Annotated in this window: 48 protein-coding genes (1 of these 48 running past the window's edge); 24 read left to right on the top strand and 24 right to left on the bottom strand. The window is 60.7% G+C overall.

Annotation, left to right across the window (positions count from 1 at the left end; all coding sequences use genetic code 11):
* Window positions 1-127: the 3' end of a guanine deaminase gene (gene guaD / locus ACLD1Y_RS20750; protein ID WP_429479680.1), read on the top strand. It extends 1,178 nt beyond the left edge of the window; only the last 127 of its 1,305 coding nucleotides appear in the window; its start codon lies beyond the left edge, outside the window; its stop codon occupies window positions 125-127.
* A 142-nt stretch (window positions 128-269) separates the two neighbouring features.
* Here the strand turns inward: guaD and ACLD1Y_RS20745 are convergent, their stop codons facing one another.
* The gene (locus ACLD1Y_RS20745; RefSeq protein ID WP_429479679.1) at window positions 270-1,034 is read right to left on the bottom strand and encodes a GntR family transcriptional regulator; all 765 of its coding nucleotides are present in this window, start codon (window positions 1,032-1,034) and stop codon (window positions 270-272) included.
* 234 nt (window positions 1,035-1,268) lie between these two features.
* Here ACLD1Y_RS20745 and ACLD1Y_RS20740 point away from each other — a divergent pair, with 234 nt between their 5' ends.
* Window positions 1,269-2,459, top strand: coding sequence for a benzoate/H(+) symporter BenE family transporter (locus ACLD1Y_RS20740; protein ID WP_429479678.1), 1,191 nt, complete (start codon window positions 1,269-1,271; stop codon window positions 2,457-2,459).
* Between the two features lie 37 nt (window positions 2,460-2,496).
* Here ACLD1Y_RS20740 and ACLD1Y_RS20735 read toward each other — a convergent pair whose 3' ends face one another.
* On the bottom strand, window positions 2,497-2,841 hold the full coding sequence (locus ACLD1Y_RS20735; RefSeq protein WP_017134776.1) for a YggL family protein: 345 nt from the start codon (window positions 2,839-2,841) through the stop codon (window positions 2,497-2,499).
* 237 nt (window positions 2,842-3,078) lie between these two features.
* Between ACLD1Y_RS20735 and dacB the strand changes: the two genes are divergently transcribed.
* Window positions 3,079-4,539 (top strand): D-alanyl-D-alanine carboxypeptidase/D-alanyl-D-alanine endopeptidase, encoded by a 1,461-nt coding sequence (gene dacB / locus ACLD1Y_RS20730; protein WP_429479677.1) that lies wholly within the window; start codon window positions 3,079-3,081, stop codon window positions 4,537-4,539.
* A 130-nt stretch (window positions 4,540-4,669) separates the two neighbouring features.
* Here the strand turns inward: dacB and ACLD1Y_RS20725 are convergent, their stop codons facing one another.
* Both ACLD1Y_RS20725 and rlmKL read right to left on the bottom strand, forming a co-directional pair.
* Window positions 4,670-7,069, bottom strand: coding sequence for a sensor domain-containing diguanylate cyclase (locus tag ACLD1Y_RS20725; RefSeq protein WP_429479676.1), 2,400 nt, complete (start codon window positions 7,067-7,069; stop codon window positions 4,670-4,672).
* Between the two features lie 235 nt (window positions 7,070-7,304).
* Window positions 7,305-9,569, bottom strand: a complete 2,265-nt coding sequence (gene rlmKL, locus ACLD1Y_RS20720; protein WP_429479675.1) for a bifunctional 23S rRNA (guanine(2069)-N(7))-methyltransferase RlmK/23S rRNA (guanine(2445)-N(2))-methyltransferase RlmL — start codon at window positions 9,567-9,569, stop codon at window positions 7,305-7,307.
* Window positions 9,570-10,101: 532 nt separating this feature from the next.
* On the opposite strand from rlmKL, the gene rmf reads away from it, so the two are divergent.
* Window positions 10,102-10,317, top strand: coding sequence for a ribosome modulation factor (gene rmf / locus ACLD1Y_RS20715; protein ID WP_002553055.1), 216 nt, complete (start codon window positions 10,102-10,104; stop codon window positions 10,315-10,317).
* A 125-nt stretch (window positions 10,318-10,442) separates the two neighbouring features.
* On the opposite strand, the gene ACLD1Y_RS20710 is transcribed toward rmf, so the two are convergent.
* From ACLD1Y_RS20710 to sctC, 4 genes are all read right to left on the bottom strand, one after another.
* Window positions 10,443-11,468: a quinone-dependent dihydroorotate dehydrogenase gene (locus tag ACLD1Y_RS20710; RefSeq protein WP_429479674.1), complete on the bottom strand. Its 1,026-nt coding sequence runs from the start codon at window positions 11,466-11,468 to the stop codon at window positions 10,443-10,445.
* Between the two features lie 86 nt (window positions 11,469-11,554).
* On the bottom strand, window positions 11,555-12,016 hold the full coding sequence (locus tag ACLD1Y_RS20705) for a transglycosylase SLT domain-containing protein (protein ID WP_429479673.1): 462 nt from the start codon (window positions 12,014-12,016) through the stop codon (window positions 11,555-11,557).
* Window positions 12,009-12,401, bottom strand: coding sequence for a winged helix-turn-helix domain-containing protein (locus ACLD1Y_RS20700; RefSeq protein ID WP_429479756.1), 393 nt, complete (start codon window positions 12,399-12,401; stop codon window positions 12,009-12,011). Before ACLD1Y_RS20700 ends, ACLD1Y_RS20705 begins: the two co-directional genes overlap by 8 nt.
* A 175-nt stretch (window positions 12,402-12,576) precedes the next feature.
* On the bottom strand, window positions 12,577-14,001 hold the full coding sequence (sctC, locus tag ACLD1Y_RS20695) for a type III secretion system outer membrane ring subunit SctC (RefSeq protein ID WP_429479755.1): 1,425 nt from the start codon (window positions 13,999-14,001) through the stop codon (window positions 12,577-12,579).
* Between the two features lie 273 nt (window positions 14,002-14,274).
* On the opposite strand from sctC, the gene ACLD1Y_RS20690 reads away from it, so the two are divergent.
* From ACLD1Y_RS20690 to cobA, 5 genes are all read left to right on the top strand, one after another.
* Entirely contained in the window at window positions 14,275-15,501 is a 1,227-nt protein-coding gene (locus ACLD1Y_RS20690; RefSeq protein WP_429479672.1) for a CmpA/NrtA family ABC transporter substrate-binding protein, read from the top strand.
* Window positions 15,502-15,513: 12 nt separating this feature from the next.
* A complete protein-coding gene (locus ACLD1Y_RS20685) occupies window positions 15,514-16,089 on the top strand; it encodes an ANTAR domain-containing response regulator (protein ID WP_429479671.1) in 576 nt (191 codons plus the stop codon).
* Window positions 16,090-16,301: 212 nt separating this feature from the next.
* Window positions 16,302-17,513 (top strand): nitrate/nitrite transporter, encoded by a 1,212-nt coding sequence (locus ACLD1Y_RS20680; protein WP_429479670.1) that lies wholly within the window; start codon window positions 16,302-16,304, stop codon window positions 17,511-17,513.
* The gene (locus tag ACLD1Y_RS20675; protein WP_429479669.1) at window positions 17,513-19,183 is read left to right on the top strand and encodes a protein kinase domain-containing protein; all 1,671 of its coding nucleotides are present in this window, start codon (window positions 17,513-17,515) and stop codon (window positions 19,181-19,183) included. Before ACLD1Y_RS20680 ends, ACLD1Y_RS20675 begins: the two co-directional genes overlap by 1 nt.
* A gap of 26 nt (window positions 19,184-19,209) precedes the next feature.
* Window positions 19,210-19,953 (top strand): uroporphyrinogen-III C-methyltransferase, encoded by a 744-nt coding sequence (gene cobA / locus ACLD1Y_RS20670; RefSeq protein WP_429479668.1) that lies wholly within the window; start codon window positions 19,210-19,212, stop codon window positions 19,951-19,953.
* Between the two features lie 60 nt (window positions 19,954-20,013).
* Here cobA and ACLD1Y_RS20665 read toward each other — a convergent pair whose 3' ends face one another.
* The 8 genes from ACLD1Y_RS20665 to ppsA all read right to left on the bottom strand — a co-directional run bounded on the left by ACLD1Y_RS20665 (window position 20,014) and on the right by ppsA (window position 28,108).
* Window positions 20,014-20,997: an OmpA family protein gene (locus ACLD1Y_RS20665; protein WP_429479667.1), complete on the bottom strand. Its 984-nt coding sequence runs from the start codon at window positions 20,995-20,997 to the stop codon at window positions 20,014-20,016.
* Between the two features lie 107 nt (window positions 20,998-21,104).
* A complete protein-coding gene (sigX, locus tag ACLD1Y_RS20660; protein WP_010208495.1) occupies window positions 21,105-21,695 on the bottom strand; it encodes an RNA polymerase sigma factor SigX in 591 nt (196 codons plus the stop codon).
* Window positions 21,696-21,782: 87 nt separating this feature from the next.
* Entirely contained in the window at window positions 21,783-22,607 is an 825-nt protein-coding gene (locus ACLD1Y_RS20655; protein ID WP_003175519.1) for a mechanosensitive ion channel family protein, read from the bottom strand.
* Window positions 22,608-22,609: 2 nt separating this feature from the next.
* On the bottom strand, window positions 22,610-22,855 hold the full coding sequence (locus ACLD1Y_RS20650) for a hypothetical protein (protein ID WP_005790375.1): 246 nt from the start codon (window positions 22,853-22,855) through the stop codon (window positions 22,610-22,612).
* A gap of 86 nt (window positions 22,856-22,941) precedes the next feature.
* A complete protein-coding gene (locus ACLD1Y_RS20645) occupies window positions 22,942-23,937 on the bottom strand; it encodes a zinc transporter ZntB (RefSeq protein WP_429479666.1) in 996 nt (331 codons plus the stop codon).
* Between the two features lie 26 nt (window positions 23,938-23,963).
* Window positions 23,964-24,455 carry a ribonuclease E activity regulator RraA gene (gene rraA / locus ACLD1Y_RS20640; RefSeq protein WP_429479665.1) on the bottom strand — a complete coding sequence of 164 codons (492 nt, stop codon included), beginning with the start codon at window positions 24,453-24,455 and terminating at the stop codon, window positions 23,964-23,966.
* A gap of 187 nt (window positions 24,456-24,642) precedes the next feature.
* A complete protein-coding gene (locus ACLD1Y_RS20635) occupies window positions 24,643-25,626 on the bottom strand; it encodes an alpha/beta fold hydrolase (protein WP_429479664.1) in 984 nt (327 codons plus the stop codon).
* A 106-nt stretch (window positions 25,627-25,732) separates the two neighbouring features.
* The gene (gene ppsA, locus ACLD1Y_RS20630) at window positions 25,733-28,108 is read right to left on the bottom strand and encodes a phosphoenolpyruvate synthase (protein WP_429479663.1); all 2,376 of its coding nucleotides are present in this window, start codon (window positions 28,106-28,108) and stop codon (window positions 25,733-25,735) included.
* Between the two features lie 178 nt (window positions 28,109-28,286).
* Between ppsA and ppsR the strand changes: the two genes are divergently transcribed.
* A complete protein-coding gene (gene ppsR / locus ACLD1Y_RS20625; RefSeq protein WP_429479662.1) occupies window positions 28,287-29,105 on the top strand; it encodes a posphoenolpyruvate synthetase regulatory kinase/phosphorylase PpsR in 819 nt (272 codons plus the stop codon).
* A 158-nt stretch (window positions 29,106-29,263) separates the two neighbouring features.
* On the opposite strand, the gene ACLD1Y_RS20620 is transcribed toward ppsR, so the two are convergent.
* The gene (locus ACLD1Y_RS20620; protein WP_429479661.1) at window positions 29,264-30,688 is read right to left on the bottom strand and encodes a PLP-dependent aminotransferase family protein; all 1,425 of its coding nucleotides are present in this window, start codon (window positions 30,686-30,688) and stop codon (window positions 29,264-29,266) included.
* 160 nt (window positions 30,689-30,848) lie between these two features.
* Between ACLD1Y_RS20620 and ACLD1Y_RS20615 the strand changes: the two genes are divergently transcribed.
* The 7 genes from ACLD1Y_RS20615 (at window position 30,849) to ACLD1Y_RS20585 (ending at window position 39,740) form a co-directional block, all read left to right on the top strand.
* Complete coding sequence (locus ACLD1Y_RS20615; protein WP_429479754.1) at window positions 30,849-31,742, top strand: DMT family transporter; 894 nt, start codon at window positions 30,849-30,851, stop codon at window positions 31,740-31,742.
* Between the two features lie 26 nt (window positions 31,743-31,768).
* Window positions 31,769-33,631 carry a molybdopterin-synthase adenylyltransferase MoeB gene (gene moeB, locus ACLD1Y_RS20610; protein WP_429479660.1) on the top strand — a complete coding sequence of 621 codons (1,863 nt, stop codon included), beginning with the start codon at window positions 31,769-31,771 and terminating at the stop codon, window positions 33,629-33,631.
* Window positions 33,632-33,655: 24 nt separating this feature from the next.
* A complete protein-coding gene (locus ACLD1Y_RS20605; RefSeq protein WP_429479659.1) occupies window positions 33,656-34,570 on the top strand; it encodes a PLP-dependent cysteine synthase family protein in 915 nt (304 codons plus the stop codon).
* Window positions 34,571-34,607: 37 nt separating this feature from the next.
* A complete protein-coding gene (locus ACLD1Y_RS20600; protein ID WP_429479658.1) occupies window positions 34,608-35,600 on the top strand; it encodes a serine O-acetyltransferase in 993 nt (330 codons plus the stop codon).
* Between the two features lie 2 nt (window positions 35,601-35,602).
* Window positions 35,603-36,331: an alanyl-tRNA editing protein gene (locus tag ACLD1Y_RS20595; RefSeq protein WP_429479657.1), complete on the top strand. Its 729-nt coding sequence runs from the start codon at window positions 35,603-35,605 to the stop codon at window positions 36,329-36,331.
* Window positions 36,332-36,657: 326 nt separating this feature from the next.
* On the top strand, window positions 36,658-38,403 hold the full coding sequence (locus ACLD1Y_RS20590; RefSeq protein WP_429479656.1) for an ABC transporter permease: 1,746 nt from the start codon (window positions 36,658-36,660) through the stop codon (window positions 38,401-38,403).
* A 14-nt stretch (window positions 38,404-38,417) separates the two neighbouring features.
* Window positions 38,418-39,740, top strand: coding sequence for an AAA-associated domain-containing protein (locus ACLD1Y_RS20585; protein ID WP_429479655.1), 1,323 nt, complete (start codon window positions 38,418-38,420; stop codon window positions 39,738-39,740).
* A gap of 134 nt (window positions 39,741-39,874) precedes the next feature.
* Here ACLD1Y_RS20585 and prpD read toward each other — a convergent pair whose 3' ends face one another.
* From prpD to ACLD1Y_RS20555, 6 genes are all read right to left on the bottom strand, one after another.
* Complete coding sequence (prpD, locus tag ACLD1Y_RS20580) at window positions 39,875-41,359, bottom strand: 2-methylcitrate dehydratase (protein ID WP_429479654.1); 1,485 nt, start codon at window positions 41,357-41,359, stop codon at window positions 39,875-39,877.
* 199 nt (window positions 41,360-41,558) lie between these two features.
* Entirely contained in the window at window positions 41,559-42,749 is a 1,191-nt protein-coding gene (gene prpF / locus ACLD1Y_RS20575) for a 2-methylaconitate cis-trans isomerase PrpF (RefSeq protein ID WP_429479653.1), read from the bottom strand.
* A gap of 11 nt (window positions 42,750-42,760) precedes the next feature.
* Window positions 42,761-45,355 carry a Fe/S-dependent 2-methylisocitrate dehydratase AcnD gene (gene acnD / locus ACLD1Y_RS20570; RefSeq protein WP_429479652.1) on the bottom strand — a complete coding sequence of 865 codons (2,595 nt, stop codon included), beginning with the start codon at window positions 45,353-45,355 and terminating at the stop codon, window positions 42,761-42,763.
* Between the two features lie 200 nt (window positions 45,356-45,555).
* Entirely contained in the window at window positions 45,556-46,683 is a 1,128-nt protein-coding gene (prpC, locus tag ACLD1Y_RS20565; protein WP_429479651.1) for a bifunctional 2-methylcitrate synthase/citrate synthase, read from the bottom strand.
* Window positions 46,684-46,723: 40 nt separating this feature from the next.
* Window positions 46,724-47,617 (bottom strand): methylisocitrate lyase, encoded by an 894-nt coding sequence (gene prpB / locus ACLD1Y_RS20560; protein WP_429479650.1) that lies wholly within the window; start codon window positions 47,615-47,617, stop codon window positions 46,724-46,726.
* On the bottom strand, window positions 47,614-48,324 hold the full coding sequence (locus ACLD1Y_RS20555) for a GntR family transcriptional regulator (protein ID WP_429479649.1): 711 nt from the start codon (window positions 48,322-48,324) through the stop codon (window positions 47,614-47,616). The genes prpB and ACLD1Y_RS20555 overlap by 4 nt, the downstream gene beginning before the upstream one ends.
* A gap of 272 nt (window positions 48,325-48,596) precedes the next feature.
* On the opposite strand from ACLD1Y_RS20555, the gene ACLD1Y_RS20550 reads away from it, so the two are divergent.
* The 4 genes from ACLD1Y_RS20550 (at window position 48,597) to pabB (ending at window position 53,181) form a co-directional block, all read left to right on the top strand.
* Window positions 48,597-49,133, top strand: a complete 537-nt coding sequence (locus tag ACLD1Y_RS20550) for an ATP-dependent zinc protease family protein (protein WP_135288528.1) — start codon at window positions 48,597-48,599, stop codon at window positions 49,131-49,133.
* Window positions 49,134-49,138: 5 nt separating this feature from the next.
* Window positions 49,139-50,671, top strand: coding sequence for an inactive transglutaminase family protein (locus ACLD1Y_RS20545; protein WP_429479648.1), 1,533 nt, complete (start codon window positions 49,139-49,141; stop codon window positions 50,669-50,671).
* Window positions 50,671-51,657 (top strand): alpha-L-glutamate ligase-like protein, encoded by a 987-nt coding sequence (locus tag ACLD1Y_RS20540; RefSeq protein ID WP_429479647.1) that lies wholly within the window; start codon window positions 50,671-50,673, stop codon window positions 51,655-51,657. Before ACLD1Y_RS20545 ends, ACLD1Y_RS20540 begins: the two co-directional genes overlap by 1 nt.
* Before the next feature lie 180 nt (window positions 51,658-51,837).
* Window positions 51,838-53,181: an aminodeoxychorismate synthase component I gene (gene pabB, locus ACLD1Y_RS20535; RefSeq protein ID WP_429479646.1), complete on the top strand. Its 1,344-nt coding sequence runs from the start codon at window positions 51,838-51,840 to the stop codon at window positions 53,179-53,181.
* A 123-nt stretch (window positions 53,182-53,304) separates the two neighbouring features.
* Here the strand turns inward: pabB and thrH are convergent, their stop codons facing one another.
* Window positions 53,305-53,922, bottom strand: a complete 618-nt coding sequence (thrH, locus tag ACLD1Y_RS20530) for a bifunctional phosphoserine phosphatase/homoserine phosphotransferase ThrH (RefSeq protein ID WP_135288524.1) — start codon at window positions 53,920-53,922, stop codon at window positions 53,305-53,307.
* 152 nt (window positions 53,923-54,074) lie between these two features.
* Here thrH and ACLD1Y_RS20525 point away from each other — a divergent pair, with 152 nt between their 5' ends.
* From ACLD1Y_RS20525 to ACLD1Y_RS20515, 3 genes are all read left to right on the top strand, one after another.
* Window positions 54,075-54,809: a phosphoadenylyl-sulfate reductase gene (locus tag ACLD1Y_RS20525; protein WP_105522965.1), complete on the top strand. Its 735-nt coding sequence runs from the start codon at window positions 54,075-54,077 to the stop codon at window positions 54,807-54,809.
* Window positions 54,810-55,291: 482 nt separating this feature from the next.
* Entirely contained in the window at window positions 55,292-56,812 is a 1,521-nt protein-coding gene (locus ACLD1Y_RS20520) for an NCS1 family nucleobase:cation symporter-1 (RefSeq protein WP_429479645.1), read from the top strand.
* Between the two features lie 12 nt (window positions 56,813-56,824).
* Entirely contained in the window at window positions 56,825-57,553 is a 729-nt protein-coding gene (locus tag ACLD1Y_RS20515; RefSeq protein WP_194937770.1) for an aspartate/glutamate racemase family protein, read from the top strand.
* Window positions 57,554-57,671: the final 118 nt, after the last annotated feature.

Genomic DNA, 57,671 nt, shown 5'->3' with positions numbered 1-57,671 from the left:
GCTGCTGAGCTATCGCTTGAAGCAGGCCAATAACATTGCCGAGACGTTGTTTGTGCTGATGACGCTGGGGGATGACCGGACGGTGTTGCAGACCTATGCGGCGGGGGCGCTAGTACATCAGCGCTGACTTTTCAGACACACCCCAAAACAAATGTGGGAGCGGGCTTGCTCGCGAAAGCGGAGTATCAGTCGATAGATGTGTTGACTGATACACTGCTTTCGCGAGCAAGCCCGCTCCCACATTTTTTGTCCCGGGTGAGTCAGGACGATCAGAGTTTGACCGACGAACGCCCCGGCTTCTTGGTCTGCAACAAATGCGAAAACACCGCATGCAAATCATCCGACGCGCTTTCCTCATCGAGGTTGAGCTTGCTGTCGATGTGATCCATGTGGTGCATCATCAAATCCACCGCCAGTACCGCGTCCCGTGCTTCGATCGCGTCGATCAACTGGGTGTGTTCATCGTAGGAGCAGTGCGAGCGGTTGCCGCTTTCGTACTGGGCGATGATCAATGAGGTCTGGGACACCAGGCTGCGCTGGAAGCTGATCAGCGGCGCGTTCTTGGCCGCCTCTGCCAGCTTGAGGTGAAATTCGCCGGAGAGGCGGATGCCCGCACCACGGTCGCCACGGGAGAAGCTGTCGCGCTCGTCGTTGACCATCTGGCGCAATTCGGCCAGTTGCTCGGCGGTGGCGTGCTGCACCGCCAACTCGGTAATCGCCCGTTCCACCAAGCGCCGCGCCATGAAGACCTGACGGGCCTCCTCCACACTCGGGCTGGCAACCACTGCGCCACGGTTGGGCCGCAGCAGCACCACGCCTTCATGGGCCAGGCGCGACAGGGCGCGACGAATGATGGTGCGGCTCACGCCGAAGATTTCGCCCAGTGCCTCTTCACTCAATTTGGTACCGGGTGCCAGGCGTTGTTCGAGGATCGCCTCGAAGATATGCGCATAGACGATATCGTCCTGGGTGCCGCTGCGACCGGCCTTGCCAGCTCGCGGGGTTTTCTTGAGAGGTTGCAACTGTTCGTTCATGGGCACTCGGGTAGGGAGAACGGCGGCGAATTAACGGTCATACGGCAGCTTGATGGTAATACGGCAACAACGTGTCGCTGGCAAGTATCACCTAAAAACAGCGCACATTGTACACAACCGATTGCGCCAACACACTGTACGGCTGTTTGCGGCTTCGGCTGTATCGCAATGAGTGGTTACGTTTGAGTTTAGGCTTGAATCCGCAACTTCTCTGGTTAAAAGGAACACCTTTCTATGTCCGATGCCACCCAAGCGCGCCTGCGCCCGCTGGCCGACACCTCTCCATCCGCCATCGTCGCCGGCTTTATCGCCATGATGACCGGCTACACCAGCTCCCTAGTGTTGATGTTCCAGGCAGGGCAAGCCGCCGGTTTGACCACGGCGCAGATTTCTTCCTGGATCTGGGCGATCTCCATCGGCATGGCGGTGTGCAGCATCGGCCTGTCCCTGCGCTATCGCACGCCGATCACCATCGCGTGGTCCACCCCCGGCGCGGCGCTGTTGATCACCAGCCTGGGCGGCGTGAGTTACGGCGAAGCCATCGGTGCCTATATCACCTGCGCGGTGCTGGTAACGATCTGCGGGCTGACCGGCAGCTTTGAAAAACTGGTTAAACGCATACCGGCGTCATTGGCGGCGGCCTTGCTGGCAGGGATTCTGTTCAAGATCGGCAGCGAGATTTTCGTCGCCGCCCAACACCGCACAGGGTTGGTGCTGGGGATGTTTTTTACCTACCTGGTTATCAAGCGCCTGTCGCCGCGTTATGCAGTGCTGGCCGCGCTGGTGATCGGCACGGCGCTGTCTGGGTTGATGGGGTTGTTGGATTTCAGTGGCTTTCACCTGGAAGTGGCAACACCGGTGTGGACCACCCCGCACTTCTCGCTGGCGGCGACCATTAGCATCGGCATCCCACTGTTCGTGGTGGCGATGACTTCGCAGAACATGCCCGGCGTGGCGGTACTGCGGGCCGATGGCTACAACGTGCCCGCTTCACCACTGATCACCGCCACCGGCCTGGCCTCCCTGGTGCTGGCGCCCTTCGGCTCCCACGGCATCAACCTGGCGGCGATCAGCGCGGCGATCTGCACCGGGCCCCATGCCCATGAAGACCGCAACAAGCGCTACACGGCAGCGGTATGGTGCGGGGTGTTCTACGGCATTGCCGGGGTATTTGGCGCCACACTGGCGGCACTGTTCGCCGCTTTGCCCAAGGAGCTGGTGCTGTCGATTGCGGCATTGGCGCTGTTTGGCTCGATCATCAATGGCTTGAGCATCGCCATGAATGAGCCGAAGGAACGGGAAGCGGCGCTGATCACTTTTATGGTCACGGCGTCTGGCTTGACGCTGTTTTCCATCGGGTCGGCGTTCTGGGGGATTGTGGCGGGGGTGTTGACGCTGCTGATTCTGAACTGGCGCAAGGCATAAAAAAACGGCGACCCTCAGGTCGCCGTTTTTTTTAGTATCACTTAGCCGCGTTGATCGGCTTTTCCGGATACCACACGTCCAGCAGTGGGCTGACTTCAGCGCTTTTCAGTTCGCTGCGGCCTTTGAGCCAACTTTCAACAGCGGCACGCTGTTCTTCGTTGACCGAGCCACGCTTCTGCAGGCAAACCAGACCGAAGTCATCGCCGCCGACATAGCCCAGGCCGTTGGCTTCCATGGCTTCTTTGATGAATGCTTCGAGGAAAGCGTCGGTAGCTTCTTCACTCAGGTCTTCTTTGAAGTCCAGGTTCAGTTCGAAACCCAGCTCTTGAAATTCATCAACGCACAGTTTTTTGCGCAGACGCTGGGAACGGTTAGTCGCCATTGGAACAATCCTCTTAAGTAATAACGGGCGGCACTTTAGCAGTTTAAGCACATGATTGCCCGACTCTCTGGGACAGGCGGTGCTTTGTCTATAAAAAAACGCCCAAAACCAGCTATCGTTCAGCTACAAGTGGCCCCACCTTGGGGCATAATGCCGGCACTTTCATGACCAATGAGGGATTTTTCTTACATACCCCTCGTCTTTTTCACCCTCCTCAGCAGTAGGGTCTTATCACTTATGATCAAATCTTTACGTCCATTGCTCCTCGCCGGTTTTCTTCTTCCACTGGCTTTCACCGCCACCGCCGCTCCCGTTAACAACACCTTGCCCCCGAATGTTCAGCAGGCCCTGTCAAAAGCCAAACTGCAAAACACCGCACTGTCCCTGGTCATGATCCCCCTGAACGGCCCAGGCACACCCACTGTATTCAACGCTGATGTCTCGGTGAACCCGGCATCCACCATGAAACTGGTCACCACCTATGCGGCCCTGGAAATGCTCGGCCCCAACCACCAGTGGAAAACCGAGTTCTACACCGACGGCACCCTCAGCGGTGGCGTGTTGCACGGCAACCTGTACCTCAAGGGTGGCGGCGACCCCAAGCTGAACATGGAAAAACTCTGGCTGCTGATGCGCGACCTGCGCGCCAATGGCGTGCAGCAAGTCACCGGCGACCTGGTGCTGGACCGTGGCTTTTTTAACCAGCCACAGCTGCCCGAATTCAATGACGACGGCAATGACGAAAACAAACCGTTCCTGGTCAAGCCCGATGCCCTGCTGGTCAACCTCAAGGCCCTGCGCTTTGTGACCCGCAACGATTCCGGTCGCGTGTTGGTGTCGGTTGAGCCGCCGATTGCCAGCATCCGCATCGACAATCAGGTCAAGGTGTCCAACGCCAAGCAATGCACCGGTGATGTGCGCTACAACCCGGTGACCGCCGCCGATGGCAGTGTGACCGTGACCGTCAGCGGCCAATTGGCCGAAGGCTGTAGCTCACAGACTTACCTGTCGCTGCTGGACCACGCCACCTACACCGCAGGCGCCGTGCGCGCAATCTGGCAGGAACTGGGCGGCAGCATCCAGGGCCGCGATATCCAGGCTCCCGTGCCCAAGGATGCCAAGGTGCTGGCCCGGGCGTTCTCGCCGGACCTGGCGGAAATCATCCGCGACATCAACAAATACAGTAACAACACCATGGCCCAGCAGCTGTTCCTGAGCCTTGGCGCGCAGTTTCGCAACGATGCCGATGGCGACGACGCCAAGGCTGCGCAACGCGTAGTACGCCAGTGGCTGGCGAAAAAAGGCATCACCGCGCCACACCTGGTGATGGAGAACGGCTCCGGGCTGTCCCGTGCCGAACGGGTCAGCGCCCGTGAAATGGCGGCCATGCTGCAAGCCGCGTGGAAAAGCCCCTATGCGGCCGAGTACATCAGTTCGATGCCGATTGCCGGCACCGACGGCACCATGCGCAAACGCTTGAAGACCACCGCCATGCGCGGCGAAGCCCACGTCAAGACCGGCACCTTGAACACCGTGCGGGCCATCGCCGGGTTCAGCCGTGACAACAACGGCAATACGTGGGCGGTGGTGGCGATCCTCAATGATCCGAAGCCGTGGGGCGCTTCGTCGGTGTTGGACCAGGTGCTGCTGGACCTGTATCGCCAGCCGAAAATCGCCCCTAGCGCACCGGTGCTGTAGCTTTTTTGTGGGAGCGGGCTTGCTCGCGAAAGCGGTGTGTCAGATTACACATTCATCACTGATCCACCGTATTCGCGAGCAAGCCCGCTCCCACACAAGCCCGCTCCCACATTTTGTCCTGCGACGAGGCTCAAGCCCGCACCCGCTCCGCCTCCACTCGATCACGACCCGTCTGCTTGGCCACATACACTGCCGAGTCAGCGCGCAGCAGCAGCCCGTCAATCCCCTCGTCGATGCGCCAACTGGCCACGCCAAAACTGGCAGTGACGATGCCCACCGGCTCCATCGGTGCGTCACGCAACGACTGCCACAACTCCATTGCCAGGCTATAGGCCTGCTCGCCATCGGTGTTGGGGCACAGCACCATGAACTCCTCGCCGCCCAAACGACAGAACACATCGGTGCGGCGCAGGCGTTGGCTGATGCGTTTGCACAACTCCTGTAACACGCCGTCACCCACAGCGTGCCCGTGCTGGTCGTTGATACGTTTGAAATGATCAATGTCCAGCATGATCAGCGACAACGCCCCCGTTGTGCGGTTGAGCCGCACCATCTCGGCCCTGAGGCGATCCTGGAAATAGCGACGGTTGTGGATCCCGGTGAGCGAGTCGGTAATGGACAAGGCTCGCAACTCTTCTTCCACCCGTTTGAGGTCGGAAATATCCGACACGTAGCCGTGCCACAACGTGCCCCCGCCGGGTAACTCTTCAGGCGTGGCCTCGCCACGGATCCAGCGCAGGCCTCGCTGGGGCAGTTGCACGCGGTACTCTTCGCGCCAATGGCTCAACTGCAAGGCCGACAAGCGAATCGAGGCGCGTACCCGCTCCACATCCAGCGGATGGATGCGTTCAAACACCTTTTTCGCATCCTGTTGCAGCACCCCGGGTTCGATTTCATAGATGTCGCGCATGCCGTCGCTGGCGTAGATAAAACGCCAGTTGTCCTGGGGCTCCAGGGTGAACTGGAAGATCCCGCCGGGCACATGGGCACTGAGTTTTTTAAGCAAGCGATCCCGCGCAGCCAACGCTTCGTAGGCACGTTTTTGTTCGGTGACATCCAGGTAGATCGCCAAGTGGCCGATCCACAGCCCATGGTCATCCAGCAACACCGTCGCAAGCATATTCACGGTCAACTGGCTGCCGTCCTGTCGGACCAAGCTCCATTCACGGGCTTCGTGCAGGGTGTCCGGGCTTTCCACCAGCATCGCCTGGCTTGCGGGAATGCGCTTGCCCAGGGTCACACTCAGGCTGGCCGCACGCGCTTCCAGCTCCGGCGCCAGGTGCAGGCTTTCCAGGGTCACCTTGCCGATGACCTGCTCGGCCTTGAACCCGAGCATCTGTTCGGCACCGGCGTTGAACGTATTGATGACACCGCGCAAGTCGGTGGCAATGATCGCGACCTGGGTGGCGGCGTTCAGTACGCTGCGCAACTGCCCATGGGCGCCACGCAGTTCCTGCTCGCGCAGGCGTAATTGCACGGTGCGCTGCTCCACCAGTTTCAACGCACGCTGGCGTTGGCTCACCAGCACATAGAGCAAGGCGCTGAGCAGCAGGCTGAGCAAGCCGCCCATGGTCAGGATGGTGGACAGGGAGGAATGGTTGGCCTGGTCGAACACCAGGCTGGGGCGCAGGCTCAGGGCGTACACATGATCACCCAGGCTCAGGCGGCGTGCGGCGGTGAGATCGCTGTCGCCCACGGCGTTGCTGGACTCGTAGAGCACGCGTTTTTGCAGGTCGGAGGTGTCGACGATCTGCATCACCAGGTTGTCGCGATCCGGCTTGGGCAAGCCATCAGCCACCAGTTGGCGCATGCTGATCACCGCCATGACATAACCGTAAGGCTCATTCTGAGACTGCCCGGCCAATGGCAGGTTGCTCACCGGCGCCACCAATAACACCCCGGTGGCGTAGGCCGGCTCCACGCCCACCAATTGCATGGGCTGGGACACCGCCAGGTTGCCGGTCTTTTGCGCACGCTCAAGGGTCACACGTCGCAATGGCTGGGCCAGCAGGTCAAAGCCCAAGGGTGCGCCCAGCAGGCTTTGGGTCTGGCTGTAGAGCACCGGCACATACTCATCGCGCTCGGTCGCGGGCGCCAGTTCGCCGGTGGCGTTCAATTCACGGATCACAAAGGGCTTGCCAAGCAGACGCGACATGTCCTGTTCGAACTGGCTGCGCTGCTCACGATATACCCGGGGCGCCCAAGAATAGGCACGGGTGCGCAATAACAAGGGTTGGGCAAAACCGTCAAATTCCTCGCGGGACACATCATCGGAATTGACGAAGAAACGGCGCAGGCTATTGAGGCGCTGCTCCTGGTCCTCGAAGCGCTCCTGCAGGCGGGTATAGCGCTCGTTGACCAACAGTTGAAAACGCTGGCGTACCTGTTGCTCATAGAGATCGGAGGCTGCCCAGGCGATGATGCCCGTGAGCGCACACCCCGCCAATAACACCACCAATGCCACCAGCCAAGCCGACGCCTGCTCACTGATAAAGCCTAGTATTTTCGGGCGAACGGCTTGCAACGGCATAGGCAACACTCACAACGCCAGCGTGCGGGGGGTGTCACTTTGGCTAGGCCCTAAGTTATAGCGATAGGCCCAGTGTTTGACCAGCGCAAATGCTGGAATCGGAACGGGCATCCGTGGCGAGGGAGCTTGCTCCCGCTGGGGTGCGCAGCGCCCCCAATAGCTGGGGACCGCTACGCAGTCCAGCGGGAGCAAGCTCCCTCGCCACAACAAGCTCGCGTGTACAGAAAGACGACGATCAGCGCGCGGTGATTTTCCACGCCCGATGGATCTTGGCATTGCGCGCAAAATCCGGGTCGATGGTCTTGTCGCTGATTTCCTCGACCGCATAGCGTTCGCTGAGGTTGTCCTCCAGAGCGAACTTGCGGAAGTTATTCGAGAAGTACAGCACGCCACCCGGTGCCAGGCGGGCCATGGCCAGGTCCAGCAACTGCACGTGGTCACGCTGCACGTCGAAGATGCCTTCCATGCGCTTGGAGTTGGAGAAGGTCGGCGGGTCGATGAAGATCAGGTCGAACTCTTCGCGGCTCGCCTCCAACCACGCCATCACGTCCCCTTGTTCCAGGCGGTTCTTGTCGGAGAAACCGTTGAGGGAGAAGTTGCGGCGGGCCCAATCCAGGTAAGTCTTGGACAGGTCGACACTGGTGGTGCTGCGTGCACCGCCCTTGGCCGCGTGCACACTCGCCGTGGCGGTGTAGCAATACAGGTTCAGGAAGCGCTTGCCAGCCGCTTCTTTCTGGATGCGCATGCGCATCGGGCGGTGGTCGAGGAACAGGCCGGTGTCCAGGTAGTCGGTGAGGTTGACCAGCAGCTTCACGCCGCCTTCGCTGACCTCGGTGAACTTGCCCTGGGCGCTCTGGCGCTCGTACTGCTTGGTGCCGCTCTGACGCTCGCGACGTTTGACGACAACGCGGCTCTTATCGATGTTCAGCGCCTGGGGAATCGCGGCCAGGGCATCGAACATGCGTGCGGAGGCTTTTTCCGGGTCGATGGACTTCGGTGCGGCGTATTCCTGCACGTGGACCCAATCGTGGTACAGGTCGATGGCCATGGAGTATTCCGGCATGTCGGCGTCGTACACGCGGTAGCAATCCACGCCTTCACGCTTGGCCCACTTGCCCAGCAACTTGAGGTTCTTTTGCAGGCGGTTGGCAAACATCTGCCCGCCTTCGCTCAAACGCGCCTGCTCGACCACAGGGGCCGGGGCTGGCTTGATCGGGTTGCCGTTCTTGTTGTACTGGCGCTCTTGTGGCTCAACCGGCGCTTGATCGTAAGCGGCTTGTTCACGTTCGGCCTGGCGCTGCTCCGGGGTGCGGCGCTCGCCAGTGACGAACTGGTCGGGGTTGACCTTGATCAGCAACAATTTGCACGGCAACGCGCCGTTCCAGAACGAGTACTGCTTGTGGCTGCGGATGCCCATGCGCTTGCCCAGGTCCGGCGCGCCGGTGAACACCGCCGCTTCCCAGCCCATGCACGCCTGGCGCAGACGCTCGCCAAGGTTCTGGTAGAGGTACAGAAGGCTGGCTTCATCACCCAGACGCTCGCCGTACGGCGGGTTGCAGATGACCAAACCTTTCTGGTTCTGGTCCGGACGCGGCTCGAAGGTGCCGACTTCGCCCTGATACACCTTGATCCAGTGGCTCAGGCCTGCGCGTTCGATGTTATTGCGCGCAGGTTGGATCAGGCGTGGGTCGGCTTCATAGCCACGCACCCACAACGGCGGTTTGTTCATGCCGATGGCGGCGCGCTCGGTCGCTTCGGTGTGCAGCTTTTTCCACAACGCCGGAACGTGGCCCAGCCAGGTGGTGAAGCCCCACAGTTCACGGTTCAGGTTCGGCGCCATGTCGGCGGCGATCATCGCGCCTTCCACCAGGAAGGTGCCCACGCCACACATCGGGTCAGTCAACGCGCCGCCTTCGGCAGCGATACGCGGCCAGCCGGCACGGATCAGGATCGCGGCCGCCAGGTTTTCCTTCAACGGTGCCGCGCCCTGCTGCAGGCGGTAGCCGCGCTGGTGCAGGCTGTGGCCGGACAAGTCGAGGGAGAGAATGGCTTCGCCACGGTCCAGGCGCAGGTGAATGCGCAGGTCCGGGTTGATCTTGTCGATGGAGGGGCGTTCGCCGGTCGGGGTGCGCAGCTTGTCGACAATCGCATCCTTGACCTTCAGCGCGCCGAAGTGGGTGTTGTCGATGCCCGAGCCGTGCCCGCTGAATTCCACGGCCAAGGTGCCGTCCGGGACCATGTGGTCGGCCCACTCGATATCCAGCACGCCGTGGTAGAGGTCTTCGGCGTCCTTCATCGGGAAGCGCTTGAGCACCAACAGCACGCGGTTGGCCAGGCGCGACCAGAGGCACAGGCGGTAGGCGGTTTCCATGTCGGCCATGCCGCGCACGGCCGAGGTGTGCTCGCGGGCGTCCTCAAGGCCAAGCCCGACGGCTTCCTCGATCAGCAGGCCTTCGAGGCCCTTGGGGCAAGTGAGGAAGAGTTCAAAACGGTCCGACATGGGGCATTCCAGGCTTTTCAGCAATAAATGAACGGGCGACGCATCGCCAGCTCGGTTTTCAATCAAGCACTTTTCTTGAAGAGTGCTCGCGTGGCACGAATGTGCCGTCCCACCCCGCCTGCCGGGCCTTGAGGCCTTGATTGACGGGGCAGATGAATAAACTGGTGCAACAAAAAGAAATATTCCGACCCTTCGTCGAATAGTAACCGACTACAACGGACGGACATTCTCACTTAAGGATTAAACACATCCTCTGCGCAGGGTGCATCATAGCTGGCTTTGCCCCATAAATGGGGCGAAAAGCCATCCCAGCTTATGGCTATAGCATCGTTATCGTTACGTGCTTATGACAAAACGATCATTGAATCCATGTGACCTATTGGTTAGAACTCAACACAGGTTGGCGCCGTAACGACGCCGACACATCGGCTCGCCACGCCGGCAGCGAGCCCACCAACGGCAGAAAAACTCTGCCCGGCCTCAGACGAGGCCGAAGGATATCAAGACAGTCAACAAGTGAGGGAAACACCCTATGAGAAGACTTAAGCGTGATCCGTTGGAAAGAGCATTTTTACGCGGATATCAATATGGCGTTCATGGCAAATCCCGTGAGCTTTGCCCATTTACTCTACCGTCGGTACGCCAAGCCTGGATCAACGGCTGGCGAGAAGGACGCGGCGACAACTGGGACGGTATGACTGGCACTGCGGGAATCCACAGACTCAACGAACTTCACGCCGTCGGCTAATCAGGGCACTTATCTCCGACATACCACTGCTGAAGATTTAACGACTTAACCACGCACGTCCCATCCGGGCGGCGGGCTTCGGCCCAGGGGGCTCCTTTTCAGGAGCCCTTTTTAATGGGCGACGTTCAGGCCTTTCGCAGTGCCGCAATCGCATCCACCGACTGGCGAATCAGTGCCGGGCCTTTGTAGATGAAGCCGGAGTACAACTGCACCAGGCTGGCGCCCGCCGCGATCTTCTCGGCGGCGTGCTTGCCTTCGGTGATGCCACCCGCAGCAATGATGGGCAAGCGCCCAGCCAGCTCAGCGGCCAAAACCTTGACGATATGGGTACTCTGCTCCCGCACTGGTGCACCCGACAGGCCACCGGCTTCGCTGCCATGGGCCAGGCCTTCAACCCCAACACGGCTGAGGGTGGTGTTGGTCGCGATGACTGCGTCCATGCCCGAATCCACCAGGGCCTGGGCCACCAGTACGGTTTCTTCATCGCTCATGTCCGGGGCAATCTTGATCGCCAACGGTACGCGCTTGCCATGGCGCACGGCCAAGTCTTCCTGGCGCTGGCGCAAGGCTTCGAGCAGTTGCTTGAGGGAATCACCGAACTGCAAGCTGCGCAGGCCCGGGGTGTTGGGCGAACTGACGTTGACGGTGACATAACTGGCGTGGGCGTAGACCTTGTCCAGGCAGATCAGGTAGTCATCCACCGCACGCTCAACCGGGGTATCGAAGTTCTTGCCGATATTGATGCCCAGAATGCCCTTGTACTTTGCCGCCTGAACCCGCGACAGCAAGTGATCAACCCCCAGGTTGTTGAAACCCATGCGATTGATGATCGCCTCGGCTTCCGGCAGGCGGAAGATACGCGGCTTGGGGTTGCCCGGTTGCGGACGTGGGGTCACGGTGCCGATTTCGACAAACCCGAAGCCCAGCTGTGCGAAACCATCGATGGCCGCGCCATTCTTGTCCAGGCCAGCCGCCAAACCGACCGGGTTAGGGAATTCCAGGCCCATCACCGACACCGGCATTTTCGCCGGCGCCTTGCATACCAGGCCATTGAGCCCCAGACGGCCACCGGCACCGATCAGGTCCAGGGACAGATCGTGAGAGGTTTCCGGGGAGAGTTTGAACAACAGCTGGCGGGCCAGGGTATACATGGGCGGGCTAGACTCGGATGGCGGCGGAAGGTGGCGGCGATTATAGCCGGGGTAACAGGCCGCGTGCGAGGCGTGCCGTCCAATCATCACAAGCGAAGTGCCACTAATTCCTCGTAACGCGCCCATATCTTCTGTGCATACTGCATGCGAAGCGCCTCGCGTTCAGGGCCTGGCCCTGGGCCCACATTGTAGGAACCCACCGCCGTCCAGTTGTAGCCGAAACGCTGGATGAACCCCGCAAGAATCGAGGCGCCTACCTCCACCGACAGGCACGGCTCGGCCAATAGTCGCTCCTCGGTAATCCCCAACTTGAGCAAGCGTGGCAGATGGATGCTGTTGATCTGCATCAGGCCGATATCCCGGGTGCCATTACGATTGGCAAGGTTCATTGCATCCGCACGATACCCCGACTCCACGGCGGCAATCGCCTGCAACAACTCTGGCTCAATGTCATAGCGACTGGCGACCTCGGCCCAACAATAGCCGAACGCCGGGTTGCCCCCCATCAGTGCGCTAAGCAACAGGCACGCGCTCCAGCGCCTAACCATGGCGGACCTGGCCACAGGCTGCACACACGTGCTCCGAACGGTCGATACCCCCCGACCGCTCGACCTTCACTGCACAGGTAAAGCGGTACCCTCGGCCGTAGATCGTCTTGATGAACCCCTTATCGCCCCCCAGATGCTTACGCAGCGAATAGATGCAACGGGTCAGCGACTCCTCGGCGACCTCTCCCTGAGGCCAGCCCATTTCCAAGAGTCGGTCCTTGGTCATCAATACACCGCCGGAGACCAGCAACAGCCGCAACACCTGCCACTCCTTGGGCGGCAATTGCACATCCGTGCCGTCTCCGGTCAGGCGACCATCGCCATGCAGGGTCCAATGGGCGAAGACCAGAGAAGTCGACGCCTCCCCCTCATTCGCGACGACCATAAATACCTCTGCAACCGACTGCTGACATTGAAATCCTTCTTTCCAGTACTGGTTCACACACCGATATCAGGACTATAAAAACCTGCCCCGCCAAACACCCTAGGAAAAAGCCCATGTATTCGGTCCCGACCTAGGTCGCTCCGTAAGATATTTCTCTAACCTTGCCCGTGCCTTCTCACGGCGTCACATCCCGGCCCGCTCGCATAAACGCACGTTGCACACGCTCATATTGCGGCGCAGTCAATGGCGGTGGTCCAACAGCTCCGGCCGTGGTCTTCAACTCGTTGCCCACGGCTCGCGCCTGGATCACAAACAGGCGAACCTCTGCCGAAGCCCCACGCGCGGCACCAGGTCCCAGGCGGGTCTCCCGCTGGAATGCCCCCAACCATAACCGCTTGCCCTGCGGTACACGCACCACACTGCTGAGCCCCACCCGCCCCACGGCTGTCGGCTTTGCCTTCGACCGCGCTTCTGTCACCTGGCGGCCGTCCTCAATAGCAAGCAACATTTCGATCTGGTGCTCCTCAGCAAAACGCGGCAGTACGCTGACCTGGGTGCCGAAGCGCACGGGTTTCCAGTCGACCGGATCGTCTTTTGGACCCGGCAGGTAAAAGGTGTGGTTGTCCTGGAACACCGCCGGCACATTCTCCTGGGTGAGAATGACCGGCAGCGCGACAACCCGCGCCCGCCTCCGACGTTCCAGGGTGGCGATCTGCGCCATCAAGCTATTGTCTTCCAGGGGTTCCATTATTCGACTGGTCGAGGCCTTAGTGTCGTTGTCCCACTCCAGGCCAAGCGCCTTCAACTCACGGCGATCCATGTCCACCAGCCATAACGACACCTCGATCGGTCGCTTGGGCATGTCCAGCTCGGCCACCAACCGCTCGATGATCTTTACTTGCTCCGACTGGCCCTTGATCAGCAGGCTGTTGGTATCCGGGTATGCAATAAGCGCAAGGTTCCTGTCGGCCAACGGGCCTTGCTGTTCACTGGCCAGCAGGGTTTCGATCGTCGAGGCCATCCCCGGCACCGTGAACGAGTTGCCGCCCATGGCGTATTGACGGTCCGCGACGTGAGAATTGAACACCTGCACCACGCCAAAGGCCTGGGTGCCCACGCGTAACTCTGCCCTCTGCCGATCCATCAGTTGGGCCAGGCGCAGCATTTGGTCGACATAATTGGGCGGGCCGGACACGTAGAACGTCCGCTCACCGGCTTCGCGCAGGGGGTAGCGCGACTCATCAAGCCCCGAACGGCGCATGAGGCCACGAAACCTGTCGACGGAAATATGCTGCAACGTCACCGCCGAGCTTTTGGCCTCGCTGGCGTCATACAGATAAAGCGCTTGCCCATCGCTGTGTCCGATCAGGTCCTGTTGCGAAATAACCGCCTCCAGCGCCCGCTGCGGCGCTTCCAGGTCCAGCACGCCACTGAGGCGCTTAAGCGCCACCTTGCGGCTGACCACGATAGGTAACCCCAAAGGCACCGACAGCGCGGTGAATACGGTGTGCAGACTTTCGTCCTGGGCCCGGTAAGCCTCACCCCTGACGGGTGTACTTGCCAAAATCAGGGCGATCAGCAGCAGCCAGAAGCGGGGCATCGTAATGGGGAAGACAGCGTGCACCGTGAGGTTTCCTGGGCGGCCCGGCATTGAGAAGCGGCCATACTGAAAGGGCATCTCGTTTGAATCTTGATGGAAAGTTGACGGCTGGCCATGCCCTTCTATCCATGGCATGTGCCTTGCTACGAACTTCCTACAAGAGCACGCGCCAACGACGGAGCGGGCTTACGGACAAAGGCGTCGTTACCCGCAATGGCTCGCATCGCCATCTGAGGGAACGGCGCTTTTTTTTGAAAGAAAAGGTAGGTGTTGATGAACGATTCGGCAGGCAGCAGCCCGGTGAACAACCCACTGGCCTGGGTCAACGGCAGTGATGCCCCGGAGAAAAGCAGCCTCGACCTGGGCTTTATGGCTTTGAGCGATTGCGCCTCACTGGTGGTGGCCGCTACCCAAGGCTTCGCCCAACCCTATGGCTTGACCCTGAACCTCAAGCGCCAATCCTCGTGGGCCAACCTGCGAGACAAGCTGGTCAGCGGCGAACTGGACGCCGCCCACAGTCTTTATGGGCTTATCTATGCCGTGCACCTGGGCATCGGCGGCGTGGCGCCCACTGATATGGCGGTGCTGATGGGGCTTAACCAGAACGGCCAGAGCATCAACCTGTCCCACGGCCTACAACAGCAAGGGGTGATCACTCCTGAGGCACTGGACCGTCACGTGCACCAAAGCCGCACAAAACTCACCTTCGCCCAGACGTTTCCTACCGGCACCCACGCCATGTGGCTGTATTACTGGCTGGCGAGCCAGGGCATACACCCGCTGCAAGATGTAGACAGCGTGGTGGTACCGCCACCGCAAATGGTCGCGCACCTGCAAGCCGGGCGCATCGATGGCTTTTGCGTCGGCGAGCCTTGGTGCGCCAGCGCCGTAAAGCAAAACCAGGGCTTTACCCTGGCCACCTCCCAGGCAATCTGGCCGGACCACCCGGAAAAAGTACTCGGCTGCACCCAAGCCTTTGTCGACCAATACCCCAACACCGCCCGTGTGCTGGTGATGGCGATTCTGGAGGCCAGCCGTTTTATAGAAGAAAGCACCGAAAACCGCCGCTCTACCGCACAACTGCTCAGTGGCCGCGATTACCTCGACGCTCCGCTGGACTGCATTGAGCCGCGCCTGCTGGGTGCCTATGACGATGGCTTGGGCAACCACTGGCAAGACCCCCACGCCCTGCGTTTTTTTGCCGAGGGCGACGTGAACTTGCCCTACCTGTCCGATGGCATGTGGTTTATGACCCAGTTCCGCCGCTGGGGTCTGCTGCGTGAAGACCCTGACTACCTGGGCATCGCCCGCCAGGTGCAGCAACTGGCGCTGTATCGCCAGGCGGCCGAGGCGATGGGTGTCGCCACCCATACCCGGGACATGCGCAGCAGCCAATTGAACGACGGCAAGATCTGGGACGGTTCGGACCCTATCGGCTACGCCCGCAGCTTCCGCCTGCATGCCATGGCCGACCATCCCAGCCGCCAAGCCTTGCGCTGACAGGAGCACCCTATGCTGCGAATCCTGTTGATCAACGATACCCCGCGCAAAGTCGGTCGCCTGCGAACCGCATTGATCGAGGCCGGCTTCGAGGTGATCGACGAGTCCGGCCTGATCATCGACCTGCCCGCACGCGTCGAAACGGTGCGCCCGGATGTGATCCTGATCGATACCGAGTCACCGGGCCGCGATGTGATGGAGCAAGTGGTGCTGGTGAGCCGCGATCAGCCACGCCCCATCGTGATGTTTACCGATGAGCACGACCCGACCGTGATGCGCCAGGCCATCAAGTCCGGCGTCAGCGCCTACATTGTCGAAGGCATCCAGGCCCAGCGCCTGCAACCGATCCTCGACGTGGCCATGGCCCGTTTCGAAAGCGACCAGGCCTTGCGCGCCCAGTTGCAGGCTCGCGACCAGCAACTGGCCGAACGCAAACGCATCGAACTGGCCAAGGGCATGTTGATGAAAATGAAACACTGCAATGAAGAAGAGGCCTACACGCTAATGCGCCGCCAGGCGATGAGCCGCCAGCAGAAACTGATCCAGGTGGCGGAGCAAATCATCGCCATGAGCGAGCTGCTTGGCTGATGTGGCTCAGCTCTTGCTAAACAATATTCACAGGTAACCAACGGCGGTTGCCCCTTCCACGACAAAGACGTCGCACACCCGGTTTGCCCTCGCGGACCCGGTGGCGGCGTTTTTTCGTTTTGGCCCCGATGGCACGGGGTCGGTGGGGCGGCCTTAGCCAGCGGCCCCATCACCAGGCCTTCTTACAAGACTCCCAACCGTTGAGGTGCGTGATGAAATCAAGCTTCTGGAAATCCGGGCACACCCCGACCCTGTTTGCCGCGTTCCTGTATTTCGACCTGAGCTTCATGGTCTGGTACCTGCTGGGCCCGCTGGCCATACAAATTGCCGCCGACCTGCACCTGACCACCCAGCAGCGCGGCTTGATGGTGGCAACGCCGATCCTGGCCGGCGCGATATTGCGCTTTCTAATGGGCATGCTGGCAGACAAGCTGTCGCCCAAGACCGCCGGCCTTATCGGCCAGGTAATTGTGATCTGCGCCTTGTTCGGCGCCTGGAAACTGGGGATCCACAGTTACGAACAAGCCCTGCTGCTGGGCGTGTTCCTGGGCATGGCCGGTGCTTCCTTTGCCGTCGCCCTGCCCTTGGCATCCCAGTGGTACCCGGCCGAACACCAGGGCAAGGCCATGGGCATCGCCGGCGCCGGCAACTCCGGCACCGTGTTTGCCGCACTGCTGGCACCGGTGCTGGCCGCCGCGTTCGGCTGGAGCAATGTGTTTGGCTTTGCGCTGATTCCGTTGATCCTCACCCTGATCGTATTTGCCTGGCTGGCGCGCAATGCCCCTGAACGACCGAAAGCCAAATCCATGGCCGACTACTTCAAGGCCCTGGGCGACCGTGACAGCTGGTGGTTCATGTTCTTCTACAGCGTGACCTTCGGCGGCTTTATCGGCCTGGCCAGCGCCCTGCCCGGCTACTTCAACGACCAGTACGGCCTGAGCCCGGTGACCGCTGGTTACTACACCGCCGCCTGTGTGTTCGGTGGCAGCTTGATGCGCCCACTGGGCGGCGCCTTGGCCGACCGCTTCGGTGGAATCCGTACCTTGCTGGGCATGTACAGCGTGGCCGCCATCTGCATCGCAGCGGTGGGTTTCAACCTGCCAAGTTCCTACGCGGCACTGGCGCTTTTCGTGTGCACCATGCTCGGTCTCGGCGCAGGCAATGGCGCGGTATTCCAACTGGTGCCGCAACGATTCCGTCGTGAGATCGGCGTGATGACCGGGCTGATTGGCATGGCCGGCGGTATCGGCGGTTTCGCCCTGGCGGCGGGCATGGGCGCGATCAAGCAAAGCACCGGCAGCTATCAGATGGCGCTGTGGCTGTTCGCGAGCCTGGGTGTACTGGCCTGGTTTGGTTTGCACGGCGTGAAACGTCGCTGGAGAACCACCTGGGGCTCGGCGGCTGTGACGGCTGCGCGGGTCTGATGAGCCTGCAACTGAGCGTCGCCCACGCCAGCGCCATCGGTCCGCGGGCGGAAAACCAGGATGCGCTGAGGGTGGTCACACCCGCAGCCGAACTGGCCGCCAGCAAAGGCTACCTGTGCGCCATGGCCGATGGCGTGAGCCAGTGCGCCGACGGTGGCCTGGCGGCGCGCTCGACCTTGCAGGCCCTGGCGCTGGACTACTACGCCACGCCGCAAACCTGGGGCGTGGCCCAGGCCTTGGACCGCCTGCTGCTGGCACAAAACCGCTGGCTACAGGCCAATGGCGGTGGCCAGCCACTGCTTACCACCCTCAGTGCCCTGGTGTTTCGCGGCCAGCGCTTTACCCTGGCGCATGTCGGTGATTGCCGGGCATATCGCTGGCTGGACGGCGAGTTGCAACGCATCAGCGAAGATCACGTGTGGGACCAACCGGGCATGCAACATGTGCTCAAGCGCGCCCTTGGGCTGGATCAACACCTGGTGGTGGATTTCCTCGACGGCCAGTTGCGCCTGGGCGAGTGTTTCCTGCTGCTCAGCGATGGCGTGTGGGCAACCTTGGGCGATCACAGCATCCGCGCGATCCTGCGGGAGCAAACGGACCTGGATCTGGCGGTCACCACCCTGGTAAACGCGGCCCACCTCGCAGGCAGCCAGGACAACGCCAGCGCTTTGCTGGTACGTGTCGATAGCCTCGGCGCGGCCACCCTTGGCGATGCCTTGGTGCAGTTGCAGCAATGGCCGGTGCCACCGACCTTGAAGGCTGGGCAACAGTTTGAAGGTTGGCAGGTGGAAACCGTGCTGGCCCACAGTCGACAGTCATTGCTGTACCGGGTTCGCGATGCCCAGCAACAACCCTGGCTGCTGAAAACCCTGCCGCTGAGCCGCGATGATGACAACGATGCCGGCCAGGCCTTGCTGTCAGAGGAATGGTTTCTGCGGCGGGTTGCCGGGCGGGCATTTCCTGAAGTGCATGCGGCCAGCGGGCGTCAGCATTTGTACTACGTGATGCGTGAATACCCTGGGCAAACCCTGGCCGTAGCCTTCAAACAGCAAGGCCCGCTGCCGCTCGCGCAATGGCAATCGATTGCCGAGCGGCTACTGCGTGCGGTGGGCTTGTTGCACCGACGGCAGATCCTGCACCGCGACATCAAGCCGGAAAACCTTCTACTGGGGGACGATGGTGAGCTACGCGTGCTGGATTTTGGCTTGGCCTACTGCCCCGGCCTTTCAGAAGATCGCGCCCATGTGCTGCCGGGCACCCCGAGCTTTATCGCCCCTGAAGCCTTCAATGGCGAGCGCCCTACCGCCCAGCAGGATTTGTACAGCGTGGGCATCACCCTTTATTACCTACTGACGGGCCATTACCCCTACGGCGAAATCGAGGCTTTCCAACGACCCAGGTTCACCCAGCCGATCAGCGCCAGCCGCTATCGCCCTGATCTGCCGGACTGGCTGCCCCAGAGCCTGGAGCGAGCGGTGGCGGCGCTACCGGAGCAACGTTATGAAACCGCCGAAGAATGGTTGCGGGTGCTGGAACAGGCAGACCGGCAGGAACTGAGCATCCGCCCCAAGCCCTTGCTGGAACGCGAACCCTTGAAGGTCTGGCGCACGTTGGGGTTGATCTCGATGCTGATCAATCTGGTGTTGTTGTACTTACTCTTTCACAACTGACGTCATCCCTGGACGAGGACACACACATGAACGCAAAAGTCTGGCTGGTGGGCGCCGGTCCCGGTGATCCCGAGCTGTTAACCCTCAAGGCTGTACGGGCCCTGAATGAGGCCGATGTAGTGCTGATTGATGATCTGGTCAACCCGATGGTGCTGGAACACTGTGCCGGTGCACGGGTGATTACGGTCGGAAAGCGCGGCGGTTGTCGCTCAACGCCGCAGGATTTTATCCACCGCCTGATGCTGCGCTATGCGCGTCAGGGCAAATGCGTGGTGCGGCTCAAGGGCGGCGACCCGTGCATTTTCGGGCGCGGTGGTGAAGAGGCGATGTGGCTGCGTGAGCGGGGCGTCGAGGTGGAGTTGGTCAACGGCATCACCGCAGGCCTGGCGGGGGCGACGAATTGCTCAATCCCCCTCACATTGCGCGGTGTCAGCCGGGGTGTAACCCTGGTGACCGCACACACCCAGGACGACAGCAGCCTGAATTGGCGGGCATTGGCAGAAGGCGGGACGACGCTGGTGGTGTATATGGGCGTCGCGAAGCTGGAGGACATTCGTCAGCAATTGCTGGACGGCGGCATGCCGGCGGATATGCCGGTGGCAATGATCGAGAACGCATCGCTGCCCCAGCAACGGGAATGTCGCAGCGAGCTGTCGCGGATGTACGAGGATGCGCAGGCATTTGCATTGAAAAGCCCGGCAATTCTGGTGATCGGCCGCGTAGCCGGCGCTGAACAAACGGCTTGCCTCGCAGCGGCAGCCAGCGCCTAAGGCGAATCGCAGGCGAAAAAAAGCCCGGCCTAAGCCGGGCTTTTTTCGACTACTCAGTGATTACTGAGCAGCTTGAGCTTCAACCGACGCTTCTACGCGACGGTTAACAGCACGACCAGCTTCAGTTGCGTTGTCAGCAACTGGGCGGGTTTCACCGTAACCAACGGATTGGATGCGGTTACCAGCAATACCTTTGTCTTCCAGAACTTTCTTCACAGCGTCAGCACGACGCTGGGACAGCTTCTGGTTGTAAGCGTCTGGGCCTACGGAGTCAGTGTGACCTTCAACCACGGTGGTGGTTTGTGGGTACTGCTTCATGAAGTCGGCCAGGTTTGTCACGTCGCCGTAGCTGTTTTGCTTAACAATGGCCTTGTCGAAGTCGAACTTAACGTCCAGCTCAACACGAACAACCTGAGCAACTGGAGCTTCTGGCTCTGGAGTTGGCTCTGGAGCTGGTGCTGGGGCAGGAGCTGGAGCTACTTTGCCAGCGTTGCCGCCGAAGTTCACACCCAGGCCAACCAGTGCGGAGTAATCCCACTTGCCGTTGTCCAGGTTGTAGTCGGATTCAACACCAGCACGGGCGAACAGGTTGTCGGTGAAGTAGTACTTCACACCAGCACCAGCGATAGCCAGGGTCGACTGGTCGCGACCGCTGTGGCCGTCAGCCTGTACGTTGGTACGGGACTGGTGACCGAAACCACCTTCTACGTATGGACGCAGGGAATCAACGCCGGCCTGACCGAAGTGGTACTGAGCAGTCACGCTGCCAGTGTCACCTTTGATCTTCTGGTTGCCAGTACCGTCGTTCGAACGGGTGTGGTTGGTGGTGTCGTAGTTCAGGTTAACCGACACGTCGTCGGTAATGAAGTAACCGATGCTGGCGCCAGGGTTGTAGCCGTCTTCGATGTGCTTGACGCTATCGTTGAACTGCTTTTTGTAGAACAGCTGGCCTTCAACTGCGCCTTGGCCTTGTGCCAGTGCGCCGAACGAAGTAGCGGCAATAAGAGTACCAATGGCCAAGCCCAAGGTGTTTTTCAGTTTCATCCGTTAAATCCCCATCTGGTGATTGTAAAGCAGTCCCACAAACCGGGGGACAACTCGGCGACAAGTCTAACAGAACTTGCCTACACGTAAGAGATATTTGCCACGCACTAAGTTTCAGTCTCGCCCGCAAATTTCTCACGTAATTTATCTAGAGCACGTTTGTAACGCATTTTTGTAGCACTCAAACCCATGTGCATGATGTCAGCGATTTCCTGGAACTCCAGCTCTGCGACAAAACGTAGCACCAGAATTTCCCGGTCAATCGGGTTCACATACACCAACCAGCGATCGAGTCCGCCCTTCTCCTCGGGTGCCGGCGCCTTTTCTTCAGACGCTTCCTCAAGGGGGTCCAGACTCAAGGCGTCCATCAAGCGACGCTTTCGCCGTTCCTTACGATACTGCGTGATGCACTCGTTGTACGTGATGCTATATAGCCATGTCTTGAACTTCGATTTCCCCTCGAAGTTCTTCAAGCCATACAGCACCTTGAGCATCACTTCCTGACAGACATCATCCGCATCTCTATCGTTCCCTAAATACCTTGAACAAACGTTGAACAGAGTGCGTTGATATCTGCGCATCAATTCTTCGTACGCGCGAGTTACGTGAAACAGCTCCGTGTGCGAGCGCGCGACCAACTCCTCATCAGAGAGCTCACGGGGGTCATAGCGCGTGGACAGCGTTTGGGCTTTATTCAAAACAAGTCGTGCCGACAGTCAGGTCAATGTCCGCTACAGCCCGGTCAGCCGGGTTTGCGGCGGCGTACATTAGCAGGGTTTGCCGGATTAGCGGCTACTGACCTGCTGCTCCAGGAGAATCCGATTGGACAACGACACGAGGTCGCCGTCATCGGTCAGCACCGTCGTCTTGACTGTGCCGATCTCCTCGATCTGCCCTTCGACCTCGCCTACACGCACCTGTTGCCCAACCTGATACAACTCACGCACATAGATTCCCGCAAGAATCTGACCGGCAATTTCCCGGCTTCCCAACCCCATGGCCAGTGCAACGGCCAGACCAACGGTAATCAAAACAATCACAATCACATGGTTGAGCAGGTCAGTCTTGACCTCCAACTGGCTGATCGCGACCGAAATACTGATGATGATCACCAACCCCTGGGCGATTCGCCCAAGGCCGGCGGCATAGTCCAGCCCCACGCCTTCAGCGGCACCGCGCACCAGCCCATTGGCCAGTTGCGCCAGCAAAACGCCTACCAGCAGTACCAACGCGCCGCCGAAAACCTTCGGCAAATACAGCGCCAGCATGTCGAGCGTAGCTGAAACTCGCTCAAGGCCAAGGGATTGAGCCGCAGAAACCAGAAAAATCAACAAAACGAACCAGTAGACGATCTTGCCGATCAGCGTTGAGATCGGCACTTGCAGCCCGGCGCGCCCCAACAGCTTGGTCAGGCCAGTGCCTGCCATCAGGCGGTCAAGGCCCAGTTTCGCGAGCAGTTTGGACAGCAGGGTGTCGAGCAGCTTGGCCACGACAAAGCCCAGCAACACCAGTACCAGGGCACCAAACAGGTTGGGAATGAAGTTCGCCACCTTGGTCCACAATGCGGTCATCGCGGTGACCAGGCTCTGGGTCCAGAGATCAAGTTCCATATTCAATCAGCCTTATCAGCAGTGCGAGCAAGAGGTTTACGACGGGAAACCGGTGAGACATGGGCCGAACCGTTGTTCAGGGCCATCATCAACGCCGGCAACCAGCGCCCGAGCAGACCGAACAAATCGCCCGCCCCGACCTGGCGGTTGGCGGTTTTCAGTACGCGGCCCAGGCAGGCATCGTCATCCCGGTTGGATGGCGAAGCATTGAGCATGTCACGCAAAGACTGTTCGAACGGATCGTGCATAAAGACCTCTCGCAAGTGTTTTAAAAGACGAGGGTTAAATTCTTTGGGTCACATAGGACCCTTCCTACGTTCAGCTCATATTCAGCTCAAACCCAGCGCAATCGCCGAAACAGCCACCATTGTCCCAACGCGACAGCCACCATCATCAGGCAGGCAATCACGAATCCATAGGGGCTGGCGGAGAACGGAATCCCGCCGACGTTTATCCCCAACAGGCCTGTGAGAAAACTCATCGGCAGGAAGATCCCAGTGATGATCCCAAAGCGATACATGGTGCGGTTCATGCGCACGCTCAAGCGCCGGTCTTCAGCCTCAAGCACAAGCCCCACGCGCTCTCGGGTCAATTCGAGCTCTTCCAGGTAGCGGGTCAGGCTGTTGTTCAATTCGTTCCAGTAGTCGGCGTCGTCATCGCAGAACCAAGGCAGTTTGATCCGTGTCAGTTGGGCAAAAATATCCCGCTGCGGCGCAAGGAATCGCTTGAGCCCGGCCGCTCGCCGACGAATCTGTAGGACGCTGCCATGCTCCGGGGTATACCGTTCGTCGGCGTCGAGCTTTTCTTCTTCGGTATCGACGATTTCAGACAGGTCGGTGACCAGATCCTGCACTTTATTGGTCAGGTACTGCGCCATATAAAGGATAAGTTCCGACGCGGTTTTCGGCCCTTTGCCATCCGCCAACTGCACCAGCAATTCATCGGTGGCACGCAGCGGGCGCAGGCGCAGGGAGATCACGCGGTTGGCGGCGGCAAAGATGCGCACCGAAACCATGTCTTCCGGCTCGGCCCCAGGATTGAGGTTGATCCCGCGCAGGAACAGCAGCAGTTCCGAATCCGGCAGCGGCAACAGACGCGGGCGGGTGTTCTCCTCCAGCAGCAGGTCACAGGCGAATTCACTCAAGCCACTGGACTTGCGCAACCAGGTCTGGGTTTGCGGATGGCTGCGATCCCAGTGCAGCCACAGGCTTTCCTGGGGCTGTAGTTGCAAGTCGTCGAGCTCAGTCCGGGCAATCGAACGCGCACCGCCTTTACCGTCCAGCACCAGGGCATGTACCAGCCCCCATTGCGCGTTTTCTTCCTCGAACATCCTCACCCCTGTCGGTTATTGCGGTTTTATTCAGGCATTTTCAGCGGGCTGGGCGAGACGATCACGCCGTTATTGTCGGCGTAGATGTATTCGCCCGGGCGGAAGGTCACGCCCGCAAAGGTGACCACTACGTTCAGGTCGCCGATGCCGCGTTTGTCGGTCTTCATCGGGTGGCTGGCCAGGGCCTGCACCCCCAGGTCGGTCTGGGCGATGACGTCGACATCACGGATGCAACCGTAGATCACCAGCCCTTCCCAACCGTTTTTCGCGGCTTTCTCGGCGATCATGTCGCCCAACAGGGCCCGGCGCAGGGAACCACCACCGTCGACCACCAGCACCTTGCCGGCGCCCGGCTGCTCGGCTTGTTCCTTGACCAGCGAGTTATCCTCGAAGCACTTGATGGTGACAATCTCGCCACCAAAAGAGTCTCGGCCGCCGAAGTTACTGAACATCGGCTCGACCACCTGTACCCGTTCCGGGTAGGCGTCGCACAGGTCGGGGGTCACGTAATGGTTCATCGAAAAATTCCTTTCTGCCAAAGAAGTGTCTTTCAAGGAAGTACCGGTCGAAACAGGCGGGCAACATCCCACTCGCTTCGCCGCAACGCAATAGCCACTGCGCGACTGAATATGACCAGAAGCGTCCAGCGCGTCATATCTTAGCCCCAACCTGCCAGGAGCGAAACGCCCTTGGCAGAGCGTTTAATCAAACGGTTGCCAACGCCGGCGCTTCGAATAACGGTGTAAACGGGTCTTTCAACCAGCGCTCCACCAGCGGCCACACCTCGGCCTGAGCGGGTTTGCTGACCAGCATCTCCACGTGCCCGAAATCCCCGCTGAAACCTTGCTGGCGCCCTAGGCACACGTACTGGCGATGCTCGGAACCGACCTGTTCAAACAGCTTGCGGCAGGCCCAGTCCGGGTCTTGATGATCGCCTGCTGCGCTCACTGCCAGGAACGGCACATCGACCTCAGCCAAGCCCTTCCACCAATCGTTTTTACCTTCGCCGAAGCGCCCGAACAGGCCATTCCAACGCATGGCCTCGACCAGCACACCCGCCGGCTCGTCCTCTGGGCCGCGCTTGAAGCGCGAACCGGAAACCTCGCCGAAGCGCCTCAACAGCAAGCGCCCCGTCCACTCCACTGGCGGCAGTTTCAACGGCCAATGGGTGCGACTGACCTGACACCCAAACAACGCCACCGACGCCACCACCGGCGCCCCCAGGTGCTGCCCACCAAGGGCCGCCGCCAGGCTGGTGCCACCCAGGGAATGGCCGATCCAGTGGGGGATTTGCGCACTTTGCTCACGCACAAACGCGCCAATGGCCGGCAAATCGTAGCGTGCGTAGTCGGCCACGCGGTTACGGGCGTAGCCCTGGTTGCGCTTGGACAGGCCATGGCCGCGCATCTCCGGGATCCACACATCAAACCCCTGGCGCGCCAGGTAGGCACCCAGGCCGATGCCTTTTGGCGAATACCAGAAGCGTCGATTGGAGAAACTGCCATGCAACAAAATAACCGGAATGCCCCGGTTTTCCGGGACATCGGCCAGACCCAAGCGGGTAACTGCGAGCTCGACGGTACCGTCGGGACTGTTACCGGGCTTGAGCCGGTACACATCTTCACTCAGGTCGCCTCGACGTTCAGCGCTGATCAGGGCGACGGGAAACAGGTTGCTGCTGCTTTGCATAATGCTCTTGCACAAAAAAGGGCGGCGTCCGTAGGGAATCCCGCCCTGCACAGATAAGAATGCCGGTCACCCTCGACGGGAGACCGGCACTTTTGACGTAACGACCTTAGGCGGACGCTTGGCCTTCCGCCAGGAAGAACCAGGTTTCCAGCACGGAATCGGGGTTCAACGAGACGCTTTCGATGCCCTGTTCCATCAGCCACCGGGCCAGGTCAGGGTGATCGGAAGGGCCTTGGCCGCAGATGCCGATGTACTTGCCGGCCTTGTTACAGGCCTGGATGGCATTGGACAGCAGCTTCTTGACCGCAGGATTACGCTCGTCGAACAGGTGCGCGATGATCCCCGAGTCACGGTCCAGGCCCAGGGTGAGCTGGGTCAGGTCGTTGGAGCCGATGGAGAAACCGTCGAAGAACTCCAGGAATTCCTCGGCCAGGATGGCGTTGGACGGCAATTCGCACATCATGATCACGCGCAGGCCGTTTTCGCCGCGCGACAGGCCGTTTTCCGCCAGCAGGTCGATGACCTGGCTCGCTTCACCCAGGGTGCGCACGAACGGCACCATGATCTCGACGTTGTCCAGGCCCATCTCGTTGCGCACGCGCTTGAGGGCGCGGCATTCGAGTTCGAAGCAGTCACGGAACGCTTCGCTGATGTAGCGCGAGGCGCCACGGAAGCCCAACATCGGGTTTTCTTCTTCCGGCTCGTAGAGCTTGCCGCCGATCAGGTTGGCGTATTCGTTAGACTTGAAGTCCGACAGACGCACGATGACCTTTTTCGGGTAGAACGCCGCCGCCAGGGTGCTGATGCCTTCCACCAGCTTCTCGACGTAGAAGCCCACCGGGTCGTTGTAACCGGCGATGCGCTTGTCGACGCTTTCTTTAATGTCCAGCGGCAGGCCGTCGTAGTTCAACAGGGCCTTGGGGTGCACGCCGATCATGCGGTTGATGATGAACTCCAGGCGGGCCAGGCCCACACCGGCGTTCGGCAGTTGCGCGAAGTCAAAGGCACGGTCCGGGTTGCCGACGTTCATCATGATCTTGAACGGCAGGTCGGGCATGGCGTCGATGGAGTTTTGCTTGATATCGAAACCCAGCTCGCCTTCGAAGATAAAGCCAGTGTCGCCTTCGGCGCAGGAAACAGTCACGCCCTGGCCGTCTTTCAACAGCTGGGTGGCGTTGCCGCAGCCCACGACCGCAGGGATACCCAGTTCACGGGCGATGATCGCCGCGTGGCAGGTACGCCCGCCACGGTTGGTGACGATGGCGCTGGCGCGCTTCATCACCGGTTCCCAGTCCGGGTCGGTCATGTCGGAGACCAGCACGTCACCTGGCTGGACCTTGTCCATTTCCGACACGTCTTTAATGATGCGGACCTTGCCGGCGCCGATGCGCTGGCCAATGGCGCGACCCTCTACCAGCACGGTGCCGGTTTCTTTCAGCAGGTAGCGCTCCATGACGTTGGCCGAAGTGCGGCTCTTCACGGTTTCCGGACGGGCCTGCACGATGTACAGCTTGCCGTCGTCACCGTCCTTGGCCCACTCGATGTCCATCGGGCACTTGTAGTGCTTTTCGATGATCATCGCTTGCTTGGCCAGCTCGCTGACTTCGGCGTCGGTGAGGCAGAAACGTGCGCGATCGGCCTTGTCGACATCCACGGTCTTGACCGAACGACCGGCCTTGGCCTCGTCGCCGTAGATCATCTTGATGGCCTTGCTGCCCAGGTTACGGCGCAGGATGGCCGGGCGACCTGCTTCGAGGGTGCCCTTGTGGACGTAGAATTCGTCGGGGTTGACCGCGCCTTGTACGACGGTTTCGCCCAGGCCGTAGGCGCCGGTGATGAACACCACGTCACGGAAGCCGGATTCGGTGTCCAGGGTGAACATCACACCGGCGGTGCCGGTTTCCGAACGCACCATGCGCTGCACACCGGCAGACAGGGCTACCAGCTTGTGGTCGAAACCTTGGTGCACACGGTAGGAAATAGCGCGATCGTTGAACAGCGAGGCGAACACTTCCTTGGCCGCGCGGATCACGTTTTCCACGCCGCGGATGTTCAGGAAGGTCTCTTGCTGACCCGCGAAGGAGGCGTCCGGCAGGTCTTCGGCGGTGGCCGAGGAACGCACGGCCACGGCCACATCCGGGTTACCGGCAGACAGGGCGGCGAAGGCAGTACGGATTTCTTCGTTGAGCTTCTCGGGGAACTCGGCTTCCATGATCCACTGGCGGATCTGGCTGCCGGTCTTGGCCAGGGCGTTGACGTCATCGACGTCCAGTGCGTCCAGCGCGGCGTGGATCTGAGCGTTGAGGCCGCTCAGTTCGAGGAAATCGCGGTAAGCCTGGGCCGTGGTGGCGAAACCACCGGGCACCGAGACACCTGCGCCTGCAAGATTACTGATCATCTCGCCGAGGGATGCGTTCTTGCCCCCTACGTGCTCTACATCATGGACGCCGAGCTTATCGAGGGAAACTACGTACTCTACCAAGGTGATCTCTCCACTAACTGTGTTGGAAAAGCTCAGGACGCCGGTCGCTCAGTAGGAGCATTCGCCGGCGCTTGTGGCCTGGACCTGGAAAATAAGTGAGAATGCGGCCCACTGCGGGACGGCAAAATCGCGCCTATCATATCCAAGATTCGCCATCAGCTTAAGGCCCAGGGCTCAAATGAAACGATCTGCTTTCTTTATCTCCGACGGCACCGGCATTACAGCCGAAACATTGGGTCAAAGCCTGCTCGCGCAGTTCGAAAACATTACCTTCGCCAAATTCACACGGCCGTACATCGACAGCGTGGAAAAAGCGCGGGCCATGGTACAACAAATCAATCTGGCGGCTGAAAAAGACGGCTTTCGGCCGATCATTTTCGACACCATCGTCAATCAAGACATCCGTGAGATCCTCGCAACTTCGAATGGTTTCATGATCGACATTTTCTCCACGTTCCTGGCGCCGCTGGAGCAAGAGCTGAGTGAACATTCCTCGTACTCGGTAGGAAAGTCCCATTCCATTGGCCACAACTCCAACTATATGGAGCGGATCGAGGCGGTGAACTTCGCCCTCGACAACGACGACGGCGCCCGTACCCATTACTACGACAAGGCCGACCTGATCCTGGTGGGCGTGTCCCGCTGCGGCAAGACGCCTACCTGTCTCTACATGGCCATGCAATTCGGTATCCGTGCGGCCAACTACCCGCTGACAGAAGACGACATGGAGCATCTGACCCTTCCGGCCGCCCTGCGCGCCCATTCCCACAAGCTATTCGGCCTGACCATCGACCCGGATCGCCTGACTGCAATTCGCAATGAGCGCAAGCCTAATAGCCGCTACTCCAGCTATGCCCAGTGCGAATTCGAAGTGCGCGAAGTGGAAAATCTGTTCCGTCGCGAGAATATTGCGCACATCAATTCCACGCATTTTTCGGTGGAGGAGATTTCGGCGAAGATTTTGGTGGAGAAGGGTGTGGAGCGTAGGTTCAAGTAAGGCTGGTTGCCCGACAGCGCCGCAGTCCAATGTGGGAGCGGGCTTGCTCGCGAATGCGGTGTGCCAGTCAATAGATTCGTTGGCTGATACATCGCATTCGCGAGCAAGTCGAATCGTCGCACCGCCGCTCCCACATTTGGTTCAGTGTATATCCCCGCCTACAGATGAAACCTCCCCCCACCCTGCCCCAGCGCTGTAGCCAACGCATCAAACCCCGCCAGCAACAACTGATCATCCCCCGACGTATTGCAGATACTTGCCCGAATAAACTGCGGCACCGCCGTCTGCCCTACCGCAAACGCTTCGGCGGTGGCGATCAGGTAATTATTCTGCTTGAGCTCGGCCTCAATCTCCGACGCACGCCAGGGCTCCGGTACTTCAATCCAGAAATGCGGGCTGTTGAGGTGGGTGCGGTATTCCAAGCCGGCCAGCAGGTCGCGTACCAGGGCTTTGCGCCGGCTGATTTCGTTGATCTGCTGGCGCAACAGGTATTCGGCCGTGCCGTTTTCGATCCATTGGGTGGCCAGTTCCAGGGTGACCGGCGTCGCCATCCAACAGGTTGAACGCAGCGCTGCCGAAATACGGCTAACCAACGCCGGCGGCGCATGCACATAGCCCACACGCAGCCCTGCCGACACCGCTTTGCTCAGGCTGCTGATCAAGATCGTACGCTCAGGTGCGAAAAAACTGAGGGGCGGCGGCCGGTCTTCGACCAATACGCCGTGGGCCTCATCTTCAAGAATCAACAGGTTGTGTTCACGGCAGACTTTGGCCAGGGCTTCCCGGCGCGGGATCGATAACACCGCAGTCGTCGGATTCTGGATGGTCGGCGTGCAATACAGCGCTGAAACCCGGTGGTTACGACAGACTTCATCCAACGCACTGGGCAGTACGCCTTCGTCGTCCATTTCCAAGCCGATCAGGCGAATACCGAGCATGCGCGCGGCAGTGATCAGGCCTGGGTACGTCAGTTGCTCGGTCACCACCGTATCGCCGGCGCGCAGCAACGCCATCATCGCGCAGAGCAAGCCATGCTGGCCGCCATTGACGCAGATGACCTGCTCAGGGATCGGGTGGAAATCGCGCTGCACCAGCCACTGCGCACCCGCCTCGCGGTAACGCGGCAGGCCAGCGTCCGGGGTGTAGGCGCTGATGTCCTGGAGGAACTTGGCGTTGGTCGACAGGGTTTGGAAGCTTTGGGCCAGGAACGCGGTTTCCTGCCCCGGGATATGCATGTTGCGGCTCATGTCGAAGTACTGGCGCGGCTCCTCGCTGAAGTTGCGAAAGCCTTCATCACGCTGGCGCTCCATCCCACGCTTGCGTACGAAAGTACCGTCACCCACCCGCGCCACGACCAACCCCAGGCGTTCCAGTTCTCCGTAGGCCCGGCTGATGGTGCCGATGGTGACGCCAAGATTGTCGGAAAGCACCCGATGGGGCGGCAGTTTTCTTCCCGGTTCAATCAAGCCTTCAAGGATGCCCCGTTCCATGACATCGGACAGGCGCTTGTACTTCACGCCCTGCCCGTTGGACAACCCCTCACGCATAATTGACACCATGTCAATATTTGTTTTGACAGCCATCTTTCGCCCTAATAGTGTGCTTTTACGGGTGCAATCGCCGAATTTTACAACTCATTACAAGCTCAATATAGAGTTCAATTCCGGCTCAGGGAAGCAATAAACGATGCCAATGTCCGCCGTTCTCGAAAATACCGCCAAGGCCAAAAACCAAAAACAGTGGCTGGCAGGCCTGGTCACCAGCGTGATGTTCCTGATCGTGTGCCTGAGTTGGGGCACCACGTGGCTGGGGATCAAGATCGCCGTGGAGAGCGTGCCACCGCTGACCTCCGCCGGCCTGCGTTTTTTGATCGCCTTCCCGCTGTTCCTGTGTTTTGCCATGGTACGCCGCGAGCCCATCCTGTTTCCCCGTGAGAGCCGCTGGTTCTTTGTATTCGTGACCCTGTCCTACTTCAGCGTTCCCTATTACCTGCTCAATTATGGCGAAATGCATGTTTCGTCCGGCCTCACCGCCCTGCTGTTCAGTTGCATGCCGGTGTTCATCCTGATTTTTTCCGCGCTGTTCCTGCGTGAGCGCATCTACTTTTCCCAGGTGGTCGGCATCGGTATCGGTTTCGGCAGCCTCTACATGATCATCAAGAGCCAGGGCCTGCACCTGGATCACGCCGAGTTCTTCGGGGTGCTGGCGATCCTCACTGCCGCGATCATGCATGCCTTGTGCTACGTGATTACCAAGCAAAAAGGCAGCGCCATCAGCGTGATCACCTACAACACCCTGCCCATCGGCATTGCCGGGCTGATGCTGTTTGTCGCCGGTCTGTGGTTTGAAACGCCGACCTTCGAGGCCATCACCCTGCGCTCCTGGGGTGCGCTGTTCTACCTCGGGCTGGTGGCCTCGGTGGGTGGGTTCATCGTGTACTTCATGCTGCTCAAGCGCTTGAGCCCGATCATCCTGTCATTCGTGTTCATCATCTTCCCGGTGTTCGCGGTGATCATCGGCGCCTGGTACGAGGGCGTGGCGATTTCCCGCGACCTGATGCTGTACTCGGCCATCCTGCTGGCAGGCTTTGCGATCACCAAGTTGCCCGTTGAAAAGCTACTGACCAAGAAAAATTGACCGTTCAACCACCCAGCGAGAGAAACATGGACGTCCTCCGCCCAAAAGCCCTGGAACAGATCTACGCCCACGCAAGCGGCAGCTATCCCGAAGAATGTTGTGGCTTTGTCTTCGCCGACGGCAGCGTGTACCTGGGCAGCAATATCCAGAATGAGCTGCACCGCAAGAACCCCGAGATGTACCCACGCAGCGCGGCCAACGGCTACACGTTTTCGGTGGCCGACACCCTGCTGATGAATAAAGCGTTTCGCAGCGACAACCCGGTGGTGGTGATCTACCACTCCCACCCGGATGTCGGTGCCTATTTCAGCGACGAAGACCAGGACAAGGCGCTGTTCATGGGCGAGCCGATCTACCCCGTCAGTTACTTGGTGGTAGACGTTCGTCAGGGCCAGGCCCTGGGCTCCAAGCTGTTTGCCTGGGACGGCAAGCATTTCGCCCTCAACCCTTTCAACGACCTGCACACGGAGTTGTCCATGAACGCTGTCTCTTTCCCCGACATTCTGGTTCGCGTGGCCAAGCTGCCGGAATCGACCCTTGAGGGCACCGGATCGACATTGCGCGAAGTCATTGAAAACCTCTGCAACAGCCACCCGCAACTGCGGCCGCACCTGTTCCACGAGAAGAACAACCAGCTCAAGGAACACTTCCTGTTTACCGCCGAGGAAGCCCTGATTGACGCCGACGATACGCTGCCGGAAAAGGCCCGGATCGAAGTGCTGCTCGCCACCTCCGGTGGCATCGACGTCGACACCTTGAGCAACGAAGAAGTCCAGCGCTACGTGCGCCATATCACCCTGCCCGGCGTCGGTCGCGAAGGCCAGTTGAACCTCAAGAAAGCCAAGGTGCTGATCATCGGCACCGGTGGCCTGGGCTCGCCCATCAGCCTGTACCTGGCGGCGGCCGGCATCGGCACCCTGGGGCTGGTGGATTTTGATGTGGTCGAAAGCAGCAACCTGCAACGCCAGATCGTCCACGGCAACAGCACCCTGGGCATGCCCAAGGTCGAGTCCGCCAAGCGGCGCCTGCAAGACCTCAACCGCCACATCCAGATCAACGCCCACGACACCGCGCTGAACGCCGACAACGCCCTAGAACTGGTGGGCTCCTACGACCTGGTGATCGATGGTACCGACAACTTCGACACCCGCTACCTGGTCAACGACGCCTGCGTGCAACTGGGCAAACCCCTGGTGTACGGCGCCATCTACCGTTTCGACGGGCAGATCAGCGTGCTCAACTATAAAGGTGGGCCGTGCTATCGCTGCCTGTTCCCCAAGGCTCCGCCCGCTGAGCTGGCGCCCAATTGCAGCGCCGGCGGTGTGATCGGCGTACTGCCTGGGGTGGTCGGCATGATCCAGGCCACCGAGGCGATCAAACTGCTGATCGGTATTGGCGAGCCGTTGTCCGGCCGCTTGATGCGCTTCGATGCGCTGGCGATGAAGTTCAGCGAGATCGGCTTCAAGCGCCGCGCCGACTGCCCGTGCTGTTCAGATTTACGCCGCAGCGAACCCCACACCGCGGCGGTCTGCGCCGATGCCGTGCCAAGCAAACCGTGCCTGGCCGAAGAACGCTACATCAAGCCTCGCGTGCTCAAGCAACTGCTCGAGCACCCGCGCAGCGCCGATGTGCTGCTGGATGTGCGCGATGCCAGCGAACTGGAAGTGTGCAAATTGCCGGGTGTGGTACACATCCCGCTGGCCGAACTGGATGGGCAACTGGGTAACCTCAGTCGCGACAATACCCACTACCTGATCTGCTACGCCGGCACCCGCGCCGAACAGGCCGCCAGCACATTATTGGCGGCCGGTTTTGCCAACACCAAAGTCTTGCAGGGCGGCATGAAACATTGGGTTCGCGATGTCGAACCCGACATGCCTTTGTACTGACCTCCGGCCATGGGCTCCTACCTGATGTTGCATAACTCTATTCTCGACGCGATCGGCCACACGCCAATCGTGCGCCTGGCGCAGTTTTCCGAAGACCTCGGCATTGAGGTCTACGCCAAGCTCGAATCCCTCAACCCCGGTGGCAGCCACAAGGCACGCATTGCCCTGGGCATGATCCTCGACGCCGAGCGCCGGGGCGTGCTGATCCGCGACTCTGGGCAAACCATTATCGAACCCAGCGGTGGCAATACCGGCATTGGCCTGGTGATGGCTGGCAATGTGCTGGGCTACAAGGTGGTGCTGGTGATCCCCGACAACTACAGCCCCGAAAAGCAAAAACTGCTGCGTTTGTACGGGGCCAAGGTGGTGCTGTCGGACAGCCGCCGCGGCAACAACTCCCACGGCGAAAAGTGCATGGAGTTGCAGTTGGAAAACCCCAGCTACGTGATGCTCAACCAGCAGCGCAACGGCGCCAACCCGCAGACCCACCGCGACACCACCGCACGGGAAATCATCCGCGCCTTTGGTGACCGTCGCGTGGACTATTTTGTCAGCGGCATCGGCACCGGCGGGCACATCACCGGTATCGGCGAAACCCTGAAAGCCACCTGGCCGGCCGTGCGCGTCATGGGCGTGGAGCCGGAGGAGTGCGACCTGCTGAGCAACCAGCACGCGCCGCACCATATCCAGGGCCTGTCGATCGGCCTGATCCCGAGCATCCTCAACCTGGAGGTGATCGACGGCATGCTCAAGGTCTCGCGCCAGGCCTGCATCGACATGATGAAACGCATCATGCGCACCGACGCCATCAGCCTGGGCTTGTCCTCTGCCGCCAACATGGTGGCCATCGCCCAACTCGCCCCCGAACTACCGCCCGAAACGGTGGTGTTGACCATGGTCTACGACAATGCCGACAGCTACCTGCCCAGTTTCGAATAACCGGTTTGCCAACCAACCAGAATGCGGGGGCGCCTCCATGGGCGGTTTTATCGACATGCAACAGTTGCACGATGAGTTGCTCACCCACCTCATCACCACCCTCACGCCCGCACAGATGAAGCAGTTGGAGCCACACCTTGCGCCGCTGATCCAGAACGCCGCCCAGGCGGTGGCCGAAGACCTGATCGCCTATGCCTACCGTGACCCGGCCTCCCGTGGACGCGGCGAGTTGATCCTGGAGTCCTATGCCTCATTCAAGGCCGTGTTGTATTACCGGCTGGCGCACCGGGTGTGGAATTTCCCCGACCAGCCCAACGGCGTGTTTTCGCGCATGGCCCTCACGCTGAGCAACCAGGGCAAGATCCTCTCCGGTGCCGAGATCCACCCGGCGGCGCGCATTGGCCGGCGCTTCGTGCTGGACCACGGCTATGGCACGGTGATCGGCGAAACCTGCGAGATCGGCAACGACTGCTACATCCTCTGCGGCGTCACCCTGGGCGCCCGTGGCATTGCCAACAACCCCGATGGCAAGCGCCACCCGCGCCTGGGCAATAACGTCGAGGTCGGCTCCGGCGCTCGCGTGCTGGGTTATGTGCTGATCGGCGACAACGTGTTTATCAGCCCATCCTGCGTGATCACCCAGGACGTGCCCGCGGGCACCAAGGTCAAGGTGGTGAACCAGGTCCAGTTGCAAAAAAACGATGACTCAGACAACAGCAACTACTTGGGCGCCTTCGCCCTCGACGAGCGTTTGCACGTGGTCGGCGAGATCAACGCCAGCCACAAGGTCACCGTACTGGACGCCGACTTCCACCCCTTGCCGGGGCTGATGCTGGAACCCACGGTGAAAGAGCGTCATCACCTGCAATTTCGCCTGCACCGTGTCGAGTCGAGCAGCCACTTGCCGCGCCTGCCGCTGAACCTCAAAGTCTGCGGCCCGGAATTTGAAATAACCCTGCTTTCCCCCCCTGGCTTGAGTGCAATGGTGCGTTCCCTGTTGCAAGCCAGCCCACTGAACGTCGGAGGTTGAACATGTCGGTGCACACCATGGAAACCCTGGCGCTGTTCGACAGCGCGCCGTACCAGAACGCGTTTAGCGCAAGGGTGGTTGCCGTCAGCGAGCACGGCGTCGCCCTGGAACATACGTTGTTCTACCCTACCGGCGGCGGGCAGCCGGGCGACACCGGCCACCTCACCCTGGCGGACGGCACACGCGTGGACGTGACCGGCACCGTTCGCGACCCGATGCTGCGCTCGATTATCTGGCACCAGGTGCAACAGTGGCCGGTTCAACTGGTGGCCGGGGCGCAGGTTGACGCAGGCATCGACTGGGAGCGGCGCTACCAGCACATGAAGATGCACACCTGCCTGCACCTGCTGTGCTCGATCATCGATGCGCCGGTGACCGGTTGCAGCATCAGTGCCGACAAGGGCCGCCTGGATTTCGACCTGCCGGAAATGACCCTCGACAAGGACAGCATCACCCGCGACCTCAACGCCCTGATCGAGCAGGCCCGCCCGGTTAACACCCTGTCGATGCCCGCCACGGAATATTCCACCCTGCTGCAGATCACCCGCACCCAGGCGGTGGCGCCCCCGGTGGTGCATGGCTCGGTGCGGGTGGTTGAAATCAGCGGCATCGATATCCAACCCTGCGGCGGCACCCACGTCACCAATACCGAGGAAATCGGCCGGGTGTTCTGCGAAAAAATCGAGAAGAAGAGCAAGCACAATCGCCGGGTGATCCTGCGCTTTGAATAGCTGCTGAACGACGGCAAACACCCAATGCCAGCCCACCAAACCGAAACCTGTGGCGAGGGAGCTTGTTCCCGTCGGGCCGCAAACCGGCCCCGCGCTAGGCTCAAAAGCAGGGGCCTGCTGCGCAGTCCAGCGGGAGCAAGCTCCCTCGCCACAGTGGCCGCTTTTCGTACAGGAAACTGACAGCCTACTTTTACCTCCGATACGTACAATTCCACCTGCATCCTCCCGATGCCCCCGGCTCACGAAAACAACGCCACCCATTCTCGGTAGCCTTTCGTTGAGAAGCTAAGCTCACCCCCGCCTGAATGCTGCCGGAATGACCGCCTATGAAAAGAGTGTTCCGCCACTACCTGCCGGCCTCCACCTTGCGCTTGCTGCCCAACCGCTGGGACTTGGTCGCCCTGCCGCTGGTGATCGGCTTCCTGTTGTTTTTCTCGATCACGGCCCGGGAAACCTGGGCGCCTATTGCCACGTTGCAAAGCGAAGTCATCTCCCTCGACCCGGCCAACCTGCCGGAATACGCCATGCGCACCACCTTGCGCATGCTGGCGGCGATGGCGGCAGCGTTGGTGTTCACCCTGTTGTACGGCACCCTGGCGGCCAAAAGCCGGCGCGCCGAAAAACTGCTGGTGCCGGTGCTCGACATCCTGCAATCGGTGCCGGTGTTGGGTTACATCTCCTTCACCGTGACGTTCTTCCTGCTGCTGTTCCCCGGTCGCGTGCTGGGCGCCGAATTCGCCGCGATCTTTGCGATCTTCACCAGCCAGGCCTGGAACATGACGTTCAGCTTCTATCAGTCGCTGCGCATGCTGCCCCATGACCTGGTGGAAGTGTCCACCAACCTGCGGCTGTCAGGCTGGCAGAAGTTCTGGAAGCTCGACGTGCCGTTCGCCATGCCCGGGCTGGTGTGGAACATGATGATGAGCATGTCCGGCGGCTGGTTTTTTGTGGTCGCCTCCGAAGCCATCACCGTCGGCGACAAGACCATCACCCTGCCCGGCGTGGGGTCGTACCTGGCCCTGGCCATCGCGCAGAAAGACCTGCACGCGGTGGGCTACGTGATCCTGGCGATGATCGTGGTGATCCTGCTCTACGACCAGTTCCTGTTCCGCCCGCTGGTGGCCTGGGCCGACAAGTTCCGCATGGAAACCACCGCCTCCCAAGGCGCCGCGCCGCAATCCTGGGTGCTGAACCTGATCCAACGTACACGCATGATTCAGCTCATGCTGCGGCCCATCAGCCGCGCCATCAGCCGTATCGGAAACCAACGTTTGAGCCTGTCGCTCCCTGCGCGCAACGCCGCGCCAGCGGCCAGTGCGGCCACCTCCAAGCTCATCGATTGGGTGTGGGGTTCGTTTATTGCGCTGCTCACGACCTACGCGCTGTACCACATCGTGCGTTACGTAGGCACCGAGGTGACAGTGGCCGAGGTCGGCCATGTGTTCGTACTCGGGCTGATTACCCTGTTGCGGGTGGCCGGGTTGATCCTGATCGCCTCGCTGATCTGGGTGCCCCTGGGGGTGATGATCGGCCTGCGTCCCAAGCTCGCGGAAAAGATCCAGCCATTGGCGCAGTTCCTCGCCGCATTCCCGGCGAACCTGCTGTTCCCGGTGTTTGTCATCGTGATCCTGCACTACCACCTCAACCCGGATATCTGGCTAAGCCCGCTGATTGTGCTGGGCACCCAGTGGTACATCCTGTTCAACGTGGTGGCCGGCGCCAGCGCCTTTCCCAACGACTACAAGGAGGCCGCCGCCAACTTCCGCATTCGCGGCTGGCTGTGGTGGCGCAAGGTGATGCTGCCGGGGATTTTCCCGTACTACGTCACCGGCGCCATCACGGCCTCGGGCGGTGCGTGGAACGCCAGCATCGTCTCCGAATACGTGTCGTGGGGCCAGGACACCGTGGCGGCCCACGGCCTGGGCGCCTACATCGCCCAAACCACCGCCGCCGGTGACTTCCCCAAGATCGCCCTGGGCGTTGTGGTGATGTCGATTTTTGTGGTGGCCTTCAACCGTGCGGTCTGGCGCCCGATGTACGCCATGGCTGAAAACAAACTGCGTCTGAATTGAGGGGCTCTGCCGTGATGACCACCTACACCGAACACACCGCCGACACCCCGCAGATCTACGCGTTGAAGAACGTCAACCGCGTGTTCGGCAAAGGCAAGGACGAACTGCAAGTGCTCAGCGGCGTAGACCTGAGCCTGCACGAAGGCGAGATCGTCGGCATGCTCGGTCGTTCCGGCTCCGGCAAGTCCACACTCTTGCGCATCATCGCCGGGCTGATCCAGCCGTCATCCGGCGAGGTGCACTACCACGGCAAACCACTGACCGGCCCGGCCGAAGGTGTGGCCATGGTGTTCCAGACGTTCGCGCTGTTCCCGTGGCTGACGGTGCTGGAAAACGTCGAAGCCGGCCTGCAAGCCTTGCAAGTCGAACGCAAGGAAACCCGCCGTCGCGCCCTGGCCGCCATCGACCTGATCGGCCTGGACGGCTTTGAAAACGCCTACCCGCGCGAACTCTCCGGTGGCATGCGCCAGCGGGTCGGCTTTGCCCGTGGGCTGGTGGTCAACCCGACCTTGCTGTTGATGGACGAACCCTTCTCGGCCCTGGACGTGCTCACCGCCGAAACCCTGCGCACCGACTTGCTGGACTTGTGGAGCGGCAAGCAACTGCCGATCAAGTCGATTTTGATCGTGACCCACAACATCGAAGAAGCGGTGCTGATGTGCGACCGCATCCTGGTGCTGTCGTCCAACCCCGGCCGTGTGGTCGCCGAGATCAAGGTGCCGTTTGCCCACCCGCGCAACCGCCTGGACCCGACCTTCCGGCAAATGGTCGACGACATCTACGCCCTGATGACCGACCGACGCAGCGCCGATGCCACTGCCGGCAAGCCCGAACTGAAGATGGGCAGCCTGCTGCCGGAAGTCTCCACCAACCTGATGGCCGGCCTGATCGAGACCCTCGCCGCCGAGCCCTACAACGGCCACGCAGGTTTACCCACCGTGGCCGAACGGCGCCTGCTGGAAGTGGATGACCTGTTCCCGGTGGCCGAGATGCTTGAGCACCTGGGTTTTGCCGAACTCAAGGGCGCCGACATCACCCTGACCGACGCCGGCAAGCTGTTTGCCGATTACGGCACCCAGGAGCGCAAGACCCTGTTCGCCGAGCATTTGATCCAGCATGTGCCGTTGGCGGCGCGTATTCACCAGGTGTTGCTGGAACGCAGCGGGCACCGTGCACCACGGGTGCGTTTCGAGCAGGAACTGCAAGACTCGATGACCGAAGCCTTCGTGGAAAAAACCCTGGAAAGCGTGGTGGCGTGGGGACGGTATGCGGAGATTTTTTCATATGACGACCATACCGAGACGTTTAGCCTGGAGGATGTTGAGGGCAGTATGTAGTCATCTGAGACTGGCGCAGTTCCAAATGTGGGAGCAGGCTTGCTCGCGAAGACGGAGTGTCAGCCAGCACATGTAGCGACTGACACTCCGCCTTCGCGAGCAAGCCCGCTCCCACATTGGATCTCCGGCGTCGGCTAGATCACGAACAGATCGACGAACCGATTGACCGGAGTGGCCTCAAGCTCTACCTGATCCTTGCACAGCGCAAAAATCTCGCCGCTGCGCTGCGCGGTAAACCGCGTGGCAAGGTTGGCCTTGAACTTCTCCTCTAACAACGGAATACCCTCGACCCGGCGACGCCGATGGCCAATCGGGTATTCCACAACCACTTGCTCGGTGCTGGACCCATCCTTGAAAAACACCTGCACCGCATTGGCGATGGAGCGTTTGTCGGCTTCGAGGTATTCGCGGCTGTAGCGCGGGTCTTCGACGATGACCATTTTGTCGCGCAACTGATCGATGATCGGGTGGGCCGCGTGGAAGTCGTCTTCGTACTGTTCGGCCACCAGGTTGCCAAAGGCCAGGGGCACGGCGGTCATGTATTGCAGGCAATGGTCGCGGTCGGCGGCGTTGGCCAGTTGGCCGACTTTGGAAATGATCCGAATCGCCGACTCATGGGTGGTGATCACGATGCGCTCGATTTCATGCAGACGGTCTTTCACCAACGGATGCAACGTCACTGCGGCTTCGCAGGCGGTTTGCGCGTGGAATTCGGCGGGGAAGCTGATCTTGAACAGCACGTTTTCCATCACGTAGGTGCCGTAAGACTGGGACAGGCTGAACCCGCGCTTGTCCTCGGGCTTGAGCGCCAGGTCCTTGTTGGTGTGGCTGAACAGCACGTCGTAGAAGCCCCACTGCGGCGCACTCAATACACCGGGAATGCCCATTTCACCACGCAGGGCGATATCTGCCAGGCGCACGCCACGGCTCGACGCATCCCCCGCCGCCCACGACTTGCGCGAACCGGCGTTCGGCGCGTGGCGATAGGTGCGCAATGCCTGGCCATCGACAAAGGCATGGGACAAGGCCGCGAGCAACTGCTCACGGTTGGCGCCCATCAGCTTGGCGGTCACGGCCGTGGAAGCGACTTTCACCAACAGCACATGGTCGAGGCCGACACGGTTGAAGGAGTTTTCCAGGGCAATCACACCCTGGATTTCGTGGGCCATGATCATCGCTTCGAGTACCGCACGCACGGTCAGCGGCGCATCGCCATTGGCCACGCGTTTTTGTGAAAGGTGGTCGGCCACGGCCAGGATGCCACCGAGGTTATCCGAGGGGTGGCCCCATTCGGCGGCGAGCCAGGTGTCGTTGTAGTCGAGCCAGCGCACGATGCAGCCAATGTCCCAGGCGGCCTTGACCGGGTCCAGGCGGAACGAGGTGCCCGGCACGCGCGCACCAAAGGGTACGACCGTGCCCTCGACAATCGGCCCCAGGTGCTTGGTGCACTCGGGAAAACGCAAGGCCAGCAGGCCGCAGCCCAGAGTGTCCATCAGGCAATTGCGGGCGGTGTCCAGCGCGGCCGGGGAGTCGATGCGGTAAGTGAGGACGTAGTCGGCGATGTCCTGCAAAACCTGGTCGTAGTCGGGGCGGTTGTTCTGGTCGACGTTGGCGCTCATGGCAGTGCTCCAAAAGTGGGTTGGGGGTAGTCCTCGGGCTCACGGTTGTCAGGGAGCAGATCTTGATTGCCTGCCTTGGAATACAAATCACCTGTGGGAGCGGGCTTGCTCGCGAATGCGGAGGATCAGCCACAGATGTGCTGACTGATTCAACGCATTCGCGAGCAAGCCCGCTCCCACATTGGCTCGGTGCAAGTCGCTAGAAAGCGTCGCCGGGGATGCGCACGAAGCCTTCCATTAGCACCCGCGCACTGCGACTCATAATGGCCTTCTTCACCACCCACTCGCCGTTCACCTGGGTAGCTTCAGCCCCCACGCGCAACGTGCCGGACGGATGCCCAAAGCGCACTGCATTGCGCTCCACACCACCGGCCGCCAGGTTGACCAAGGTGCCGGAAATCGCCGCTGCCGTGCCAATCGCCACCGCCGCCGTGCCCATCATGGCGTGGTGCAGTTTGCCCATGGACAGTGCGCGCACCAGCAAATCCACATCGCCGGCCTTGATCGCCTTGCCGCTGGACGCTACGTAGTCCACCGGCTTGGCCACAAACGCCACTTTCGGTGTGTGCTGGCGCTGGGCGGCTTCGTCCAGGTGATTGATCAGGCCCATGCGCAGTGCGCCGTAGGCACGCACGGTTTCGAACATCGCCAGGGCCTTGGGGTCGCTGTTGATGGCGCCTTGCAGTTCGGTACCGGTGTAGCCGAGGTCTTCGGCGTTGATGAAGATGGTCGGGATACCCGCATTGATCAGCGTGGCCTTGAAGGTGCCGATGCCGGGCACTTCCAGGTCGTCCACCAGGTTGCCGGTGGGGAACATCGAGCCACCACCGCCCTCTTCGTCTGCCGCCGGATCCATGAACTCCAACTGCACTTCGGCGGCCGGGAAGGTCACGCCGTCCAGTTCAAAGTCGCCGGTCTCCTGCACCGCACCGTCGGTGATCGGCACGTGGGCGATGATGGTTTTGCCGATATTGGCCTGCCACACCCGTACCACGGCCACACCGTTGTGGGGCACGCGGGCTGGGTCGACAAGCCCTGCGCTGATGGCAAACGAACCCACCGCCGCCGACAGGTTGCCGCAGTTGCCGCTCCAGTCCACGAACGGCTTGTCGATGGAGACCTGGCCGAACAGGTAGTCCACGTCGTGATCGGCGCGGGTGCTCTTGGCCAGGATTACCGTCTTGCTAGTGCTTGAGGTGGCGCCGCCCATGCCGTCGATTTGCTTGTCATAGGGATCGGGGCTGCCGATCACCCGCAGCAACAGCGCGTCGCGCGCAGCGCCCGGCACTTGCGCCGCTGCGGGCAGGTCGGTGAGGGCAAAAAACACGCCCTTGCTGGTGCCGCCACGCATGTAGGTGGAGGGGATCTTGATTTGCGCTACGTGTGCCATGGTTATCCTCTTCAGGCGGTCGCCGCCGATTCCAGGAAATCCTGGGCAAAACGTTGCAACACGCCGCCCGCTTCGTAAATCGACACTTCTTCGGCAGTGTCCAGGCGGCAGGTCACCGGCACTTCGACACGTTCGCCATTCTTGCGGTTGATCACCAATGTCAGCGTGGCCCGCGGGGTGCGCGCGCCGACCACGTCATAGGTTTCGCTGCCATCGATCTGCAAGGTATGGCGGTCGGTGCCCGGCAAGAACTCCAACGGCAACACGCCCATGCCCACCAGGTTGGTGCGGTGGATACGCTCGAACCCTTCGGCGGCAATCGCTTCCACTCCGGCCAGGCGCACGCCCTTGGCCGCCCAGTCGCGGGACGAACCTTGGCCGTAGTCAGCACCGGCAATGATGATCAGCGGCTGCTTGCGCTCCATGTAGGTTTCGATGGCTTCCCACATCCGCGTCACCTGCCCTTCCGGCTCGATCCGCGCCAGGGAACCCTGCTTGACCTTGCCGTTTTCCAGCACCATTTCGTTGAACAGTTTCGGGTTGGCAAACGTTGCGCGCTGCGCGGTCAAATGGTCGCCGCGGTGAGTCGCATAGGAGTTGAAGTCGACTTCCGGCAGGCCCATTTTCGCCAGGTATTCGCCCGCTGCGCTGTCGAGCATGATCGCGTTGGACGGCGACAAATGGTCGGTGGTGATGTTGTCCGGCAGCACCGCCAGCGGGCGCATGCCCTTGAGCGGGCGGGCCCCGGCCAGCGCACCTTCCCAATACGGCGGACGGCGGATGTAGGTGCTTTGCGGGCGCCAGTCGTACAGCGGCGTAACCTTGGGGCCGGTGTCTTCGTGGATGGCGAACATCGGAATGTAGACCTTGCGGAACTGCTCCGGCTTCACCGAAGCCTTGACCACCGCGTCGATTTCTTCGTCGCTCGGCCAGATGTCCTGCAAGCGGATTTCCTTGCCGTTGGCATCCAGGCCCAGCACGTCCTTTTCGATATCGAAGCGGATGGTGCCGGCGATTGCGTAAGCCACCACCAACGGCGGCGAGGCGAGGAACGCTTGCTTGGCGTACGGGTGAATGCGCCCGTCGAAGTTGCGGTTGCCCGACAGCACAGCGGTGGCGTACAGGTCGCGGTCGATGATCTCCTGCTGGATCACCGGGTCCAGTGCGCCGGACATGCCGTTGCAGGTGGTGCAGGCAAAGGCCACCACGCCAAAACCAAGCGCTTCCAGCTCATGATCCAGGCCGGCTTCTTCGAGGTACATGGCCACGGTTTTCGAACCGGGTGCCAGGGACGATTTGACCCACGGCTTGCGCATCAGCCCTAGCTTGTTGGCGTTGCGCGCCAAGAGGCCTGCGGCAATCACGTTGCGCGGGTTGCTGGTGTTGGTGCAGCTGGTAATGGCGGCGATGATCACCGCGCCGTCGGGCATTTGGCCGGGCACTTCTTCCCATTGGCCGCTGATGCCTTTGGCCGCCAAATCGCTGGTGGCCACGCGGGCGTGTGGGTTGCTGGGGCCGGCCATGTTGCGCACGACGCTGGACAGGTCAAAGCTCAGACCGCGCTCGTATTGAGCGCCCTTGAGGTCATCGGCCCACAGGCCGGTATGGCGGGCGTATTGCTCCACGAGGGTGACTTGTTCGTCTTCGCGGCCGGTAAGTTTCAGGTAGGCGATGGTCTGTTGGTCGATGTAGAACATCGCCGCCGTGGCGCCGTATTCCGGGGCCATGTTGGAGATGGTCGCGCGGTCGCCCAGGGTCAGTGCCGATGCACCTTCGCCGAAGAACTCCAGCCACGCGCCGACCACTTTCTGCTTACGCAAGAACTCGGTCAGCGCCAGCACCATGTCGGTGGCGGTGATGCCCGGTTGCAGCTTGCCCGTGAGTTCCACGCCGACGCTTTCCGGCAGGCGCATCCACGAGGCGCGGCCGAGCATGACGCTCTCGGCTTCCAGGCCACCGACGCCAATGGCGATCACACCCAGGGCGTCCACGTGGGGGGTGTGGCTGTCGGTGCCCACGCAGGTGTCGGGGAACGCCACACCGTCACGCACCTGGATCACCGGGGACATTTTCTCCAGGTTGATCTGGTGCATGATGCCGTTGCCCGGCGGGATCACATCGACGTTCTTGAAGGCCTTTTTGGTCCACTCGATAAAGTGGAAACGGTCTTCGTTGCGACGGTCTTCGATGGCGCGGTTTTTCTCGAACGCATCCGGGTCGAAACCACCGGCTTCCACCGCCAGGGAGTGGTCGACGATCAACTGGGTCGGCACCACCGGGTTGACCTGCGCCGGGTCGCCGCCTTGCAGGGCAATGGCATCGCGCAGGCCGGCCAGGTCCACCAGCGCGGTCTGGCCGAGGATGTCATGGCACACCACACGGGCCGGGAACCACGGGAAGTCGAGGTCGCGTTTGCGTTCGATCAGTTGGCTCAACGACGCGTTAAGGGTGGCCGGGTCGCAGCGACGCACCAGGTTTTCGGCGAGCACGCGTGAGGTGTAGGGCAAGGTGGCGTAGGCGCCGGGGGTGATCGCCTCGACAGCCGCACGGGCGTCGAAGAAATCCAGGCGGCTGCCGGGGAGCGGTTTGCGAAATTCAGTGTTCATCGTCAGGACTCGGTCACGGTAGTTGCAAAAGGAAGAGCCGATGCTGGCTTGATGTGGAATAGGGTCCAAATGTGGGAGCGGGCTTGCTCGCGAAGGCGGTGTGTCATTCAACACATGCAGCGACTGTTACACCGCTTTCGCGAGCAAGCCCGCTCCCACATTGGATTCGGTTACCACTTCAAGGTCATCGGTGTTTCCACTCAGCGACGTTCGATTGCCACGAACTTGCGCTGCTCTACGCCGATGTACTCGGCGCTTGGACGGATGATGCGATTATTCGCCCGTTGCTCAAACACATGCGCAGCCCAGCCAGTCAGGCGCGAGCACACGAAAATCGGCGTGAACAGCTTGGTCGGGATGCCCATGAAGTGGTACGCCGAGGCATGGTAGAAGTCGGCGTTGGGGAACAGTTTCTTTTGCTCCCACATGGTCTTGTCGATGGCTTCGGAAACCGGGAACAGCACCGTGTCTCCCACTTCATCGGCGAGTTTCTTCGCCCAGCCCTTGATCACTTCGTTGCGCGGGTCGTTGTCTTTGTAGATCGCGTGGCCAAAGCCCATGATCTTGTCCTTGCGCGCCAGCATGCCGAGGGTGCCTTGCACGGCGTCTTCGGCGGACGAGAACTTCTCGATCATCTCCATGGCCGCTTCGTTGGCACCGCCATGCAGCGGGCCGCGCAGCGAGCCGATGGCCGCGGTCACGCAGGAATACAAGTCGGACAGGGTCGAGGCGCACACCCGAGCGGTGAAGGTGGAAGCGTTGAATTCGTGTTCGGCGTAGAGGATCAGCGATACGTTCATCACCTTGACGTGCAGCTCGCTTGGCTTTTTACCGTGCAGCAAGTGCAGGAAGTGGCCGCCGATAGAGGGCTCGTCGGTCACGCAGTCGATGCGCTTGCCATCATGGCTGAAGCGATACCAGTAGCACATGATCGCCGGGAACGCGGCGAGCAGGCGGTCGGTCACGTCGCGCTGGGCACTGAAGTCTTTCTCCGGCTCGATATTGCCCAGGAACGAGCAACCGGTGCGCATCACGTCCATCGGGTGGGCGTCGGCGGGGATGCGTTCGAGCACTTCCTTCAGCGCTTGGGGCAGGTCGCGCAGTTTGCCGAGCTTTTTGCTGTAGTCAGCCAGTTCGCTTTTGCTTGGCAACTCGCCGTACAGCAGCAGGTAGGCGACTTCTTCAAACTGCGCGTCGGCGGCCAGTTCGCGCACGTCGTAGCCGCGATAGGTCAAGCCGGCGCCGGCCTGGCCCACCGTGGACAATGCCGTCTGCCCGGCCACCTGGCCACGCAGGCCGGCACCACTCAGTACTTTTGCTTCAGCCATGTCGGTTCTCCAATCTTGAATTTATTAGGGAGGCTGTTCTTTACTTCTTGGCTGCGAACAGCGCGTCGAGCTTCTGCTCGAAGGTGTGGTAGTCGATGCGGTCGTAAAGCTCCATGCGGGTTTGCATGGTGTCGATCACGTTCTGCTGGGTGCCGTCGCGACGGATCGCGGTGTAGACGTTTTCGGCCGCCTTGTTCATGGCACGGAACGCCGAGAGCGGGTACAGCACGATGGAAACATCGGCCGATTTCAGTTGTTCGGTGGTGTACAGCGGCGTGGCGCCGAATTCGGTGATATTGGCCAGGATCGGCGCTTTCACTCGGGAGGCGAACAGCTTGTACATCTCCAGCTCGGTGATGGCTTCGGGGAACACCATGTCGGCGCCGGCTTCGATGCAGGCGGCGGCACGTTCCAGGGCCGACTCCAGGCCTTCGACCGCTAGGGCATCGGTGCGCGCCATGATCACGAAGCTGTCATCGGTGCGCGCATCCACGGCGGCCTTGATGCGGTCGACCATCTCCTGCTGGGACACGATTTCTTTATTGGGGCGATGGCCGCAACGCTTGGCGCCCACCTGGTCTTCGATATGGATGGCGGCAGCGCCGAACTTGATCATCGACTTGACCGTGCGCGCCACGTTGAACGCCGAGGAGCCAAAGCCGGTGTCGACGTCCACCAGCAGCGGCAGGTCGCACACATCGGTAATGCGGCGCACGTCGGTGAGCACGTCATCCAGGCCGGTGATGCCCAAGTCCGGCACGCCGAGGGAGCCGGCGGCAACACCGCCGCCCGACAGGTAGATCGCCTTGAACCCGGCGCGCTTGGCCAGCAACGCATGGTTGGCGTTGATGGTGCCCACCACTTGCAGCGGATGCTCGCTGGCCACCGCGTCACGGAAACGCTGGCCGGGAGTGCTTTTATTGTTGGAACTCATGACTCACCTCTATCAGTGGCGCCGCCGGGAAAGTGACGGGCAATGTTGCGTTTGGACGCGCCGATATGGCGGCGCATCAGCAGTTCGGCCAGTTCACCGTCGCGATCGGCAATCGCATCCAGAATGCGGTGGTGCTCTGCGAAGGCCTGGCGTGGACGATTGGGGGTGGCGGAAAACTGGATGCGGTACATGCGCACCAACTGGTACAGCTCGCCGCAGAGCATTTGGGTCAGGGTGCGGTTACCGGCGCCTTGAATGATGCGGTAGTGAAAATCGAAGTCGCCTTCTTGCTGGTAGTAGCCGAGGCCGGCCTGGAACGCTTCGTCGCGCTCGTGGGTGTGGAGCACCTGGCGCAGTTCCTCAATCTCCCCATCGGTCATACGCTCGGCGGCCAGGCGGCAGGCCATGCCTTCGAGGGATTCGCGGATTTCGTAGAGTTCAATCAGCTCCGCGTGGCTCAACGACACCACTCGCGCGCCCACATGGGGAACGCGCACCAGCAGGCGCTGGCCCTCCAGGCGGTGGATCGCCTCGCGCAACGGGCCGCGGCTGATGCCGTAGGTGCGCGCCAGCTCCGGCTCGGAGATCTTGCTGCCGGGGGCGATCTCACCCTTGACGATGGCGGCCTGGATACGGCGGAAGACGTTCTCCGACATTGTCTGGGATTCGTCCGATATCGCCACCGGGGGTTCGGCGTGGTCCAGCATATTGTCGACACCTTTAAAATCAATGTGGCAAAAACTAGCCATTCAGACCGCCGCAGTCAAAGATTAAATGCACATTGTCGACAATCGTCTAATAACCCGCTCTGCACTCTACGAGGGCATGGCCGCCTGCCAGCGCTGGCGCCAAAAAAGCATCATGTTAGAATGCCCGCCGCTTTTGCCTGACATCATTGGATGAAACGGCGTACGAGGGAGTTTGCGCAGTAATGCCAGTCGCCTTGAATTAAACATCGCACTGCACAGCCTCAGGATCTATGAGACTCAAGCCCTTCCTTCTATTGTTCTGCCTGTTGCTGACACCTGGTCTTGGCGTTGCCGCCGAAAAGACCGTGTACGGCCTCAACGAATACGCCCAATTGGCCGGTATCGACCTGGAAGTTGCTGCCAAGCTGGACACCGGCGCCAAGACTGCCTCCCTCAGCGCCCGTGATATCAAGCGCTTCAAGCGCAATGGCGAATCCTGGGTGCGCTTCTACCTGGCCATCGACACCGCCCATTCCCACCCCATCGAACGCCCCCTGGCCCGCGTCAGCAAGATCAAGCGCCGCGCCGGTGACTACGACCCCGATGAGGACAAGAACTACACCGCCCGCCCAGTGATTGCGCTGGATATCTGCATGGGCACCGCTTTACGCAGCATCGAAGTGAACTTGACTGACCGCAGCGCATTCCAATACCCGCTGCTGATCGGCTCCGAAGCGCTCAAACGCTTTGATGCGCTGGTCGACCCCAGTCTTAAATACGCAGCAGGCAAACCTGCCTGTGCCGCCGACGCTCATACCGCCGAGTAAACCGAATGCGCTCTCTGACCCTGCACCTGAAAATCCTGATCACCATCCTGGTGGTGTTGGGTATTTCGGTCACCGCCTATCAGATCTTCGTGCTGGGAATTCCTGTTACCGAGGACGCCACCGACGACTTGTGGAACATCGACGCCAAGGTTGAGTTCGTCGCCAACCCGAAAGACCCGGTGAAGATCCAGATGTTCGTGCCGCCGCTGAGCCGCGACTTCGTGAGCCTCAACGAGAGCTTTATCTCCAATAACTACGGGGTGAGCGTCAACCGCACCGATGGCAACCGCAAGGTCACCTGGTCGGCACGCCGCGCCAAGGGCAACCAGACCCTGTATTACCGCCTGGTGCTGACCAAGCGCTACAGCGGCGAAAAGGTCAAGGTCAAGGGCCCCACCTTCCGCGACAGCATCGCCGTGGAAGGCCCGGAGAAAATCGCCGCCGAAGCCTTGCTGGCGCCGATCCGCCAGCACTCGGCCGACGTCGAGACCTTTATCAGCGAAGCCATCAAGCGCACCAACAACCTCAATGACGACAATGTGAAGCTGCTGCTGGCGGGCGACCCGTCCACGCCGCACAAGGCCAAGATCGTCGAATTGCTGCTGTCCATTGCCCATGTGCCGGTAGAAAAAGTCCACACCATCCGCCTCGTCGCCGACCAGCCGCAAACCCCGGAACTGTGGCTGCGCAGCTTCAATGGCAATGACTGGCTGTACTTCAACCCGGAAACCGGCGAACAGGGCCTGCCCGCCGACCGCCTGCTGTGGTGGACCGGCGACGAAAACCTGATCACCGTCGATGGCGGCAAGAAAGCCATGGTGACGTTCAGCCTGAACAACAGCGAAATGAACGCCATTCGCCTGGCCAAGCTGACCGACGAGAACACCGACGCCAACTTCCTCGAATACTCGCTGTACGGCCTGCCGCTGCAAACCCAGCAGACCTTCATGATCATGGTGATGATCCCGATTGGGGTGCTGGTGATCCTGATCCTGCGCAACCTGATCGGCCTGCAGACCTTGGGTACGTTCACCCCGGTGCTGATCGCCCTGGCGTTCCGCGAGACGCAGTTGGGCTTCGGGATTGTGCTGTTCACGATTATTACGGCGCTGGGGCTGTCCTTGCGCTCGTACTTGGAACACTTGAAGTTGCAGATGCTGCCAAGGCTGTCGGTGGTGCTGACCTTTGTGGTGGTGCTGATCGCAGCCATCAGCCTGTTCAGCCACAAGCTCGGTCTGGAGCGCGGCCTGTCGGTGGCGCTGTTCCCGATGGTGATCCTGACCATGACCATCGAACGCCTGTCGATCACCTGGGAAGAACGCGGCGCCAACCATGCGCTGAAAGTGGCGATTGGTACGCTGTTTGCTGCATCCCTGGCGCACTTGATCATGAGCGTGCCGGAGCTGGTGTACTTCGTGTTCACCTTCCCGGCGATCCTGTTGATTCTGGTGGGCTTCATGCTGGCCATGGGTCGTTATCGCGGCTACCGCCTGACCGAGCTGGTGCGTTTCAAGGCGTTCTTGAAGGCTGATAAGTAATGTTCGGTTTCTGGAAGACCTGGAAGGCCCTGGAAGCGCGGGGGATCATGGGCATCAACCGGCGCAATGCCGACTACGTGCTCAAGTACAACAAGCGCAGCCTGTACCCGATTGTGGATGACAAGATCATCACCAAGGAACGGGCCATGGCGGCCGGCATTCATGTGCCGCAGATGTACGGGGTGATCTCCACCGAGAAGGAAATCGACAAGCTCGACGAGATCATCGGTGGGCGCAGCGACTTCGTGATCAAGCCGGCCCAGGGCGCCGGTGGTGACGGCATCCTGGTGGTGGCGGACCGGTTTGAGGGGCGCTATCGCACGGTGTCCGGCAAGATCATCAGCCATGAAGAGATCGAGCATCAGATTTCCAGCATCCTCACCGGCCTGTATTCCCTGGGTGGCCACCGCGACCGTGCATTGATCGAATACCGCGTGGTGCCCGACCAGATCTTCAAGAGCATCAGCTACGAAGGCGTGCCGGATATCCGCATCATCGTGTTGATGGGTTACCCGGTGATGGCGATGTTGCGCCTGCCGACGCGCCAGTCCGGTGGCAAGGCCAACCTGCACCAGGGCGCCATTGGCGTGGGCGTCGACCTGGCCACCGGCCTGACCCTGCGCGGTACCTGGCTGAACAACATCATCACCAAACACCCTGACACCACCAACGCGGTGGATGGCGTGCAACTGCCCAACTGGGACGGTTTCATGAAGCTCGCCGCCGGCTGCTATGAGCTGTGCGGGCTGGGGTATATCGGTGTGGACATGGTGCTGGACCAGGAGAAGGGCCCGCTGATTTTGGAGCTGAACGCACGGCCGGGGTTGAATATCCAGATTGCCAACGATTGCGGGCTGACCTTGCGTACCCATGCGGTGGAAGCGCGACTGGAAGAACTGAAGGCCGCCGGTGTTACCGAAACCCCGGAAGAACGGGTGAAGTTCGTGCAGGAGATGTTTGGGCACATCCCGCCGGTTGAAGGCTAAACACATATCTAATGTGGGAGCGGGCTTGCTCGCGAATGCGGTGTGTCAGTCACAGGTATTTCAACTGACCCACCGCATTCGCGAGCAAGCCCGCTCCCACATTTGAACCGCGCTCTAGGACCAAACCCTTCGGCGGACTACAATCCCCTCCCCCACGCTAACGGCTGAACCATTGCGCGCATGCTGACCTGCTCTGTACACCCGCTGCCCTACCGGGCCAACCCTGCCGTGTATTTTTCGGCCATTCGCCATGCACCGGGCTCGGTGCTGCTGGACAGCGGCCGACCCGCTGCCGAGCGCGGGCGTTATGACCTGCTCAGCGCCTGGCCTCTGGACACGTTGACGGTATCGCCTGACGAAAGCGGCAGTGATTTCCTGCAACGCTTGCGGCAAAACCTCACCCAACTGGGCGAAGCGGATCTGCCCGCGGGTCATGAACTGCCCTTTGCCGGTGGTTTGATCGGCTACTTGAGCTACGACTTCGGCCGTCATCTGGAGCAAATGCCCACCTTGGCCGCCGACGACCTGCTCCTGCCGGATGCGCGCTTTGGGCTGTATGGTTGGGCCTTGATCAGCGATCACCAGGCGCAGACCAGTCAGCTTGTCTTCCACCCGGCATGTGCCGATAGCGAGCGCCAACGCCTGCTTGCGTTGTTCAGCGCGCAGACGCTCGACACGCCGGCCACCTTCAAGCTCCAAGGCCCCATGGCCCCGGACCTCACCGCCGAGGCTTATCGCCAGGCCATCGTGCGCATCCAGGACTACATCCAGGCCGGTGACTGTTACCAGGTCAACTTTGCCCAACGCTTTCGTGCACCGTGCAGCGGTGACCCGTGGGCGGCTTATTGCGCCTTGCGCGAGGCCTGCCCTACCCCATTCTCCGGGTTCCAGAGCCTACCGGATGACGGCGCGGTGTTGAGCCTGTCGCCGGAGCGCTTCGTGCATATCAGCGAAGGTCGCGTCGAAACCCGCCCGATCAAAGGCACCCGCCCCCGTGGTTTTACAGCCGAGGAAGACGCCGCTAACGCCGCCGAACTGCTGGCCAGCCCCAAGGACCGCGCCGAAAACCTGATGATCGTCGACCTGCTGCGCAACGACCTCGGCCGCACTTGCCGCATCGGCTCGGTGAGCGTGCCAGAGCTGTTCAGCCTGGAAAGCTACCCCAACGTGCACCACCTGGTGAGCAGCGTGATCGGCGAATTGGCCGACGACAAAGACGCCCTCGACCTGATCGCCGGCAGCTTCCCCGGCGGCTCCATCACCGGCGCGCCGAAGATCCGCGCCATGCAGATCATCGATGAGCTGGAGCCAACTCGACGCGGGCTCTACTGCGGCTCACTGGTGTACCTGGACGTGCGCGGCGAGATGGACAGCTCCATCGCCATCCGCAGCTTGTTGGTCAAGGATGGGCAGGTGTGCTGCTGGGGCGGTGGCGGGATTGTCGCGGACTCGGAGTGGGAGGCGGAGTATCAGGAGTCGCTGACGAAGGTGCGGGTGTTGTTGCATACCCTTGAAGGTTTGTAGTGGCTGGGCTGACCTCTTCGCGAGCAAGCCCGCTCCCACATTTGATCGCATTCCAAAGGATGTACCCGGTTAAATGTGGGAGCGGGCTTGCTCGCGAAGGGGCCACCAGCCGCGCTGAAAGCCTTACAGGCTCAACTGCCGATTCGACGCCTTGATAAATTCCTGCTTCAAATCCTCAAACGTATGCACCGCCGGGAACTGCGGGAATTCGCGGATCACATTCTCCGGCGCATGGAACAAAATCCCACGGTCGGCTTCGCCCAGCATGGTGGTGTCGTTGTAGGAATCGCCGGCAGCGATCACGCGGTAGTACAGGCTCTTGAACGCCAATACCGACTGACGCTTGGGATCTTTCTGGCGCAATTGGTAACTCACCACCCGGTCGGTTTCGTCGGTGATCAGGCGGTGGCACAGCAAGGTCGGGAAACCGAGTTGGCGCATCAAAGGCTGGGAAAATTCGTAGAAGGTGTCGGACAGGATCACCACCTGGAAGCGCTCGCGCAGCCAGTTGACGAACTCGATGGCACCATCCAGCGGCTTGAGGGTGGCGATCACTTCCTGGATATCCGCGAGCTTGAGCCCGTGTTCGTCGAGGATGCGCAGGCGCTGCTTCATCAGCACGTCGTAGTCGGGAATGTCCCGGGTGGTGGCCCGCAGGGATTCAATACCGGTTTTTTCGGCGAAGGCGATCCAGATTTCCGGAACCAGCACCCCTTCCAGGTCGAGACAGGCAATTTCCACAAGACACTCCCATTAGATGTTGTTAGTTGAGCGAGCAAAAGGACTGCCGAACTCTAGCGATTCAAGCTCGCCGCCGCAACGCAGAGCGGATTTTGATACCATCGCCCACCTATAGAGCGCTTAGCGCCACTGACCTTGTAGGAACCGTCCTGATGAACCAAGCCTTCGACGTCGCTGAACTCGCCGCGACTTATGCCAACAAATCCGCCCAGGACATTCTCAAGCTGGCGTTCAGCCAGTTCGGTGATGACCTGTGGATTTCCTTCAGCGGCGCCGAGGACGTGGTGCTGGTGGACATGGCCTGGAAGCTGAACAAGAACGTCAAGGTGTTCAGCCTCGACACCGGCCGCCTGCACCCGGAGACCTACCGGTTTATCGAGCAGGTGCGCGAGTTCTACAAGATCGATATCGAACTGATCTCGCCAGACCAGACCAAGCTGGAACCCTTCGTTAAAGAGAAAGGCCTGTTCAGCTTCTATAAGGACGGCCACGGCGAATGCTGTGGCGTGCGCAAGATCGAACCGCTGCGCCGCAAACTGTCCGGCGTAAGCGCCTGGGCCACCGGCCAGCGCCGCGACCAGAGCCCCGGCACCCGTAGCCAGGTGGCGGCGCTGGAGATCGACTCGGCCTTCTCCACCCCGGAGCGCACCCTGTACAAATTCAACCCACTGGCGCAGATGACCAGCGAAGAGATCTGGGGCTATATCCGCATGCTGGAGCTGCCGTACAACAGCCTGCATGAACGCGGGTTTATCAGCATTGGCTGCGAGCCGTGCACGCGCCCGGTGTTGCCGAACCAGCATGAGCGCGAGGGGCGTTGGTGGTGGGAAGAAGCGACGCAGAAGGAATGCGGGCTGCATGCGGGGAATATCATTAGCAAGGCGTGAAGCTGATGCGATAAACATGTCGGGCGCGGTTTGTGTGGGAGCGGGTTTGCCCGCGAAAGCGGTGTATCAGTTGATGTATTCATCACTGACACACCGCTTTCGCGAGCAAGCCCGCTCCCACATTTGTTTTGTGTTGGACATAGAGATGTACACATACCTGTAACCATCGGTGCCATTTATGTGTGCAATTTCTATTGGGCTGCACCATTGCGTAACACCTCTACCCGCCTATCTTTCCCCCCTGCGAATCAGCTTGCTCCCCTCGAAAAATAAATACCTGTTCAACTGGTCAATTTATATCGCTTCCAATTCAGTAAGTTACTAAACCAACCTATAAAAACGAAATTACCCACGGTTTTCATAGATCGAAAACTGGCACGTATGTGGCTTAAGGTGAAAAGCTCTTTGTATACAATAAATACAAAACCTACATACACTTTGCCATCTGCGGCTCGCTCGCTGATGAGCTGGAGCCTGCCGGAATGCGTACAAGCCTCTCGAATAACATCGCACTGGATCTGCCCTCCACCCTGAATCCCACGGCCCCCGGCCCGTTGGTATTGAGCCCGCGCCTGCACAACAAGGACCTGGCACCGACCAAGGTCGAAGGCCGACGCTGGGGGCGCTACAGCATCTTTGCGCTGTGGACCAACGACGTGCACAACATCGCCAACTACTCCTTCGCCATTGGCCTGTATGCGTTGGGCCTGGGCGGCTGGCAGATCCTGTTGTCCCTCGGAATCGGCGCGGCACTGGTGTACTTCTTCATGAACCTGTCGGGCTATATGGGGCAGAAAACCGGTGTGCCGTTCCCGGTGATCAGCCGCATCAGTTTCGGCATCCACGGCGCGCAGATTCCGGCGTTGATTCGTGCAGTCATCGCGATTGCATGGTTTGGCATCCAGACCTACCTGGCCTCGGTGGTTTTCCGTGTGCTGCTGACGGCGATTCATCCAGGTTTTGCCGACTACGACCACGACTCGATCCTGGGCCTGTCGTCCCTCGGCTGGGCGTGCTTCGTGGCGATCTGGCTGGTGCAACTGGTGATCCTGGCCTACGGCATGGAGATGGTGCGCCGCTACGAAGGCTTCGCCGGGCCGGTGATTTTGCTGACCGTGGCCGCACTGGCCGGTTGGATGTACTTCCAGACCGGCGGCAACATCGCCTGGTCGATCCGCGAACCGCTGAGTGGCGGCGAAATGTGGCGCAATATCTTTGCCGGCGGCGCGCTATGGCTGGCGATCTACGGCACGCTGATCCTCAACTTCTGCGACTTCGCCCGCTCCTCGCCGTGCCGCAAGACTATCCAGGTCGGCAACTTCTGGGGCCTGCCAGTGAACATCCTGGTATTTGCCGCGATCACCGTGCTGCTGTGCGGCGGGCAATTCCAGCTCAATGGCCGGGTGATCGAAAGCCCCACCGAAATCATCGCGGCTATCCCGAATACCTTCTTTCTGGTGCTAGGTTGCCTGGCGTTCCTGATCGTCACCGTGGCGGTGAACATCATGGCCAACTTCGTCGCACCCGCCTTTGTATTAAGCAACCTGGCGCCCAAATACCTGAACTTCCGCCGTGCCGGGTTGATCAGCGCCACCGTGGCGGTGCTGATCCTGCCGTGGAACCTCTACAACAGCCCGTTGGTGATCGTGTACTTCCTCTCTGGCCTGGGCGCACTGCTGGGGCCGTTGTACGGGATCATCATGGTCGATTACTGGCTGATCCGTAAAAGCCAGGTGGACGTGCTGCAGCTGTATAGCGAAGACCCGAACGGGGTTTATTACTACAGCCGTGGGGTCAACTTGCGGGCGGTAGCGGCGTTTATTCCTGCGGCGGTAATCGCCATTCTCCTGGCCCTGTTGCCCGGCTTTGCCAGTGTCTCACCGTTTTCCTGGATGTTTGGCGCCGGTATTGCAGGCGTGCTGTACCTGCTGATTGCCAAGCGCCAGCCGTTCTACGCCGACGTCAGTGGCGAAAGCATTGCCGTCGATAACGTCAGTCATTAATAAGGACCTTCCATGCGCATCCTCGTGGTCAACGTCAACACCACCGAATCCATCACCGACACCATTGCCCAGCAGGCCCGCGCCGTGGCGGCGCCAGGCACCGAGATCGTCGGGCTCACGCCCTACTTCGGCGCGGAGTCGGTGGAGGGCAATTTTGAAAGCTACCTGGCGGCCATCGCGGTGATGGACCGGGTGATGGCCTACGACCAGCCATTCGACGCGGTGATCCAGGCCGGTTATGGCGAGCATGGCCGTGAAGGCTTGCAGGAGTTGTTGAACGTGCCGGTGGTGGACATCACCGAAGCCGCCGCCAGCACCGCGATGTTCCTCGGCCACGCGTATTCGGTGGTGACCACCCTGGACCGCACCGTGCCGCTGATCGAGGACCGCCTGAAACTGGCCGGGCTCTACCAGCGCTGCGCCTCGGTGCGGGCCAGCGGCATGGCGGTGTTGGAGCTGGAAGAAAACCCACTGGCCGCCATGGAAGCCATCGTGCGCCAGGCGGAACTGGCCATCAGCGAGGACAAGGCCGAGGTGATCTGCCTGGGCTGCGGCGGCATGGCCGGGCTGGATGAACAGATTCGCCAGCGTACTGGCGTGCCGGTGGTGGATGGGGTGACGGCGGCGGTGACGATTGCCGAGTCGTTGGTGCGGTTGGGGTTGTCGACGTCGAAGATCAGGACTTATGCGACACCACGGCCGAAGAAGGTGATTGGCTGGCCGGGTCAGTTCGGCCGATAGACCGAGGTGTGGCCATCGCAGGCAAGCCAGCTTGTATGGTTAGACTTGTAGGGGTGGTGGGACTAAAAGCCAGCATCTGACTCTAGCCAGTACAGACCGTGGGAGACTTCGCCCCACC

This window comes from Pseudomonas sp. 18175, assembly GCF_050432925.1.
Lineage (GTDB): Bacteria > Pseudomonadota > Gammaproteobacteria > Pseudomonadales > Pseudomonadaceae > Aquipseudomonas.
The sequence above is the reverse complement of the archived record's forward strand: the minus strand, read 5'-3'. Positions and strand labels throughout refer to the sequence as shown.

Coding starts and splice junctions, on each gene's coding strand:
- dacB (WP_429479677.1), top strand. CDS start 3,079: ATGATCAAATCTTTACGTCCATTGCTCCTCGCCGGTTTTCTTCTTCCA.
- ACLD1Y_RS20595 (WP_429479657.1), top strand. CDS start 35,603: ATGTCGGTGCACACCATGGAAACCCTGGCGCTGTTCGACAGCGCGCCG.
- ACLD1Y_RS20675 (WP_429479669.1), top strand. CDS start 17,513: ATGAGCCTGCAACTGAGCGTCGCCCACGCCAGCGCCATCGGTCCGCGG.
- ACLD1Y_RS20740 (WP_429479678.1), top strand. CDS start 1,269: ATGTCCGATGCCACCCAAGCGCGCCTGCGCCCGCTGGCCGACACCTCT.
- ACLD1Y_RS20645 (WP_429479666.1), bottom strand. CDS start 23,937: ATGTTCGAGGAAGAAAACGCGCAATGGGGGCTGGTACATGCCCTGGTG.
- ACLD1Y_RS20735 (WP_017134776.1), bottom strand. CDS start 2,841: ATGGCGACTAACCGTTCCCAGCGTCTGCGCAAAAAACTGTGCGTTGAT.
- ACLD1Y_RS20620 (WP_429479661.1), bottom strand. CDS start 30,688: ATGGCTGTCAAAACAAATATTGACATGGTGTCAATTATGCGTGAGGGG.
- sctC (WP_429479755.1), bottom strand. CDS start 14,001: ATGCCCCGCTTCTGGCTGCTGCTGATCGCCCTGATTTTGGCAAGTACA.
- ACLD1Y_RS20680 (WP_429479670.1), top strand. CDS start 16,302: ATGAAATCAAGCTTCTGGAAATCCGGGCACACCCCGACCCTGTTTGCC.
- pabB (WP_429479646.1), top strand. CDS start 51,838: ATGCTGACCTGCTCTGTACACCCGCTGCCCTACCGGGCCAACCCTGCC.
- moeB (WP_429479660.1), top strand. CDS start 31,769: ATGGACGTCCTCCGCCCAAAAGCCCTGGAACAGATCTACGCCCACGCA.
- ACLD1Y_RS20550 (WP_135288528.1), top strand. CDS start 48,597: ATGAGACTCAAGCCCTTCCTTCTATTGTTCTGCCTGTTGCTGACACCT.
- ppsR (WP_429479662.1), top strand. CDS start 28,287: ATGAAACGATCTGCTTTCTTTATCTCCGACGGCACCGGCATTACAGCC.
- ACLD1Y_RS20650 (WP_005790375.1), bottom strand. CDS start 22,855: ATGCACGATCCGTTCGAACAGTCTTTGCGTGACATGCTCAATGCTTCG.
- ACLD1Y_RS20690 (WP_429479672.1), top strand. CDS start 14,275: ATGAACGATTCGGCAGGCAGCAGCCCGGTGAACAACCCACTGGCCTGG.
- ACLD1Y_RS20525 (WP_105522965.1), top strand. CDS start 54,075: ATGAACCAAGCCTTCGACGTCGCTGAACTCGCCGCGACTTATGCCAAC.
- ACLD1Y_RS20545 (WP_429479648.1), top strand. CDS start 49,139: ATGCGCTCTCTGACCCTGCACCTGAAAATCCTGATCACCATCCTGGTG.
- prpD (WP_429479654.1), bottom strand. CDS start 41,359: ATGAGCGCCAACGTCGACCAGAACAACCGCCCCGACTACGACCAGGTT.
- ACLD1Y_RS20540 (WP_429479647.1), top strand. CDS start 50,671: ATGTTCGGTTTCTGGAAGACCTGGAAGGCCCTGGAAGCGCGGGGGATC.
- cobA (WP_429479668.1), top strand. CDS start 19,210: ATGAACGCAAAAGTCTGGCTGGTGGGCGCCGGTCCCGGTGATCCCGAG.
- prpC (WP_429479651.1), bottom strand. CDS start 46,683: ATGGCTGAAGCAAAAGTACTGAGTGGTGCCGGCCTGCGTGGCCAGGTG.
- rmf (WP_002553055.1), top strand. CDS start 10,102: ATGAGAAGACTTAAGCGTGATCCGTTGGAAAGAGCATTTTTACGCGGA.
- ACLD1Y_RS20600 (WP_429479658.1), top strand. CDS start 34,608: ATGGGCGGTTTTATCGACATGCAACAGTTGCACGATGAGTTGCTCACC.
- ACLD1Y_RS20635 (WP_429479664.1), bottom strand. CDS start 25,626: ATGCAAAGCAGCAGCAACCTGTTTCCCGTCGCCCTGATCAGCGCTGAA.
- ACLD1Y_RS20590 (WP_429479656.1), top strand. CDS start 36,658: ATGAAAAGAGTGTTCCGCCACTACCTGCCGGCCTCCACCTTGCGCTTG.
- ACLD1Y_RS20605 (WP_429479659.1), top strand. CDS start 33,656: ATGTTGCATAACTCTATTCTCGACGCGATCGGCCACACGCCAATCGTG.
- ACLD1Y_RS20655 (WP_003175519.1), bottom strand. CDS start 22,607: ATGGAACTTGATCTCTGGACCCAGAGCCTGGTCACCGCGATGACCGCA.
- ACLD1Y_RS20665 (WP_429479667.1), bottom strand. CDS start 20,997: ATGAAACTGAAAAACACCTTGGGCTTGGCCATTGGTACTCTTATTGCC.
- ACLD1Y_RS20745 (WP_429479679.1), bottom strand. CDS start 1,034: ATGAACGAACAGTTGCAACCTCTCAAGAAAACCCCGCGAGCTGGCAAG.
- rlmKL (WP_429479675.1), bottom strand. CDS start 9,569: ATGTCGGACCGTTTTGAACTCTTCCTCACTTGCCCCAAGGGCCTCGAA.
- ACLD1Y_RS20705 (WP_429479673.1), bottom strand. CDS start 12,016: ATGGTTAGGCGCTGGAGCGCGTGCCTGTTGCTTAGCGCACTGATGGGG.
- ACLD1Y_RS20585 (WP_429479655.1), top strand. CDS start 38,418: ATGACCACCTACACCGAACACACCGCCGACACCCCGCAGATCTACGCG.
- acnD (WP_429479652.1), bottom strand. CDS start 45,355: ATGAACACTGAATTTCGCAAACCGCTCCCCGGCAGCCGCCTGGATTTC.
- prpF (WP_429479653.1), bottom strand. CDS start 42,749: ATGGCACACGTAGCGCAAATCAAGATCCCCTCCACCTACATGCGTGGC.
- ACLD1Y_RS20710 (WP_429479674.1), bottom strand. CDS start 11,468: ATGTATACCCTGGCCCGCCAGCTGTTGTTCAAACTCTCCCCGGAAACC.
- prpB (WP_429479650.1), bottom strand. CDS start 47,617: ATGAGTTCCAACAATAAAAGCACTCCCGGCCAGCGTTTCCGTGACGCG.
- ACLD1Y_RS20515 (WP_194937770.1), top strand. CDS start 56,825: ATGCGCATCCTCGTGGTCAACGTCAACACCACCGAATCCATCACCGAC.
- ACLD1Y_RS20685 (WP_429479671.1), top strand. CDS start 15,514: ATGCTGCGAATCCTGTTGATCAACGATACCCCGCGCAAAGTCGGTCGC.
- ACLD1Y_RS20725 (WP_429479676.1), bottom strand. CDS start 7,069: ATGCCGTTGCAAGCCGTTCGCCCGAAAATACTAGGCTTTATCAGTGAG.
- ACLD1Y_RS20555 (WP_429479649.1), bottom strand. CDS start 48,324: ATGCTGGACCACGCCGAACCCCCGGTGGCGATATCGGACGAATCCCAG.
- ACLD1Y_RS20520 (WP_429479645.1), top strand. CDS start 55,292: ATGCGTACAAGCCTCTCGAATAACATCGCACTGGATCTGCCCTCCACC.
- ACLD1Y_RS20700 (WP_429479756.1), bottom strand. CDS start 12,401: ATGGTCGTCGCGAATGAGGGGGAGGCGTCGACTTCTCTGGTCTTCGCC.
- rraA (WP_429479665.1), bottom strand. CDS start 24,455: ATGAACCATTACGTGACCCCCGACCTGTGCGACGCCTACCCGGAACGG.